This is a genomic window from Romboutsia maritimum, from assembly GCF_002251085.2.
Taxonomy (GTDB): domain Bacteria; phylum Bacillota; class Clostridia; order Peptostreptococcales; family Peptostreptococcaceae; genus Romboutsia_B; species Romboutsia_B maritimum.
Genome location: NZ_NOJZ02000008.1, coordinates 1 through 57,671, shown reverse-complemented (window position 1 = coordinate 57,671; position 57,671 = coordinate 1). Strand labels below are relative to the sequence as shown.

The 57,671-nt window shown below is 26.3% G+C and carries 65 protein-coding genes, 1 pseudogene and 5 riboswitches (1 of these 71 running past the window's edge); of the genes and pseudogenes, 49 read left to right on the top strand and 17 right to left on the bottom strand.

Annotated features, from left to right (window positions below):
- The 17 genes from CHF27_RS06495 to CHF27_RS06425 all read left to right on the top strand — a co-directional run.
- Nucleotides 1–635 carry the 3' portion of a radical SAM protein gene (locus CHF27_RS06495; RefSeq protein ID WP_095404468.1) on the top strand. The gene continues 55 nt to the left of window position 1, outside the view, so the window shows 635 of its 690 coding nt (coding positions 56–690); the start codon falls outside the window, past its left edge; the stop codon is at nt 633–635.
- Nucleotides 636–753: 118 nt separating this feature from the next.
- Complete coding sequence (locus CHF27_RS06490) at nt 754–903, top strand: Spo0E family sporulation regulatory protein-aspartic acid phosphatase (protein WP_095404467.1); 150 nt, start codon at nt 754–756, stop codon at nt 901–903.
- Between the two features lie 102 nt (nt 904–1,005).
- Nucleotides 1,006–1,617, top strand: a complete 612-nt coding sequence (locus CHF27_RS06485; protein ID WP_095404466.1) for a DNA-binding protein — start codon at nt 1,006–1,008, stop codon at nt 1,615–1,617.
- Nucleotides 1,618–1,711: 94 nt separating this feature from the next.
- Nucleotides 1,712–2,533 (top strand): hypothetical protein, encoded by an 822-nt coding sequence (locus tag CHF27_RS06480; RefSeq protein ID WP_095404465.1) that lies wholly within the window; start codon nt 1,712–1,714, stop codon nt 2,531–2,533.
- Between the two features lie 83 nt (nt 2,534–2,616).
- Nucleotides 2,617–2,805: a hypothetical protein gene (locus CHF27_RS06475; protein ID WP_095404464.1), complete on the top strand. Its 189-nt coding sequence runs from the start codon at nt 2,617–2,619 to the stop codon at nt 2,803–2,805.
- 204 nt (nt 2,806–3,009) lie between these two features.
- On the top strand, nt 3,010–3,681 hold the full coding sequence (locus tag CHF27_RS06470; protein WP_095404463.1) for a response regulator transcription factor: 672 nt from the start codon (nt 3,010–3,012) through the stop codon (nt 3,679–3,681).
- On the top strand, nt 3,671–4,909 hold the full coding sequence (locus CHF27_RS06465) for a sensor histidine kinase (RefSeq protein ID WP_095404462.1): 1,239 nt from the start codon (nt 3,671–3,673) through the stop codon (nt 4,907–4,909). Before CHF27_RS06470 ends, CHF27_RS06465 begins: the two co-directional genes overlap by 11 nt.
- A 129-nt stretch (nt 4,910–5,038) precedes the next feature.
- On the top strand, nt 5,039–5,356 hold the full coding sequence (gene trxA, locus CHF27_RS06460) for a thioredoxin (RefSeq protein ID WP_095404461.1): 318 nt from the start codon (nt 5,039–5,041) through the stop codon (nt 5,354–5,356).
- 18 nt (nt 5,357–5,374) lie between these two features.
- Nucleotides 5,375–6,262: an NAD(P)/FAD-dependent oxidoreductase gene (locus CHF27_RS06455; RefSeq protein ID WP_095404460.1), complete on the top strand. Its 888-nt coding sequence runs from the start codon at nt 5,375–5,377 to the stop codon at nt 6,260–6,262.
- Nucleotides 6,263–6,431: 169 nt separating this feature from the next.
- Nucleotides 6,432–6,800 carry an ArsR/SmtB family transcription factor gene (locus tag CHF27_RS06450; RefSeq protein ID WP_095404459.1) on the top strand — a complete coding sequence of 123 codons (369 nt, stop codon included), beginning with the start codon at nt 6,432–6,434 and terminating at the stop codon, nt 6,798–6,800.
- A gap of 2 nt (nt 6,801–6,802) precedes the next feature.
- A complete protein-coding gene (locus tag CHF27_RS06445) occupies nt 6,803–7,174 on the top strand; it encodes a NifB/NifX family molybdenum-iron cluster-binding protein (protein WP_095404458.1) in 372 nt (123 codons plus the stop codon).
- 260 nt (nt 7,175–7,434) lie between these two features.
- Entirely contained in the window at nt 7,435–7,812 is a 378-nt protein-coding gene (locus CHF27_RS06440; protein WP_095404457.1) for a hypothetical protein, read from the top strand.
- A gap of 18 nt (nt 7,813–7,830) precedes the next feature.
- Nucleotides 7,831–8,097: a hypothetical protein gene (locus CHF27_RS06435; protein WP_095404456.1), complete on the top strand. Its 267-nt coding sequence runs from the start codon at nt 7,831–7,833 to the stop codon at nt 8,095–8,097.
- Nucleotides 8,098–8,165: 68 nt separating this feature from the next.
- Nucleotides 8,166–8,339, top strand: a complete 174-nt coding sequence (locus CHF27_RS14190) for a hypothetical protein (RefSeq protein WP_158534730.1) — start codon at nt 8,166–8,168, stop codon at nt 8,337–8,339.
- A gap of 177 nt (nt 8,340–8,516) precedes the next feature.
- A complete protein-coding gene (locus CHF27_RS06430; RefSeq protein WP_243444964.1) occupies nt 8,517–8,984 on the top strand; it encodes an Ltp family lipoprotein in 468 nt (155 codons plus the stop codon).
- A gap of 32 nt (nt 8,985–9,016) precedes the next feature.
- Nucleotides 9,017–9,112, top strand: a complete 96-nt coding sequence (locus CHF27_RS14430) for an Ltp family lipoprotein (protein WP_243444963.1) — start codon at nt 9,017–9,019, stop codon at nt 9,110–9,112.
- A 954-nt stretch (nt 9,113–10,066) separates the two neighbouring features.
- Entirely contained in the window at nt 10,067–10,606 is a 540-nt protein-coding gene (locus tag CHF27_RS06425; RefSeq protein ID WP_115976012.1) for a hypothetical protein, read from the top strand.
- A 184-nt stretch (nt 10,607–10,790) separates the two neighbouring features.
- Here the strand turns inward: CHF27_RS06425 and CHF27_RS06420 are convergent, their stop codons facing one another.
- Both CHF27_RS06420 and CHF27_RS06415 read right to left on the bottom strand, forming a co-directional pair.
- Complete coding sequence (locus tag CHF27_RS06420; protein ID WP_115976009.1) at nt 10,791–11,249, bottom strand: hypothetical protein; 459 nt, start codon at nt 11,247–11,249, stop codon at nt 10,791–10,793.
- A 22-nt stretch (nt 11,250–11,271) separates the two neighbouring features.
- Nucleotides 11,272–12,537, bottom strand: a complete 1,266-nt coding sequence (locus CHF27_RS06415; RefSeq protein ID WP_115976007.1) for an ArsB/NhaD family transporter — start codon at nt 12,535–12,537, stop codon at nt 11,272–11,274.
- A gap of 288 nt (nt 12,538–12,825) precedes the next feature.
- On the opposite strand from CHF27_RS06415, the gene CHF27_RS06410 reads away from it, so the two are divergent.
- A complete protein-coding gene (locus tag CHF27_RS06410; protein ID WP_095406217.1) occupies nt 12,826–14,253 on the top strand; it encodes an alanine/glycine:cation symporter family protein in 1,428 nt (475 codons plus the stop codon).
- Nucleotides 14,254–14,287: 34 nt separating this feature from the next.
- Here the strand turns inward: CHF27_RS06410 and CHF27_RS06405 are convergent, their stop codons facing one another.
- The 5 genes from CHF27_RS06405 to ribD form a co-directional block, all read right to left on the bottom strand.
- On the bottom strand, nt 14,288–14,707 hold the full coding sequence (locus CHF27_RS06405) for a hypothetical protein (protein WP_095406218.1): 420 nt from the start codon (nt 14,705–14,707) through the stop codon (nt 14,288–14,290).
- 123 nt (nt 14,708–14,830) lie between these two features.
- Nucleotides 14,831–15,292 carry a 6,7-dimethyl-8-ribityllumazine synthase gene (gene ribH / locus CHF27_RS06400; protein ID WP_095406219.1) on the bottom strand — a complete coding sequence of 154 codons (462 nt, stop codon included), beginning with the start codon at nt 15,290–15,292 and terminating at the stop codon, nt 14,831–14,833.
- An 11-nt stretch (nt 15,293–15,303) separates the two neighbouring features.
- Nucleotides 15,304–16,497 (bottom strand): bifunctional 3,4-dihydroxy-2-butanone-4-phosphate synthase/GTP cyclohydrolase II, encoded by a 1,194-nt coding sequence (locus CHF27_RS06395; RefSeq protein ID WP_095406220.1) that lies wholly within the window; start codon nt 16,495–16,497, stop codon nt 15,304–15,306.
- 20 nt (nt 16,498–16,517) lie between these two features.
- On the bottom strand, nt 16,518–17,171 hold the full coding sequence (locus CHF27_RS06390; RefSeq protein WP_095406221.1) for a riboflavin synthase: 654 nt from the start codon (nt 17,169–17,171) through the stop codon (nt 16,518–16,520).
- Nucleotides 17,172–18,272: a bifunctional diaminohydroxyphosphoribosylaminopyrimidine deaminase/5-amino-6-(5-phosphoribosylamino)uracil reductase RibD gene (ribD, locus tag CHF27_RS06385; protein WP_243444962.1), complete on the bottom strand. Its 1,101-nt coding sequence runs from the start codon at nt 18,270–18,272 to the stop codon at nt 17,172–17,174.
- Nucleotides 18,273–18,437: 165 nt separating this feature from the next.
- Nucleotides 18,438–18,558: riboswitch (FMN riboswitch) on the bottom strand.
- 192 nt (nt 18,559–18,750) lie between these two features.
- On the opposite strand from ribD, the gene recQ reads away from it, so the two are divergent.
- From recQ to CHF27_RS06365, 4 genes are all read left to right on the top strand, one after another.
- On the top strand, nt 18,751–21,225 hold the full coding sequence (recQ, locus tag CHF27_RS06380; RefSeq protein WP_095406222.1) for a DNA helicase RecQ: 2,475 nt from the start codon (nt 18,751–18,753) through the stop codon (nt 21,223–21,225).
- 118 nt (nt 21,226–21,343) lie between these two features.
- Nucleotides 21,344–22,183: a DegV family protein gene (locus CHF27_RS06375; RefSeq protein ID WP_095406223.1), complete on the top strand. Its 840-nt coding sequence runs from the start codon at nt 21,344–21,346 to the stop codon at nt 22,181–22,183.
- A 177-nt stretch (nt 22,184–22,360) separates the two neighbouring features.
- On the top strand, nt 22,361–23,122 hold the full coding sequence (locus CHF27_RS06370; RefSeq protein WP_095406224.1) for a threonine/serine exporter family protein: 762 nt from the start codon (nt 22,361–22,363) through the stop codon (nt 23,120–23,122).
- 1 nt (nt 23,123) lies between these two features.
- Nucleotides 23,124–23,612: a threonine/serine exporter family protein gene (locus CHF27_RS06365; protein WP_095406225.1), complete on the top strand. Its 489-nt coding sequence runs from the start codon at nt 23,124–23,126 to the stop codon at nt 23,610–23,612.
- 59 nt (nt 23,613–23,671) lie between these two features.
- On the opposite strand, the gene CHF27_RS06360 is transcribed toward CHF27_RS06365, so the two are convergent.
- Complete coding sequence (locus CHF27_RS06360) at nt 23,672–25,060, bottom strand: MATE family efflux transporter (protein WP_095406226.1); 1,389 nt, start codon at nt 25,058–25,060, stop codon at nt 23,672–23,674.
- A 291-nt stretch (nt 25,061–25,351) separates the two neighbouring features.
- Nucleotides 25,352–25,463: riboswitch (TPP riboswitch) on the top strand.
- Between the two features lie 197 nt (nt 25,464–25,660).
- Here CHF27_RS06360 and thiC point away from each other — a divergent pair.
- The 7 genes from thiC (at nt 25,661) to CHF27_RS06325 (ending at nt 31,490) form a co-directional block, all read left to right on the top strand.
- Nucleotides 25,661–26,962, top strand: coding sequence for a phosphomethylpyrimidine synthase ThiC (gene thiC / locus CHF27_RS06355; RefSeq protein WP_095406227.1), 1,302 nt, complete (start codon nt 25,661–25,663; stop codon nt 26,960–26,962).
- An 87-nt stretch (nt 26,963–27,049) separates the two neighbouring features.
- The gene (locus tag CHF27_RS06350; RefSeq protein WP_330409763.1) at nt 27,050–27,361 is read left to right on the top strand and encodes a PadR family transcriptional regulator; all 312 of its coding nucleotides are present in this window, start codon (nt 27,050–27,052) and stop codon (nt 27,359–27,361) included.
- A gap of 179 nt (nt 27,362–27,540) precedes the next feature.
- A complete protein-coding gene (locus CHF27_RS06345) occupies nt 27,541–28,191 on the top strand; it encodes an ABC transporter ATP-binding protein (RefSeq protein WP_095406229.1) in 651 nt (216 codons plus the stop codon).
- Between the two features lies 1 nt (nt 28,192).
- The gene (locus CHF27_RS06340; protein ID WP_095406230.1) at nt 28,193–28,936 is read left to right on the top strand and encodes an ABC transporter permease; all 744 of its coding nucleotides are present in this window, start codon (nt 28,193–28,195) and stop codon (nt 28,934–28,936) included.
- Nucleotides 28,937–29,116: 180 nt separating this feature from the next.
- A complete protein-coding gene (locus CHF27_RS06335; protein WP_095406231.1) occupies nt 29,117–30,484 on the top strand; it encodes a GTP pyrophosphokinase in 1,368 nt (455 codons plus the stop codon).
- A gap of 58 nt (nt 30,485–30,542) precedes the next feature.
- Nucleotides 30,543–31,100, top strand: a complete 558-nt coding sequence (locus CHF27_RS06330) for a molybdenum cofactor guanylyltransferase (RefSeq protein WP_274541555.1) — start codon at nt 30,543–30,545, stop codon at nt 31,098–31,100.
- 30 nt (nt 31,101–31,130) lie between these two features.
- Nucleotides 31,131–31,490: a CoA-binding protein gene (locus CHF27_RS06325; protein WP_095406233.1), complete on the top strand. Its 360-nt coding sequence runs from the start codon at nt 31,131–31,133 to the stop codon at nt 31,488–31,490.
- Between the two features lie 90 nt (nt 31,491–31,580).
- Here CHF27_RS06325 and CHF27_RS06320 read toward each other — a convergent pair whose 3' ends face one another.
- A complete protein-coding gene (locus CHF27_RS06320) occupies nt 31,581–32,123 on the bottom strand; it encodes a manganese efflux pump MntP (protein WP_095406234.1) in 543 nt (180 codons plus the stop codon).
- Nucleotides 32,124–32,283: 160 nt separating this feature from the next.
- On the opposite strand from CHF27_RS06320, the gene CHF27_RS06315 reads away from it, so the two are divergent.
- From CHF27_RS06315 to CHF27_RS06290, 7 genes are all read left to right on the top strand, one after another.
- Nucleotides 32,284–32,607: a heavy metal-binding domain-containing protein gene (locus CHF27_RS06315; protein WP_095406255.1), complete on the top strand. Its 324-nt coding sequence runs from the start codon at nt 32,284–32,286 to the stop codon at nt 32,605–32,607.
- Nucleotides 32,608–32,614: 7 nt separating this feature from the next.
- Entirely contained in the window at nt 32,615–32,752 is a 138-nt protein-coding gene (locus CHF27_RS14185) for a hypothetical protein (RefSeq protein WP_158534729.1), read from the top strand.
- 248 nt (nt 32,753–33,000) lie between these two features.
- On the top strand, nt 33,001–33,504 hold the full coding sequence (locus CHF27_RS06310; RefSeq protein ID WP_095406235.1) for a MogA/MoaB family molybdenum cofactor biosynthesis protein: 504 nt from the start codon (nt 33,001–33,003) through the stop codon (nt 33,502–33,504).
- 54 nt (nt 33,505–33,558) lie between these two features.
- Nucleotides 33,559–34,518, top strand: coding sequence for a GTP 3',8-cyclase MoaA (gene moaA / locus CHF27_RS06305; protein WP_095406236.1), 960 nt, complete (start codon nt 33,559–33,561; stop codon nt 34,516–34,518).
- Between the two features lies 1 nt (nt 34,519).
- Nucleotides 34,520–34,987 (top strand): cyclic pyranopterin monophosphate synthase MoaC, encoded by a 468-nt coding sequence (moaC, locus tag CHF27_RS06300; RefSeq protein WP_095406237.1) that lies wholly within the window; start codon nt 34,520–34,522, stop codon nt 34,985–34,987.
- A 19-nt stretch (nt 34,988–35,006) separates the two neighbouring features.
- A complete protein-coding gene (locus tag CHF27_RS06295) occupies nt 35,007–35,438 on the top strand; it encodes an MOSC domain-containing protein (RefSeq protein ID WP_095406256.1) in 432 nt (143 codons plus the stop codon).
- 159 nt (nt 35,439–35,597) lie between these two features.
- Entirely contained in the window at nt 35,598–35,873 is a 276-nt protein-coding gene (locus CHF27_RS06290; RefSeq protein WP_243444961.1) for a hypothetical protein, read from the top strand.
- A 98-nt stretch (nt 35,874–35,971) separates the two neighbouring features.
- Here CHF27_RS06290 and CHF27_RS06285 read toward each other — a convergent pair whose 3' ends face one another.
- From CHF27_RS06285 to CHF27_RS06275, 3 genes are all read right to left on the bottom strand, one after another.
- Nucleotides 35,972–36,340, bottom strand: a complete 369-nt coding sequence (locus CHF27_RS06285; RefSeq protein WP_274541556.1) for a DUF1284 domain-containing protein — start codon at nt 36,338–36,340, stop codon at nt 35,972–35,974.
- Between the two features lie 44 nt (nt 36,341–36,384).
- On the bottom strand, nt 36,385–36,927 hold the full coding sequence (locus tag CHF27_RS06280; protein ID WP_095406239.1) for a biotin transporter BioY: 543 nt from the start codon (nt 36,925–36,927) through the stop codon (nt 36,385–36,387).
- Nucleotides 36,928–37,124: 197 nt separating this feature from the next.
- Nucleotides 37,125–38,036, bottom strand: coding sequence for a DMT family transporter (locus CHF27_RS06275; protein WP_243444960.1), 912 nt, complete (start codon nt 38,034–38,036; stop codon nt 37,125–37,127).
- 263 nt (nt 38,037–38,299) lie between these two features.
- Between CHF27_RS06275 and CHF27_RS06270 the strand changes: the two genes are divergently transcribed.
- Together CHF27_RS06270 and CHF27_RS06265 are read left to right on the top strand one after the other, a co-directional pair.
- Complete coding sequence (locus CHF27_RS06270; protein ID WP_095406240.1) at nt 38,300–39,910, top strand: Na/Pi cotransporter family protein; 1,611 nt, start codon at nt 38,300–38,302, stop codon at nt 39,908–39,910.
- Nucleotides 39,911–40,290: 380 nt separating this feature from the next.
- Nucleotides 40,291–41,556, top strand: a complete 1,266-nt coding sequence (locus tag CHF27_RS06265) for a cation:proton antiporter (RefSeq protein WP_095406241.1) — start codon at nt 40,291–40,293, stop codon at nt 41,554–41,556.
- 49 nt (nt 41,557–41,605) lie between these two features.
- Here the strand turns inward: CHF27_RS06265 and CHF27_RS06260 are convergent, their stop codons facing one another.
- Both CHF27_RS06260 and CHF27_RS06255 read right to left on the bottom strand, forming a co-directional pair.
- Nucleotides 41,606–41,911 carry a DUF1540 domain-containing protein gene (locus tag CHF27_RS06260; RefSeq protein WP_095406242.1) on the bottom strand — a complete coding sequence of 102 codons (306 nt, stop codon included), beginning with the start codon at nt 41,909–41,911 and terminating at the stop codon, nt 41,606–41,608.
- 107 nt (nt 41,912–42,018) lie between these two features.
- Nucleotides 42,019–43,230 carry a sodium/glutamate symporter gene (locus CHF27_RS06255; RefSeq protein WP_095406243.1) on the bottom strand — a complete coding sequence of 404 codons (1,212 nt, stop codon included), beginning with the start codon at nt 43,228–43,230 and terminating at the stop codon, nt 42,019–42,021.
- Between the two features lie 105 nt (nt 43,231–43,335).
- Nucleotides 43,336–43,435: riboswitch (purine riboswitch) on the top strand.
- 113 nt (nt 43,436–43,548) lie between these two features.
- Between CHF27_RS06255 and add the strand changes: the two genes are divergently transcribed.
- The 5 genes from add to CHF27_RS06230 all read left to right on the top strand — a co-directional run bounded on the left by add (nt 43,549) and on the right by CHF27_RS06230 (nt 47,734).
- Nucleotides 43,549–44,538, top strand: a complete 990-nt coding sequence (add, locus tag CHF27_RS06250) for an adenosine deaminase (protein WP_095406244.1) — start codon at nt 43,549–43,551, stop codon at nt 44,536–44,538.
- Between the two features lie 16 nt (nt 44,539–44,554).
- Entirely contained in the window at nt 44,555–44,776 is a 222-nt protein-coding gene (locus CHF27_RS06245) for a hypothetical protein (RefSeq protein WP_095406245.1), read from the top strand.
- 48 nt (nt 44,777–44,824) lie between these two features.
- A riboswitch (Fluoride riboswitch) is annotated at nt 44,825–44,883 on the top strand.
- Nucleotides 44,884–44,923: 40 nt separating this feature from the next.
- Complete coding sequence (locus CHF27_RS06240) at nt 44,924–46,141, top strand: cation:proton antiporter domain-containing protein (protein ID WP_095406246.1); 1,218 nt, start codon at nt 44,924–44,926, stop codon at nt 46,139–46,141.
- A gap of 50 nt (nt 46,142–46,191) precedes the next feature.
- Nucleotides 46,192–46,950 (top strand): nitroreductase family protein, encoded by a 759-nt coding sequence (locus CHF27_RS06235; protein WP_095406247.1) that lies wholly within the window; start codon nt 46,192–46,194, stop codon nt 46,948–46,950.
- Between the two features lie 61 nt (nt 46,951–47,011).
- Entirely contained in the window at nt 47,012–47,734 is a 723-nt protein-coding gene (locus tag CHF27_RS06230; protein ID WP_095406248.1) for an EcsC family protein, read from the top strand.
- A 66-nt stretch (nt 47,735–47,800) separates the two neighbouring features.
- Here CHF27_RS06230 and CHF27_RS06225 read toward each other — a convergent pair whose 3' ends face one another.
- From CHF27_RS06225 to CHF27_RS06215, 3 genes are all read right to left on the bottom strand, one after another.
- On the bottom strand, nt 47,801–48,133 hold the full coding sequence (locus tag CHF27_RS06225; protein ID WP_095406249.1) for a hypothetical protein: 333 nt from the start codon (nt 48,131–48,133) through the stop codon (nt 47,801–47,803).
- Nucleotides 48,126–48,323, bottom strand: a complete 198-nt coding sequence (locus tag CHF27_RS14725) for a PqqD family protein (protein WP_408638582.1) — start codon at nt 48,321–48,323, stop codon at nt 48,126–48,128. The genes CHF27_RS06225 and CHF27_RS14725 overlap by 8 nt, the downstream gene beginning before the upstream one ends.
- A gap of 298 nt (nt 48,324–48,621) precedes the next feature.
- Nucleotides 48,622–50,556, bottom strand: a complete 1,935-nt coding sequence (locus CHF27_RS06215) for an OPT family oligopeptide transporter (protein ID WP_095406250.1) — start codon at nt 50,554–50,556, stop codon at nt 48,622–48,624.
- 453 nt (nt 50,557–51,009) lie between these two features.
- Between CHF27_RS06215 and CHF27_RS06210 the strand changes: the two genes are divergently transcribed.
- The 6 genes and pseudogenes from CHF27_RS06210 to CHF27_RS06185 all read left to right on the top strand — a co-directional run.
- A complete protein-coding gene (locus CHF27_RS06210; protein WP_095406251.1) occupies nt 51,010–52,182 on the top strand; it encodes a double-cubane-cluster-containing anaerobic reductase in 1,173 nt (390 codons plus the stop codon).
- A gap of 8 nt (nt 52,183–52,190) precedes the next feature.
- Nucleotides 52,191–52,946, top strand: coding sequence for an acyl-CoA dehydratase activase (locus tag CHF27_RS06205; RefSeq protein WP_095406260.1), 756 nt, complete (start codon nt 52,191–52,193; stop codon nt 52,944–52,946).
- Between the two features lie 70 nt (nt 52,947–53,016).
- A riboswitch (cobalamin riboswitch) is annotated at nt 53,017–53,213 on the top strand.
- Nucleotides 53,214–53,357: 144 nt separating this feature from the next.
- On the top strand, nt 53,358–53,507 hold the full coding sequence (locus CHF27_RS06200; protein WP_095406252.1) for a DUF2292 domain-containing protein: 150 nt from the start codon (nt 53,358–53,360) through the stop codon (nt 53,505–53,507).
- Between the two features lie 49 nt (nt 53,508–53,556).
- Nucleotides 53,557–54,012 (top strand): hypothetical protein, encoded by a 456-nt coding sequence (locus tag CHF27_RS06195; RefSeq protein ID WP_095406253.1) that lies wholly within the window; start codon nt 53,557–53,559, stop codon nt 54,010–54,012.
- A 129-nt stretch (nt 54,013–54,141) separates the two neighbouring features.
- Complete coding sequence (locus tag CHF27_RS06190; RefSeq protein ID WP_115976004.1) at nt 54,142–54,930, top strand: hypothetical protein; 789 nt, start codon at nt 54,142–54,144, stop codon at nt 54,928–54,930.
- A gap of 102 nt (nt 54,931–55,032) precedes the next feature.
- Nucleotides 55,033–57,671: pseudogene (locus tag CHF27_RS06185) on the top strand (hypothetical protein); the annotation flags it as partial.

The following is a 57,671-nucleotide window of genomic DNA, read 5'->3' as shown; positions in this document are numbered from 1 at the left end:
AAGGATTTCCTTGTATATGGGGAAAGTGTTCATTTTGTGATTATATAGAAGATAACTCTACATTAGAATATGAAATGAATAAATTAAATTTTGATGTTTTAAAAAATATAACAGGAAAATATAAAGTTTTAGAGGTTATAAATTCAGGTAGTTGCTTTGAACTACCTAAGGCAACCTTAGAAAAGATAAAAGAAATAATAAAAGAAAAAAAAATAGAAAAGTTATTTTTAGAAAGTCATTGGTGCTACAAAAATAGATTAAAGGAAATGAGAGATTATTTTGAAATTCCTATAGTATTTAAAATAGGAGTAGAAAGCTTTGATTATGATTTTAGAAATAAATTTTTAAATAAAAATGCTAAATTTAAAACACCCGAAGATGTTAAGAAGTATTTTGATTCCCCTTGTATGATGGTAGGTATAAAAGGTCAAACCAAAGAAATGATAGATAAAGACATGGAAATTGTTTTAAAGTACTTTAATCATGCAACAATTAATATATTTATTAATAATACGACTAAATTAGAGCGTGATGATAGCCTCGTAGCATGGTTTAAGGAGAAATATGAGTTTTTAAATAACAATGAAAATATCGAAGTTTTATACAATAATACAGATTTTGGAGTAGGAGATTAAAAATTATCACAAAATAGTTGGATATTACTAAAATTTCTGATAAAATATAATAGTTGTTGTTACAAAACAGAAAAAAGGGGAGTAAAACTTTTTAGTTTACTAAAAAGGGGGAATTAGGGTGATTAATAGGATTAATAAAGTAAAACGAGTTCTTGAAATGATGTATCTAAAAGAAGGATTAAGTGATGATGTTGTAAGACTTAGTCAACTTTTAGATAATTTAATAGTAGAAGAACAAATTCGAAGATTAAATTATATCAAAATTTAAATTTAAATATATTTAAAACTTCCTATATGATAGGAAGCTTTTTTTTTGCTTAAAATATATGATACAATAGATAAGTAACTTAATTATCACGGAGGAATATAAATGAATGCTAATGATAGAATACAGAAGTTTATAGAGCTTCAAAATAAAGAAGTACCTTTTGAAGACATTTCAAAAGAACTAGGAATCAAAAAGAGTACTCTAAGAGGCTTTTTAAACAAAAGAGGATATAAGTGTGAAAATGGAAAATATGTATTAGTAAATAAAGTAGATCAAATTAAATTTGAAGAATTTGAAAATGAAACAACTACAAATAATATTAAAAAAAATACTATAAAGAAAATTGTAAAAGAAAATAAAATCGTTAATACTACGAAAGTCACAAAAAAAACTAAAAATAACAAAAATAACAATGTAAAAAAAGATAAAAAAATTAATGTGACTCAAGAAGACATGGATAAATTATGTGAAGTATATGATTGGTATTTACAAGTAAAAGATTTTAAATCTATAAAGTCTAAAAAAATATCTAATAAAAAAGATATTAATTTAGAAGATACAAATATAGAAGATACAAAATCTACTACTATAAAAATAGATAAAAAAACATGGGAAGAGTTTGAAAGACTTTGTAGTAATTCTCAATTTAATAAAAAAGAAATATTAACACAAGCATTAAAAAATTTTATGAAGGAATATAAGCATCTTTTGTAAAAATAATATATAATTTATATTAACATCATATAAATTAGCAATTTTTTTGTGAAATATTATATAGTAGTATCGTAAATTTTATGAGGTGCTTAGGATGAAAAAAATATATAAAAAATCAAAAATACATATCATAGTAATTATTTTTTTAGTGTTTAGTATTAGTTTAATTGGTTGTTCAAAAGAACATAATAATAAAGATATAAATTTTGAAAATAAAAAAGAAAATAAAAAAGAAAATAAGTTGGAAAATTACAAAGAAGCATTACAAGTAGAAAAGGTAAAAGATGAATCTATAAGCCAGATTAAGGTAACTAATAAATCTAGTTTTGATGTATCAGGAATATGTTTAATTTATGATGAAGTAGATAAAAACAACAATGTGATAACTAACTCTAAAAATTTAATAGACATTACTTTAAATCCAAGTAAAGTTGTATATTCTCAAATTTCAACTCAAGAATATACAAAAGATATAAATATAACAGGATATGAATATAGCTACAAAGAAGATAGGGTTTTTGTGGATTTAAATAAAGATACTGTTAAAGTGGGAATAAATAATGTTAAAACAGAAAATAGTAATCCATATGAAATTTTATATACATCAGATATAAATAAAATAAATGAATCTAAAGAGGGATTTACTTATGAAATTAAAGTTAAAAATTTATCTCAAAATGACTTAGGAAATACGACTTTAAAATTAGCAGAGTTGAATGATAAAGGAGAATACATAAAAATAACACATACAATATCATCTAACGTTTTAAAATCTAATGAAAAAGCTAAAATCGAAATAACTAGTTCAAAAGATGCAAAAGATTTAAAGTTAATAGGATATATATATGATGATATCAATAATAAAGCTAATGTAGATATAGATCTTCAAGCTCATAAAGCTAAAATTAATAAATAACACTTTTAAGTGCATATAATATAAAATGTATAAATTGTATAGTTATGATAAATAATAAATATACAATTAAGGAGTGGTGTAATATGAATGAACATGATAATTTAAATAATGAAAATATGAATTTAGATTTTGAAAAAATGAATGAAATTTTAGCTGATCCAACATTTGCTAATTGGTACTATAATCAAATGAATAATAGTAGTCCAAATGAAATTAATATAAATAATTTCGTACAAATTATTAAAGATTATTCTAATAATTTAAAAAATTAAAATTGATATAATAATGAAAAAATAGTGAAATATATTAATCTACGATATAAAAATATAATATAAATTACAAGTAAAGAAACTCACCATATTTTAAATATGGTGAGTTTTTTAACATTAAAATGTTATAAATACTTAAATTTAACTTGTTAAAGTTGTATAATTTATGTATAGATAAAAAGTAATGCATTTAATATGGAGGAAAAAATGAAAGTACTAGTGGTTGAAGATAATAGAAAGCTCTTAAGAAGTATTGTAAATGAACTAAAAAATCATTTTGAAATTGAGAGCTGTGAAGATGGAGAAGAAGCTTTATATTTGATAAATCAGAACATATATGATTTAGTTGTTTTAGACTTAATGCTACCGAGCTTAGGAGGATTAGAAATTTTAGCAAATATTAGAAATAATAATATAGATACTCCTGTGTTGATATTGACGGCTAAAGAATCTTTAGATGATAAAGTAGAAGCTTTTACAATAGGAGCTAATGATTATTTAACAAAGCCTTTTTATATGGAAGAATTAGTAGCTAGAGTTTATGCTATATTAAGAACAAATGGAAAATTACAGGCAAAAAATAGTTTGGACTTTAAAGATTTACATCTAGATCTTAGTAAAAGAAGAGTATTTATTAAGGAAGAAGAAATTGATCTTCAAAATAAACAATTTAACTTATTAGAGTATTTCTTGTTAAATAAAGGTTCTATTTTATTGAAAGAACAAATTTATGATAGGGTATGGGGAATGGAATCAGATGCAACAATTGAAATTGTTGAAGTATATGTTAGTAATTTAAGAAAAAAATTAAGTAAGTATGAATATGATAAGTATATAAAGACTAAGCGTAAGGTAGGATATATGTTTGATGATAAATAAAAATGTATTTTCTAATACGAAAAATAGGTTAATAAAAATAAATATAGCAGTAGTAGGAAGTTTTTTAATTATATTTTCTATATTTATTTTTATTTATTTTAAAGGGCTTACATATAAAAGTATAGATAGTAAGATTGAGGATGAGTTAGAGTCTATAACTATTCAGCTTGTAAAAACATCTTTTTTTAATCCAGTTACACTTAAAGATCCTAGCAATATGGTATATGTATATGAAAATGATAGAATAAGGTATTATACTCAAAATGGATACTTTGACGAGGTTCTTCCTAATAAAAAAGAAAATAAGGAAAATAGCTTTTTTACATATTCTAAAAAAGGATATACTTTTAGAGAATTAAACATAAGTGTATCAAAGTATGATATACAAATAATTAGGAATATTAACTCTGAAATGAACTCTTTAAAACAATTGATGTTTGTATTAATTATAGGAGTATTATTTTCAGTTTTAATTACATATTATATAGCATTATATTTAACAAAAAAGGCTTTAATACCTATAGAAACAGCATGGAATAATCAAGCAAAATTTATACAAGATGCTTCTCATGAATTAAGAACTCCTATTTCAATAGTATCATCTAAGCTTGAGAGTATGTTAAAATCACCAAACAATACAGTTAATGATGAAGTTGAAACAATAGCAGATGCAATGAAAGAAACTAGAAGAGTAAAAAAAATGATAAGTGATTTACTTTCACTTACAAAAGAAGATTATATTACAAAATTAAATATTGAAAAAGTAGATATAGAAGAACTTTTACAAGAAATTACTAATAATTATATTGATATTGCAGAAATTCAAAATAAAGAATTTAAACTAATTTGTGAAATAGAAGATAAATTTATATATACTGATATATCTAAGCTAAGACAGCTTATACTTATTTTTATAGACAATGCATTTAAATATACAAAGGAAAATGATAGAATAGAAATTAATTTAAATGAAGAAGATAATAATATTAATATAGATATAAGAGATACAGGTATAGGTATAAAAGAAGAAGAAATACCATTTATATTCGATAGATTTTTTAGAAGTGAAAATATGAGAAATCAAGATATAGATGGTTCAGGAATAGGTCTTTCTATAGCTAAGATGATAAGTTTAAATTTAGACTGTAAGTTAAAGGTTAAATCTATATTAGGAGATGGGACAAAATTTAAAATCATTATACCTAGAAAATTAATAAATAGAAAATAATAAAAATTTGATTTGTAAGTGATATATTGGGTATAATTAACTATAGAAAAATAACAAATTTTTATAATTAATAACTATATTTGATAAAATTCATAATATATAGTAGAAGATATGTAGGAGGGTAAAAAAATGGCTAATATTATAAATACTTCTCAATTTAGAAGTGATGTGGAAAATAGTAGTGGAGTAGTAGTTGTAGATTTCTTTGCAACTTGGTGTGGACCTTGCAAAATGCTTGCACCAGTTTTTGAAGAACTAGGAGAAGAAATGGAAGAAGAAGCAAAATTTGTGAAAATTGATATAGATCAAAGTTTAGAAATAGCTCAAAAGTTCCGTGTATCAACAGTACCAACTATGATGATATTTAAAGATGGAAAGCCTGTAGATACAATGATAGGTTTTATGCCGAAAGAAAAAATAAAAGATAAAGTTCAATCACATTTATAAAATGATAGGTGATAATATATGAGATATGATATAGCTATAGTTGGAAGTGGTCCAGCAGGACTTTCGGCAGCTATAAATTCAAAAATAAGAAATAAAAATATAATTGTATTTGGAAATGACAATTTAAGTAATAAACTTGTAAAAGCTCCATCGATAGATAACTATCTAGGGTTTCATGATATAAGTGGAGAAGACTTAAAAGATAAATTTAAAGAACATATAGATAGCATGGGTATTCAAATTTTAAGTAAAAAAATAAACAGTATTTATGCTATGGGAGAATACTTTGCTTTAATGTCAGGTGATGAAATGTTTGAAGCTACAACTGTAATTTTAGCAACTGGAGTAGAGTATGGAAAACCTATAAAAGGTGAAGAAGAATTTTTAGGTAAAGGCGTAGGATATTGTGCAACTTGTGATGCACCTTTATATAGAGATAAAAAGGTTGCAGTAATAGGATACAATAAGGAGTCTAAAGAAGAAGCTAATTTTTTAAGTGAAATTGCATCAAAAACTTATTTTATACCTATGTATAAAAAGGAATCTTTAGTGAGAGCATCAGATGAATTAGAGACTTCTATTGAAGTTATAAATGATAGACCTATTCAAATACATGGAGATAATCTTGTAAATAAAGTTGAATTCAAAGAAAAAGAAATAGATGTAGATGGAGTATTTGTAATAAAAGATAGTGCATCCCCAAAATCATTAGTTCCAGGTATTGAAACTGATGGGCCACATATTAAAGTAGATATTAATATGAAAACAAGCATAGAAGGATGTTTTGCTGCAGGAGATTGTGCAGGTAAGCCATATTCTTATATAAAATCTGCAGGTCAAGGTCAAATAGCAGCTTTAAATGCAGTATCATATTTAGATAAACTAAAATTAAAAAATAAGAAATAAATTAGTATAGAAATATGACACTTATAATATTAGGTGTCATATTTTTTGTAATAAAATTAATTGAAAATTTAATAAAAAATTAAAAAAAATTTTTATATAAAGGTTGATTTAAAAAAATAAGAGTATTATAATTTAGTTAAGTAATTGCTTAAGTAAAAAAGAGGTAAGCATGGAAAGTTTAATAAAGATTTTTAAGGCCTTAAGTGATGAAACTAGACTTAATATATTAATCCTAGTTTCTAAAAGAAATATATGTCAAAAAGGTATATCAAAGTATTTAGGAATATCAGATTCAGCTGTATCTCAGCATATCAAAATATTAAAAGAAGCTGGGATAATAACAGGATATAAGGAAGGATATTATGTTTTATACCATATAAATAGTGGGGTATTTGATAAATGTATGTCTTTCTTAAATTTTATTAGCGATGAATCAAATAATGAATTTCTAAATATAACTAATTTTACAGAAAATAAAGTCACTTGTAGTGTAGGATGTAAATCTATGAAAAAATGTTGTAAAAGAAGGGAGCAATAATAATGAAAGTTTGTATACCAGTAGAAGTGAACAAAGGATTAGATAGTAAACCATATGGACATTTTGGTTCAGCACCATTATTTGTAGTTTGTGATTTAGAAAGTGGAGCTGTATCTTCAATAAACAATGGGGATTTAGGTCATGAACATGGAAAATGCCAACCTATAAAAGCATTAGAAGGAAATATAGTAGATGCAGTAGTAGTTGGAGGGATAGGTCAAGGAGCTATAATGAAATTAAATAGTATGGGAATAAAAGTATATAGAGCACAAGGTGAAACTATAGGCGAAAATTTAGAATTACTTAAAACAAACAAACTTCAAGAGTTTCCTCAAAATCATACATGCTCACATGATGGATGCGGTCATCATTAAGGAATCTATAAATATTAATTTATACAAATGTGTAAATGACTAGTATTTAAACAGATTTGTTAGTTTATGCCAGTATATATTTTACTGACGTAAACTGACATTTTTAATTTTTACTGACATTTTATTGATAAGTAGCTGATATTATTCGAACATAATATTTGATATATTTTTAGAAACTTTTGTATCCATTTCTTTAAGTACATGAGAATATCTAAACTTTAGGAAATCAAGTTCCTAAAACCTTTGATAAGTTCCAAGAGTTGAAGTATAATAAACTTGAGGAATGGGAATTATTAAAAGATTATGAAAAGTCCAGATTAAGCAATATGATTTCAGCTTTTACACCTTTTGAAGATTATAAGAAATATAAAAATATAATAGAAAATGAAATAGTAGGATTAAACGCATCAAATGGAATTAAGATTACAGGACAAAGTAAACATTTTATAGAAAGAGTATTTGGCACATCTAAAGATACTAAAACAGGTAGACCTAGAGAAGGTGTTGTTAAGAATGCGTTACTTTATGGAACTGTTAGGTTAAGAAAGTCTGATCCAAATAGTATAAAATTTATTACTGATGATTGCATGGTTACAATCAATCCTATTACAGGTGTTTTAATTCAAACAAATCCATAATAGAAAATGGTGATTTACATGAAGTTTAAATTAAAAAATAAATTATATAAGTTATTAATTGATGTTCCAGAGATTGAAGATTATGTTATTGACATAATTCAAACAAATGTTAATACCGAATTTAAAATAAAAAAAGAAGATATTAGAGAAGTACAATTACTTATTAATGATGAAATTGTACTCAAAGGATTAGACAATCAAGATACCGTTAATAAATTGGGTATTAAGTTATATGAATTGTATGATGAAATATTATATCAAAAAGATAATCAAAATGAAAAATAAAAGCACTTACTTATTTAGATGTAAATGGTAGGTGCTTTTATTATGTTCAAATTTAAGGAGTTGAAATCATGAAGATAACTATAGATATTGAACTTAAAGAATTATTAGGGCTAGGCAATATTTCGAATTACAGAAATACAATGTCTTGTAAAACTTCAATAAATCCAAAGTCGGATATTAAATCAGTAGATATAATGAAGAATGAAGTTAAAGAGATAGAGAAAGTAATTTATAAAAGCTAGTACAGAGCGGATGTACTAGCTTATTTTATTATGCATATCTAAAAATATTACTTTATCAGATAAAAACTAGTAAGATTCAGAATAGTTTTATTACTTATAAATTACAATTTTTGACAAAAAGTAACATTAAAATTATGTATAATTATTATTAGGTAAAGAAAAAAGGGGGATATGAGAATGGATAAGAAGGAAAGAAATTTAATACATAACTGTAAAGCTTGTGGTAAGGAAGTAGCTAAGAATGCTAAAAGTTGCCCTAATTGTGGTAAAGACCAAAGAAATTTCTTTATGAGGCATAAAGTAATTACATTTATATTAGTTATATTTGTATTAAGTGGTATAGGTTCTGGTATGGGAGGCAATTCTACTACACCTACTACTGATAATAGTGGAACTACAGAAACAGCAAAGATAGAAGCTACTGAAACTAAAAAAGATGTTCCAACGGAAGAAAAAGTAGAGAAAGATGTTCCAACAGAATATAAGTCTGCATTAAAAAAAGCAAAAACATATAGTGATACTATGAGCATGTCTAAGAATGGAGTATATGACCAGTTAACATCAGAGTATGGAGAGAAGTTTCCGCAAGAGGCTGCTCAATATGCTATAGATAATGTAGAAGCCAACTGGAAAAAAATGCATTAAAAAAAGCACAGACATATCAAAAAGACATGTCAATGTCTTCAAGTGCAATTTATGACCAATTAATATCAGAATATGGTGAGAAGTTTACAGAAGAAGAAGCACATTATGCTGTAGATAATCTGAAATAATATATTGTTTTATAAATATAAAAACCAACTTAAGCATCTAGTATAAGAACTAGGTGCTTTTATTATGTAAATAATATCTTATATCAAATGTTCATAAAAATTTATTGACGACAGGCAAATTTTTCATGAAGCTCCCATATATATTAACTATAGATAATGAAAAGGTGGTGAAGCTTAATAAGTCAAGCGAAAAAAGGCAATAGGTTTCAGATTTCATTCAAAGAAAATATACAAGAAATAGAGTTAATGAATTATATGCTAAAACAAGCTGAAATAATGGGTATATCAACCTATATTAAAATATTAATAAAAAAAGATATGGAGGAAAATGTTTAAATAAAATTAAAAGAGCCAAGGAAATAGGACTCCACAAGGCTCAAATAACAGTGGATTATAAAAATATAATTATTATATAACTTTCTACAAATATTAATGTAATCCTTTATTTTAACATCATTTCTAAAATAATTCCGAGTGTTCCAAATGCAGTAAAACAAAGAAAATCCATATTAAATTACCTCCGATAAAAATTATTATAAAGATATTATTTACAAATCAAGATAGTTGATTTAGGACTTATAACATTAAAATTTTTAATCGACTTTGTAAATGGACTTTTAAGTGCTTTTTTAAGCGTTTCTGCAACTAGCACCTGAATACAAATACAAAGAAACTGATGATGAATACACAAAAGTTGATGTATGTAGATGATTTAAAAGAATTATCTAATAAGAGATAAAAAAGGTAATGTAGAAAATATGGAAAGTAAGATAGATGGAATTTTAGATAAAATAAGTAAATGTATGCAAAACAACATTGAAATTATGCATGTCATTATATAAAAAATAATTTATATAATGATTTATTTTATTTACTTAATATTAAAATTGCCATGACCACTTATATGTTTTACTCTATAAATAGAAAGATATTTTCAAAGGGGGTATTCATTGAATGGATAAAATTAAGGAGTTAGCTAAAAAGCATAAAATAATTACAGGAATTATAGTACTATCGATAATAGGAATGTTTGTTCCTAATGACAACAGTAATATAGATAAGAATAAACATTCAGAGATTAAAGAGGTAGCTGTAGAACAAAAGAAAGAACCTTCTCGAAGCAAAGAGGAATTAATAGATACATTAGATACTTATGATAAAATGTATTCTAATCATTTAGAAGGTATTGATAAAATAGCTAGTGAAAATGATCCTATTGCTATGCAAAAAAGTTTTGCGCAAACAAGAGACATATCAGAAATGGCTTTTACTAAAATTGTTGAAATAAAAGGAGAATATGAAGTAGATAGCCAAGAGTACAAAGCATTAAATGAATTACAAGTTGCATTTAATACTTTAAGTAGTGCATGTAAAGATGGAATAAAATATATTGATAAGCAAGAATACAAGTACTTAGAAAAATATGAAAAGCATATAAAAGAAGCTAATTTATTCATAGCAAACTTTCAAGAAGCTAAATCTAATATAAACTAAAGTGAATTTTATGCTCTCTTATTAAAAAAAGAGTAAATTTAGCCTAAGCTACTATAGTCAAACATGAGCACTTATGAATATAAAAATAGCTCCTAGATAATTAGGAGCTTAATTTTTATTTAAACCAAGATAATCCTTTAGAGCATCATGTTTAAGTGCTTCTTTTTTTCATTAACTCATCTTTTTAAAGGTCTTGTTTAGAGTTAGTTTCTATGTTTTCTATAAGATATAATATATCGTTTAGTGATTTGTCTAATTTACTAAAATCATCATCGTTAACCACATAATTTAAAAATAAATTTTCCAGATTATCAGCAGTATTAATAATTTTATTATTTAAATCTAAAAAAGAGTCAAAAGTATTTCTATTTTGAACATTATTAAACTTACTTAAATCTTCCTTTATAAAGGATACAATTTCGTACTCATCTGTAAAAATACCTTGAGTAATAGGATAGGGTTTAATACGCTGTAAAAAATATTTGTTTTTTGCATTTATATTATAAACATATGATAGTTCTACCTTTTCATTAAGTTTAAATTTTATAAAATAAAGTATACCCCTTACTTTAGTTATTTGAGTAGCTCCTATTTGTCTTAATAATACTTCTATGGAGTCGCCTTTTGCTGTGTTTACATTCATTTAAAAGCACATCCTTTTTATATTAAAATTTTATAATTATGTAAATAGTAGAGATTATTATTGATAAAATCATAAGAGGAAATCCTATTTTAAAGTAATCTTTAAATGTTATTGGATAGCCATGCTTTTGACCGACACTAGATAAAACAACGTTAGCAGAAGCTCCTATTAAAGTACCATTTCCCCCAAGACAGGCACCTAATGAAGTCGCCCACCATAAAGGCATTACATTTACTCCTTCAGCAGACATGGTCATTATAAGAGGAATAAGTGTAGCTACAAATGGTATATTGTCTAAGAATGAAGATATAATTGCTGAGAGCCATAAAATTATCAAAGTTGTAAGCATAATATGCCCATCTGTTAAATCTATTAAAACTGTAGCTAGTTTATGAATTATACCAGCTTCTTCTAATCCGCCAACAACTACAAATAATGCTATGAAGAATGCTATTGTAGGCCATTCTATACTATATATAATTTCTTCGACATCTTGTTTTCCAATAATCAAAAGAATAGTTGCCCCAAGTAATGCTACAACGCAAGAATCTAAATGAATTACACTATGGAACATAAAACCTAAAAGTATAAAAAACATTACTAAAAGGCTTTTTATAAGTAATGGTTTATCTTTAATAGCTTTTTTTTCATCAAGATTTAAAATTTTTATTTTTGCTTTATCATCTACTATAAGTTTATCTTTATAAATAAACTTAAAACATATTATTGTGATAAATAGTATTACTATAACAATAGGACCTAGATTAATTAAAAAATCAGTAAAACTAAGATTAGCTGCACTCCCAATCATAATATTAGGAGGGTCACCTATTAAGGTAGATGTACCACCAATATTTGATGCAATTATTTGTGTTATTAAATAAGGAATTGGATTTAGTTCTAATATTTGAGTAATAACAATAGTCATTGGACCAATAAGTAAAACTGTTGTAACATTATCTAAAATAGCTGATAATGATGCTGTTATTAAAATAAAGCAAACCATGATTTTCCATGGATCTCCTTTAGATTTTTTTGCTGTAATTATGGCTACATATTCAAATAAACCTGAATTTTTTACTACAGCTACAACTAACATCATACCAACTAACACCCCGATAGTATTGAAGTCTATATGGCTAATGCTATTTTCTAGAGGGAGTATATTAAATAGTATCATTAATAAAGCTCCACCCATCGCAGCTACACATCTATTAATTTTTTCAGTCACAATAGCAATCATGACTAATAAGAAAATGATTATAGCTATTATTTGTTGTATTCCCAAAGTTATCACCCCCTATATTTAAATATAGTATATAGCAGTGATTTTTACTACATTTTTTAATGAAATAATAAGTAAAACAGCAAAATAAAGAATTATTAATAATTTAATGGTAATAAAAAATATAATGCTAAATTTGAAAATTTGCAACGATAAAAAATGATTTTGCATTTTCGCTATTGAATTTTATTTAAAAATAGCGTATAATCAATGTAAATTGAAATTTAAAAAAAATATTATTCATTTTTGAAAATCGATAAATTATTAAAAATATAGAAGGAGGTATTTAAAATGGAAACATTAAATCAATTAATTCTTCAAGTTAATGATTTTATATGGACATATATATTAATAGGTATGTTAATTATACTTGGAGTTTATTTTACATTTAGAACAAATTTTGTTCAATTTAGATATTTTAAAGAAATGTTCATACTATTAGGAGATGGTTCTTCTAAAGATGCTAAGAAAGAAGGGAAGATATCTTCATTCCAAGCATTTTGTATAAGTACAGCTTCAAGAGTTGGTACTGGTAATATAGCAGGTATTGCAATTGCGGTTGTAACAGGTGGTCCTGGTTCTGTATTTTGGATGTGGCTTATAGCAATAATAGGATCTGCATCAAGTTTTGTTGAAAGTACACTTGCACAGATATTTAAAGTAAGAGATGGTAATGCTTTTAGAGGTGGACCAGCATATTACATGGAACAAGGTTTAGGTAAGAGATGGATGGGAATACTATTCTCAATTCTTATAACAATTTGTTATGGATTTGTATTTAATGCAGTTCAAGCAAATACAGTTTCATTAGCATTTAGTAGTGCTTTTGGAGTAAGTAGATTAACAATAGGGATAGTAATCGCTGTGTTAACAGGTTTAGTAATACTAGGAGGAGTTCATAGAGTTGCAAAGGTATCAGAATTTATAGTACCAGTATTTGCAGTTTTATATATATTTGTTGCATTATTAGTAGTGGCATTAAATATAACTGAATTACCAAATGTGTTAAAGATGATATTTGAAAGTGCATTTGGGTTTAGAGAAATGGCAGTAGGTACGTTTGGAGGAATGGTTCTTACAGGAATCAAGAGAGGATTATTCTCAAATGAAGCAGGTATGGGAAGTGCACCGAATGCAGCTGCAACAGCTCATGTAACACATCCTGTTAAACAAGGTTTAATACAAGCACTTGGTGTATTTACAGATACTATAGTTATATGTACTTGTACTGCTTTTATGGTACTTTTATACTCAGACTATGCAACTGTAGGATTGAAAGGTATAGAATTAGCTCAAGTAGCATTAAATCATCATATAGGACCTATAGGTAGTATATTTATAGCTGTATGTATATTCTTATTTGCATTTAGTTCAATTGTAGGAAATTATTATTATGGACAATCAAATATGGAATTTATAAATAATAACAAAATCATATTAAATATATTTAGAGTTTTAGTAATAGCAATGGTTTTATTTGGGTCAGTAACTCAAGTTGATATAGTTTGGAACTTAGCAGATTTATCTATGGGAATAATGGCGATAATAAACTTAATAGCAATCGCATTTTTAGGAAAGTACGCATTCATTGCTTTAAAAGATTATACTAAACAAAAAAAAGCTGGTATAAAAGATCCTATATTTGATGCATCGAATATAGAAGGGCTTGAAAATATATCAGAATGGAAAACAAATTTGGAAATAGAAAAAATAGGATAATATATAATAAAAAGCTGCCTTAATATGAAAGTTTTCATATTAAGGCAGCTTTTTCAAAACTTTCTAGATAATCACAAAAATTTTTAAACTTATCTACACTTTTTATATTTTGTAAATTTCTTAAATCAATCATTATATTACTGGGTTTATGTAATATAAACTCCATATCGTACAAATCACAATTAATAAATCCATCTAAATAACTGAATTTATACGGTTCAAATTTATTGAAATTATTTTCAAAGTATTTTATCTTAGCGTAACAAAGTTTATATATATAAAACAAAAGCGCAAGAGTAGAATGCTTAACTGCAAATTTATGAGAAAAATATTTGACTGTTGAATATTTTTTGTGTTTGCATTCCCAAATTAAATCTTCATTTAAAGTTAAAGAATATTTTTTTATAAGTTTTAATTTTTCATCATTTAAATCTAAATATAATTCTTGTTGCATAAGATATACCTCCGCAAATTTTATATTACTTAATTATATTGTAGAATGATGATTGAAATTTATATAATAGATATTTAAAATATATGTATATATAAGTATAAAAATAAACAATACATAAAGATATTATTTAATATTTTGAATTAAATTTGCCATTTCTAAAGCACTCATAGCACAATCATAGCCTTTATTTCCAGCTTTTGTACCAGCTCTTTCAATAGCTTGCTCTATATTCTCAGTAGTTAGTATTCCAAATAAAATAGGTAAATTAGTGTCTAATGATACTTTAGCAATACCTTTAGAGACTTCATTACAAACATAGTCATAATGGGATGTAGCGCCTCTTATTACACAACCTAGACAAATTATAGCATCGTATTTTTTAGTTTGAGCTAAATTTTGAGCTATTAAAGGAATTTCAAAAGCTCCAGGAGACCAAGCTATTTCTATATTTTCATCAGAAACTTCATGTCTAATAAGACAATCTTTTGCTCCAGACAATAGTTTAGATGTTATAAATTCATTAAAACGCGAAACTACTATTCCTATTTTTAGATTTTTACCATTTAATTTACCTTCAAATACCATGATGGTACCTCCTATATAATATTTAATATATGACCCATTTTCTCTTTTTTAGTTTGTAAATATTTTTTATTGAAATTATTTATATCTTCTTTAATAGAAATTCTTTCTTTTACATTTATTCCATAATCTTGTAGTTGTTTAAACTTTTCAGGATTGTTGCTTATTAGCTTGATATTTTTAACTTCTAATTTTTTTAAAATTTGAGCAGCGAAGTAGAAGTCTCTTAAATCTTCATCAAAGCCCAAAAGAAGATTTGCTTCTACAGTGTCATAGCCTTTATCTTGAAGTTGATAAGCTTTTATTTTGTTTAAAAGACCTATACCTCGTCCTTCTTGTCTTAGGTATATAATTATGCCACTTCCATTTTGTTGGATTTTTTCCATAGATTTATTTAGTTGATTTCCACAATCACATTTTAATGAATTAAATACATCTCCAGTTAAACATTCTGAATGTATCCTAACAAGAGCATCATCTATATTAATATCTCCGTAAACTAAAGCAACGTGTTCATCACTAGAGTATATATCTTTATAACCTATAATTTTAAATTCACCATATTTAGTTGGAAGAGATGCACTAGCAATTTCATCTATAGTTAATTCATTCTTTTTTCTATACTTAATTAAATCTTTTATAGTTATAATTTTTAAATTATGAATATCTTTAAATTTTATAAGATCATCAATTCTTGCCATAGTCCCATCATCTTTCATTATTTCACAAATAAGACCAATAGGAGAAAAACCAGCAAGTCTAGCTAAATCCACAGATGCTTCAGTATGGCCATTTCTAACTAATACTCCTCCGTTTTTAGCCATTAAAGGAAATATATGACCTGGAGTTTTTAAATTATCTATAGTACAATTCTCATTGCAAAATAATTTGACAGTTTCACATCTCTCATACGCAGAAATACCAGTAGAAGTATTTATTCCATCTATAGTAACCGTAAATGCAGTTTGGAAAGTATCTGTATTTTTTGTAACCATTAAAGGAAGATTAACTTTTCGAAATTTATCTTCTGTAGCAGGAAGGCAAATTAAACCACGACCGTAAGTAGCCATAAAGTTTATAGATTGTGGAGTAGCCATTTGTGCAGCCATTAATAAATCACCTTCATTTTCTCGATTTTCATCATCTACTACAATTACCATTTTTCCATTTTTTATATCTTCTATAGCTTCATCGATAGTATTAAACATAAAATCACTCCTTAAAATTTTTAATTAAAACCATTTTCAAATAGAAAATCTTTATTTATATTTGAAGATATAATAGATTTACTGTTTTCAAAATTAAGAAAATTCTTAATATATTTACCTACAATATCACCTTCAAGATTTACAACAGAACCTATTTTTTTGCTTGCTAAAGTAGTATTTTCTCGTGTATGAGGGATAATAGATACTTTAAAACAGGTTTTATCCATAAAGCAAATTGTTAAACTAATTCCATCGATAGTAATTGAGCCTTTTAAAATTAAATTCTCAAAAAAAGTATTATTTGTTTTTATAGTGAGTAATATTGAATTTTCTACTTTTTCAATATTTGTAATAATACCAGTTGTATCAACATGACCAGTAACAATGTGACCACCAAACCTAGATGACAAGCGCATAGCCCTTTCTAAATTCACATTATCATTTGGATTTAAATTACCTAAATTCGTACATTTTATGGTACTCATCATAATATCAGCTGTGAATTCAGATGATTTTATATCATTAACTGTAAGACAAACTCCATTTATAGAAACACTATCTCCTAAATTTAAATCGTCTAGAATTTTTTTTGCACATATAGTTATTTCTCCACTTTTTTTAGTAGCAGTTATTTTTTTTACAATTCCTATTTCTTCAATTATTCCTGTAAACATTTAGACCTCCTTTAAGACATCAGCTTCAACTAAAATATCATTTTCTATTGATTTAATGTTATAGATGAATAAATTAGTAGCATCACATAATTTATCTATACCATCACCTGATACGAAAGAAGGAGACTTAATTCCACCTATAATTTTAGGACATATAAATAATTTTAATTTATCTACTAAATTAGATTTAAATAAACTGAAGTTTAAGTTACCCCCACCTTCAACTAAAACTGATGATATATTTAAATCACCTAATTTTTTTATTACAAAGTCTAAATCAACTTTATTGTCTTTTATAGGACAAATTATAATATCCACACATTCTCTAGTTAGGATATTTATTTTTGAAGTATCATTGTTACAAGTAAATATTATAGTTTTAGAAGATTTATCTTTAACTACATTGCTAGTTATAGGTATTTTTAAATTAGTATCAATAATTAACCTTATTGGATGAGATACATTTTTACTTAACCTACAAGTCAATAAAGGATTATCATTTATAACTGTATTAATTCCAACCATTATAGATTGATATTTATGTCTATATTGATGAGTTAAATTTCTAGATTTTTCATTTGAAATCCATTTAGACTCATTATATTTTGTAGCAATTTTTCCATCTAAGCTAATAGCACTTTTAACTATGCATAGAGGCTTATTAGTTTTTATATAGTGAAAAAATACTTCATTTAGTTTTAATGCTTCCTCAGCTAAAATACCTATTTCTACATCAATATTATTATCTCTTAATTTTTTTACACCACATCCAGAAACTAAAGGATTTGGATCTAGTGTAGAAATTACAACCTTTTTTATTTTATTTTTAATAATGATATCTACACAAGGTGGAGTTTTTCCATAATGGCAACAAGGTTCTAGATTTACATAAAGGGTAGAGCCTTCTAAGTTTTCAGTACAATTTTTTATTGCATTTACCTCAGCATGATTTTCGCCAAATTTTTGATGATATCCTGTAGCTATTATTTTATTATTTTTTACTATAATGCAACCAACAAGAGGATTGGGACTTACAAAACCATTGCCGAGTTTTGCCAGCTTAAGTGCTTTTTTCATAAAAAATACATCATTTTCTTTCAAATTATTTCACCTTCTTTTATTATTAAAGTTAAAAAATCGCAATATAAAAAGCCCTAAGACAAACTCAGGGCTTAAAAGTATCTAAAATAAGAAATTATTATATTTGCATACAAAAAATAAACTAATGTAAAATTTAATGCAACATGAAATATACTTAATTCCTAATAATATCTTCTTTCATCCAGACTTTACTGTCGGCTTTGGAATTTAACCAAATCTGCTAAATTTACTTTAGCTCGCGGGCTTTACCGCCGGTCGGGAATTTCACCCTGCCCTGAAGATTTTCTATGTAATTATATTTAAAATGTAACACACAAAAACTAATTTGGCAAATGAAATTTATGACAATATATAATAAGCCAATTTAAATAAGCTATTTATGGTAATATAGAATAAGTGATTTATAACAATATTGGAATATATAAGTCATACATTGACTATAATTACAAACGCTAGTTCGAAAAAAGGAGTGTAACTTATGAATATAAAACCTTTAGATATATTATCAAAATATTATGGATATACAAGTTTTAGAAGTGGACAAGAAGAAATAATAAATTCAATAATAAACAAAAAAGATGTTATTGCAATCATGCCAACAGGAGGTGGAAAGTCAATATGTTATCAAATACCAGCTCTGATTTTAGAAGGAATAACTATAGTAATATCACCTCTAATATCGTTAATGAAAGACCAAGTAGATGCTCTAAAAACGGTAGGGATTGATGCAACTTTTATAAATAGTTCATTAGGAGCAAAGGAATTTAATGATGTAATTGAAAATATAAAAAATGATAAATATAAAATAATTTATGTAGCACCAGAAAGATTAGATACTTTTGAATTTGTAGAGATAATAAAAAGTAAAAATATAAGTCAGGTAGCTGTTGATGAGGCACATTGTGTTTCTCAATGGGGACATGATTTTAGAGTAAGCTATACAAGAATAAATTCATTTATAAACTCATTAGATAATAGACCTATAGTTACTGCTTTTACGGCAACAGCATCCAATGAAGTAAGATTAGATATTATAAAAATATTAAGTTTGAAAGATCCAGACTCATATATAACTGGATTTGATAGAGAAAATTTATCTATAAATATAGTCAAATCATCTAATAAAAATAGATACCTTCTTGAATATGTACAAAATCATAAAGATGAATCTGGAATAATATATGCAGCTACTAGAAAAGAAGTTGAAAATATATACGAAGGTCTGTTAAAGCGAAATGTCTCAGTGCAAAGATATCATGCTGGTTTATCGCAGGAAATAAGAAAGTCAAATCAAGAAGAATTTATAAATGATAGTATAAATATAATGGTAGCTACAAATGCTTTTGGAATGGGTATAGACAAACCTAATGTTAGATGGGTAATACATTATAATATGCCTCAAAGTATAGAAAATTACTATCAAGAAATAGGTAGAGCAGGTAGAGATGGTGAAAAAAGTGAATGTGTATTATTGTTTGCTCCAGGAGATATACATATACAAAAATATTTAATTGATATAGGTATAGAAAATCCACAAAGAAAGTTATTTCAACATAAAAAACTTCAAAGTATGGTTGATTTAGTGTATAGTAATGACTGTTATAGAAAAAGTATATTATCTTATTTCGGAGAAACTATAAATGATAATTGTGATAATTGTAGCAACTGTTTAAATGAAGGTGAAATAGTTGATAAAACTTTAGATGCACAAAAGGTGATATCTTGTATAGCTAGAATGAAAAGAAGTTATGGTATAAATATGATAGTAGATGTGTTAAGAGGCTCTAAGAATAAAAAAGTTTTAGAATTTAAATTTGATAGTCTTTCAACATATGGAATTATGAAAGATTATTCAAGTGAAGATTTAAAAACATTTATAAATACATTAGTATCTCATGGATTTTTAGATTTAGTTGAAACTTTGGGATTCAAAGGAAGTTATCCAACTATAAGGTTAAATGAATTATCAGCGGATGTTATAAAAGGCAACTTAAAAGTGGAATTTAAAGAAGTTGTTGTTACTAAGGCTCTAAACATAAGTGATAATTTATATGAATTATTAAAAGATTTAAGACGTAAAATTGCAAGTGAGCAGTCAATTGCCCCGTATATGATATTTGGAGATGGGGTGTTAAAAGCTATGTCAAGTAAATATCCTACTAATAAAGAAGAGATGATTGCTATATCTGGAGTAGGTGAAATTAAGTACGAAAAATACGGTGAATTATTTGAAAATATAATACTTGAATATATTACAGAAAATAACATTAGTAAGAATGATAATAATGATAAAATTAAAAATCAAAATAATAATAAAGATGAAGAATATTTATTTGTAAAAACAGATGAAAAATTGTATGAAAAACTTAAGGAGTTTAGATATTCTTGTGCAAAAAAAGAACGGGTAGCTTCATATAATATACTTTCAAAGAATTCATTAAAAGAAATAAGTGGTAGATATCCTCAAAATGAAGATAATTTAAATGATATATCAGGAATAGGTCCTGTTAAAATCAGTAAATATGGAAAGGCAATTTTAGAAATAATAAATCAATACGTTCAAGAAAATAATATAGAAATTAAGTGGGAAGATAAAAAAAGATTAAAATTGATTATAGATGGAGAAAGCAGAAAGAATAATGAAATAGCATTAGATCTATTGAATGAAGGTAAAACTGTAAAAGAAGTATCTGAAGATATAGAAAGTCCAATATCTACAGTATTAGGATATGTATGTGATTATATAAGTGATAAAAATAAAATTAAATTCAAAATAGACTTAAAAGAATTTTATAATGAAGAAGAAAAAGTATTGATTTTAGATGTATGTAAAGACTTAGGGTATGAAAAAATCAGTGCTATAAAAAAGCATCTACCGGAATATGTTAAATATGAAAGTATTAGAGCTGTTATACTTGAAAAATATTTAGAAGACATAAATTATGAAAATTAAAAATAAATAATTTTGTAAAATATTGAAATTTAAGGAAAATGATGATAATTTATTAAGATTAGGTAATAATAACTAATATAAATAAAAATGTTAAAATGAAAGTAACAATGGAGGATATATGAATAATTTTAAAATAGTTTGTGATGGATTAGCTGATATACCACAAAAATTAATAAATGAGTATGATATAGATGTTGTACCTTTAAGTATAGTTTTTGGAGATAAAGAATATATGGACGGAATAGATATAACGAAAGAGGAATTTTATAAGATGCTTAGGGAGAACGAAGTTCTTCCAAAAACATCACAAGTAACATATGCTCACTTTAGAGAAGTGTTCGAAAAATACATAAAAGAAGGTAAAAAAATTTTATATATAGGTGGTTCTTCTAATATGTCAGGAACATATCAAAGCGCAGTAATGGCAAAGAATGACATAGATGGAGAAATTTATACTTTTGATAGTTTATCAGCATCTATTGGTATGAGTGCAATTGTATTGTCAGCAGCTAGATTATTAAAAGAAGAAAGAACTATCGAAGAAATAATAGAACATATAACATACATAAAAGAAAATATATCGGTTCTTTTCACGGTAGATAATTTAGAATATTTGCAAAAAGGTGGGAGATTATCTTTAGCTAAGGCTACCATAGGTAATTTACTTAATATAAAACCAATTTTAGGAATAGAAGAAGGATATATAAAGTTAAATAGTCAAGCTAGAGGTAAGAAACAAGTTATATCAAAGTTAGTGGAGAGTATAAAAAATAATCACGGAGTGGATCTTGATGGTAAACAAGTAGTAATCGGATGCGGAGATAATGATAAAGATATTGAATTATTAAAAAATGAATTAAATAAACAATGTAGTATATCAGATATAATATCTGTGAAAATGGGAAGTTGTATATGTGCTCATACAGGTCCAGCAATATTAGGAATTGCATGTTGCTAGAAATAGATATCAAAAAAATTAGTTCTAATTAAAATAGAACTAATTTTTTTGTTTTACAGACTATTTCAAATAATATGAAAACGTATTCTTTGTGTTTTTTTTGGCTAAAATAGCTTATTTTGTATTAATGAATATGTTATAATGAAAAATATTGTAATAAGAGAGAGGGGAGTTTTTATGGACATAAACAGGTTATTAAACTTCTCATCCAATGCTGGTAAAATAATGCTACAGAGCGGGGGAGAGACCTATAGAGTAGAAGAGACAATATCTAGAATATGCCAAGCGTTTAAAGTAGATGAAGTAGATGTGTTTGCCACACCTACAGCAGTTATGGTATCAGTATCAATACAAGGAAAAATTCATTCAGTAGTTAAAAGAATAAATTCAAGAGGAACTGATTTAAACAAAGTTCATAATATTAATTCTTTATCAAGAAGAATAAATAAAGAAAAATTAAGCTTAGAAGATTGTGAATCAGAATTACAAAAACTATGTGTTGATGATTATTATTCAGTAAATATGACGCTATTAGCATCAGGGATAGCAACATCTGCATTTGCACTTTTGTTTGGGGGTAATTTTAACGATATAGTATCATCTTTTATAGTTGGAGTTATAGTAAAGTTAATAATTATGGCACTTGCAAAATCTTCTTTAAATGAGTTTTTTATAAATAGTATTTGTGGTGCAATTATAGCGATATGTTCATTAGTGCTTTTAGATTTTGGAATTATTAAAGAAATAGATAAAGTAATCGCTGGAAGTATAATGCTTTTAGTACCAGGTCTTTCCTTAACTAATTCTATTAGAGAAATAATAGAAGGTCAGTTGATTTCAGGACTTACAAAAGCAGCAGAAGTATTTTTCGTAGGAGTTGCTATAGCGGTTGGAACGGGTATAGTACTTCATTTATATTTTAATTTAGGGGGGATTTAGCTTGATTTTAGAAGTAATAGCAGCCTTCCTTACATCTGTAGGATTTGGAGTACTTTTTAATGTAAAAGGTAAATATTTAGTTGTAGCAGGTGTTGGGGGCGGATTAAGTTGGTTTGTATATAAACTTTTCTTAGGATTTGATTTTAAGGTAAGTACAGCATTTTTCATAGCTTCAATTTGTTTTAGTATTTATTGTGAAGTATGTGCAAGAATATATAAAACACCAGCAACAATATTAAGTGTGTGCTGTTTAATACCTCTAGTACCTGGATATGGAGTATATAATACGATGTATCAATTTTTAAGAGGAAATTATATGGAAGCTATAGATTGTGGAATAAATACATTATCTAGTGCTGGAGGTCTTGCTTTAGGAGTAATACTTGTATCAACTTTATTTAGGAACATTAAATTTAATAAGATATATGCAAGTATAGTGAAAAAATTCGTTAGGGTGGATAATCACAGTCCAGATGTACAAAACAATTAATAAAAAATTAGGCTGTTTTAAAATTAAAAATTTTAAAACAGCCTTTATTTTTAAGTAAATTAAATAACTACATTAGATTCATCATTAACCATGTTTTTAATCCATTTAAATGACTTAAATCTTTTTATCATTATAAAGAACTTAGTTAATTCTTCAACTGCAGTAAATGCAACTACTACATAAACAGGTAGTTTTAAGGTGAATGCAGCAAAGAATGCTAAAGGAATACCTATTAACCACAAAGTAAGTGCTTGAAGTACAGATCCGTAAGTAGCGTCTCCACCACCTCTTAATATTCCAACTATCATGACAGCATTATAAACTTTAACTATCATTACAAGGGCATATATATATAAAATATATTGAGAAGAAATTTTAACTTCATTAGAAACATTAAAGAAAGATACTACAGGTTTAGCAGTTACAGCTATTAATATAGATAATATAACTGATACCTTTAATGATAAGCTTGATATCTTCTTTGAAGCTTCAATAGCATTATTTTCTCTACTTGCACCAATTTCATTTCCAATTATAACTACAGCAGCATTTGAAAGTCCAAATGCCACTATCATAAATAAATTCATTATAGTACTACAAATTTGAATAGATGCAGTGGCACTAGTACCTATTCTAGCATAGATAGCTGTATAAGTAATATTTCCTAGAGCCCAGCAAGCTTCATTTGAAAGAATTGGTAAACTAACTTTTAAAAGAGTAGAAGATAGTGATTTTGGTAGCGAAAATACATATTTTGGTTTTATTTTCAGTACGTCTATTTTAGTATAAACAGATATAATAACTATTAGACATTCAACTAACCTAGCAATTAATGTAGCTATTGCAGCTCCTCTTATACCTAATTTAGGGAAACCACATAATCCAAATATTAAAAGAGTATTTAAAACTCCATTAATCAAAAGACCAATAAAACTAGCCCACATAGGAAGTTTGGTATTTCCAATACTTCTAAGACCTGCTGCAAATGTAAATGATATAGTTGTAAATATATAACTTATAACTACTATATATAAGTATTGAACTCCTATTTTAACTACGGTAGGGTCGTTATTAAATAAACCTATTATTTTTTCGGGAATAGATAATCCTAATACCATAAATATTAAAGTTAAGCTTATGTTATAAAATAGTGATTTAGATAATACTCTCTTTATATTTTGAGTATCTTTTTTACCCCATAATTGTGCTATAAGTACTCCTGAACTGATAGCTACACCATTTGCTAATAATGAAAATAGAAAATAATATTGATTAGCTATACCAACAGAAGCAAGCTCAATTTCACCAACTTTTCCTATCATCATAGTATCTAACATATTAAGTGATGATGTTATTAAATTTTGTAAAGCTATGGGTAATGTAATTAAAAATAAGTGCTTGTAAAATTCTTTGTCTTTTTTGAAATTTGATATAGTGCTTGATATCATTAAATCCCTCCTACTTATTGTTATTTTCATAAAAAAACATCCACTTGTAGGTTTTTTTCAAGTGGATGTTCAACACTCATATACAAAAAATGTATATAAAATATATTCAGTTTAAAATATTATGTATTTAAGAAAACCTATATAATTATATACTTAGCATATTCATAAGTCAACAAAAAAATATTATAAAATAAAAAAATAAGAAAACTAATTTAATTATAATACAAAAAATGGAATATAATGTTGAAGCATAAATTTTACTGTGTTATACTCAAATTGTAAATAATAGAAATTTAGAGCTAGGGGAGCTAGAATTGGCTAGCTGAGAGATTAAGCCTCAACTTACGAACCCTAACAACCTGATCAAGGTAATGCTTGCGAAGGGAAGCTTTAGTTATAATTTTACGATATTATAAGATGCTTTTTTTTTATACGTAAAAATATAAGGTGCTTTCCTTGAATATAAGGATGAGCATTTTTTTTGTTTATATCTTAATATTCAAGGAGAAATCATCAAAAGTAAATATACATCATACTAAGCAAAGTTAAACCCTTTATAAGTATTACCCTAATATTAAAATAATTTTGGGGGTAGATAAAATGAATTATACAACACAAATGGATGCAGCTCGCAAAGGAATAACAACTAAGGCAATGGAAATAGTTGCAAAGAAAGAAAATATAGATGTAAATAAATTAAGAGAATTAATATCAAAAGGTCAAGTAGTTATACCTGCAAATAAAAATCATAAATCAATTAGTCCTGAAGGTGTAGGTAAAAATCTAAGAACAAAAATAAATGTAAATCTAGGAATTTCAAGAGATTGTAAAAATGTAGATTTGGAGCTTGAAAAAGTTAGAACTGCAATAGATATGAAAGTCGAATCAATAATGGATTTAAGTAACTATGGAAAAACTAAAGAATTTAGAGACAAGTTAATAGAAATGTCACCTGCCATGATTGGTTCAGTACCTATGTATGATGCAGTAGGATTTTTAGATAAAGATTTAAAAGATATAACAGAAGAAGAACTTTTAAATGTAATAAAGCAACATGCAATGGATGGTGTAGATTTTATAACAATACATGCAGGTATGACTAGAAGTGTTTGTAATAAGATAAAAAATCATGATAGATTAACTCATATAGTATCTCGAGGAGGGTCTTTACTATTTGCATGGATGGAGCTAAATGACAAAGAAAATCCTATATATAAAAATTTCGATAAGATTTTAGATATTTGTGAAGAATATGATGTTACAGTGAGTTTAGGTGATGCATGCAGACCAGGATGTATACAAGATTCCACAGACTCAGTTCAAATTGATGAACTTATAGTTTTAGGAGAACTTACAAAGAGAGCATGGGCTAGAAATGTACAAGTTATGATAGAAGGACCAGGTCATATGTCTATAGATGAAATAGAAGCAAATGTGATATTAGAAAAGAAATTATGCCACCAAGCACCGTTTTATGTGTTAGGGCCTTTAGTAACAGATATAGCACCAGGATATGATCATATAACTAGTGCAATAGGAGGAGCATTGGCTAGTTCTAAAGGGGTAGATTTTTTATGTTATGTAACACCAGCAGAACATTTAAGATTACCAAATTTAGATGATATGAAAGAGGGAATAATAGCTACTAAAATAGCGGCCCATGCGGGAGATATAGCTAAAAATGTATATGGAGCACGTGAATGGGATAACAAAATGAGCAAGGCTAGAGTAGAGTTAGATTGGGATGAAATGTTCAAACTTTGCATAGATCCAAAAAAAGCGAAAAAGTACAGACAAGAGTCAAGACCTTTTAATGAAGATAGCTGTACTATGTGTGGAAAAATGTGCTCTATGAGAACAGTAAAAAAAATATTAAATAACGAAGAAGTTAATTTAATTTAGATAAAGTAAGTTTTGTTCTCTTTATTTTTTGTTAAAGTAAATATATAATTGTATATATTGATAACAACAGGATATAGGGAGCAAGAGGTGAAAGTATTGGAAGAAAAGATATTAAGAAGGATTTTTAATGGTTTTATATATATACATATACTTGAACATACAAGAAGAAAGCCATTTTATGGAATATGGATGATAGAACATTTAAAAGAACATGGGTATACATTAAGTCCAGGAACACTATATCCCATTTTAAGGGAAATGGAATCAGCAGGACTTATTGAAAAAGAAGAAGTAAATACAAATGGAAAAATAAGAAAATACTATAGTATAACTCAAAAAGGAGAAATAGTATTAAAGGATATAAAAGAGAAATTAAATGAACTAAAAATGTATATATAATATTAGAGGGATTGTTTAAATTAGACAATCCCTTTAATTTATTGTATTAAAATGAGGTTAAAATTTAATTGATTTTATTGTTATTAGAGAGTATATATGATACTATTTAATTATGATATCGAATTTCGATATTGAAAAACGATATTACTGATTTAAAATATAAAATGGAGGAATGTTAAATGGATTTATTAAGTTTAACTAATGTGAGTTTTAAAACAAATGAAAAAAATATACTAGAAAATATAAATATAAAAATTAATAAAGGAGATTTGATTTTTATATTAGGTCATTCTGGAAGTGGCAAAAGTACATTACTTAAAATTTGTGCAAATTTAATAAATCAAACAGCAGGAGATATTTTTTTAGAAAACAAAAATTATTATGAATATTTTCCTTATGATTTAAGAAGAGAAGTTTCATACATTAGTCAGGAGTCTTGTTTATTTGGAAAAACAGTAATGGATAATTTTGAATTTGTATACAACATTAGAAATAAAATGATAGATTACAAAAGAATTAATAACCTCTTGGAAAAATTTAATTTAAATAATGATTATTTAAACAAAGAAATACATTCATTATCAGGGGGAGAAAAGCAAAGAATCTCAATAATAAGAGGTATTTTAATTCCACCTAAAATTTTATTGTTAGATGAAGCTACATCAGCATTAGATGAAAAAAATAAATTGAAAGTAGAAGATGTGATACTAGGGATGAAAGAAGAAGGAATAGGTATAATGTGGGTAACTCATGATATACAACAATTTAGCAGAATAGGAAGTAAGTGTATAAAAATAGAGTCAGGTAAATTAGTAGAGGAGGTAAGTTAAAATGAAGACACTATCGCTAGTACTCGCATCGGTGTTATTATTAGCTCCTATAATAATATCTTATAAAGAAAATTTGAATTTAGAGAAAGATATAATTGTTAGTGTATTAAGAGCAATTATACAACTTTTTATAATAGGTTATATTTTAGAGTACATTTTTAAAGTTCAAAATAAGTTACTTATTATTATAATGGTAACAATTATAGTCACAAATGCATCTTGTAATACTGTAAAAAAGAGTGAAAATATAAATAAATCTTTTTTTATATCATTTATAGCTATAGGAATATCTACATTTATAATAATGTCAGTATTAATATTATCGAAGGCTATAAATTTTGTTCCTAATGAGGTTATTACTGTATCAGGAATGGTCGTAAGTAATTCGATGATAGGTATAAATTTATGTTATAGAAGTATAAACTCAGAATTTAAAAATAAAAAGAAGATAGTCGAAGCTAAATTGTCTTTAGGAAGTTCGATAAAACATGCATCTAAAGATATAATAAATGAATGTATAAAAACAGCAATGATACCAACATTAGATTCTGCAAAAACATTGGGGATAGTTTCATTACCAGGAACTATGACAGGATTAATATTAGCAGGGCAATCACCATTATTAGCGATTAAATTTCAAATTATGGTAACTTTTATGATAGTGTCAGCTACGGCAATATCAGCAATTATAGTATCAAATTTAGCATATAAGTCATTTTTTAATGATAGATATCAGCTAAAATAAATAAAAAAATTTGAAAATTCTATTTGAGTAAGTAAAAAGGTCTTGTTTAAAAGGCCTTTTTTTAGCTATTAAATTTAATGTGAAATGTATGTGAAGTATTTAAGTAGTAAGTTTACTTATAATATAATAAAATGTTAAAATAGATTTGGTTATATTTGTAAAAATAATAGGAGAGAAAATATGGGATTAAAAGAATTTGACTTTATAGATGAATCAATAGAAATTTTGAGGTCTATGAGTTCAACGTTAGAAATATTAGCAGATGAAATAGAAGAATATTTTAAACAGGTTTTAGAAGGAAAAAATCAAGAATACATTAATGTTACATCAAGAGTAAAATCAGAATTAAGTTTAAGAGAAAAAATAATTAGAAATAGATATTTAAATAAATATAATGAAGCGAGTAATTTAATTCATAATTTATCAGATTTAATAGGTATAAGAATTGAATGTAGATTCATTGAAGATGAAAATAAAATTTATCGACTTTTAAAGAGGTATTTCAATAGAACTGACGATAAAATTTATTATTATAACAAAGATAATAAAAATCTGAAACTAAAATTATCCGAAAAACAACCAAGCAAGCAAAAAAATGGGTTTGAAATATATAGAATAGATGGAGAATTTATTTATTTAGATAAACAAATTAAATTTGAACTACAAATAAAATCTCTAGTAAATATATTTTGGAGTGAGATTGAACATAAGATAATCTATAAAAATAGTACATATTTATTAGCAGATGGGTTTTTAAAGGATATGATGACATCTATAAAAAATAACCTTGCAATGATAGATAATCAGCTTTTAAGTATATATAAAAACTTCCAAACAGGAATGATGACTAATATAGATGAAAGGAAAAAGGAACTTGAAAAAGTTTTATCTAAAATAGCTCATGATACTTTTTCTGCAAAAATGAAAGAAAGTATTGGATTTGTAGTTGATTTTAAAAAGCCATGTGAGACAATATTAAGTTACTCTTTTAATAAAAAAGAAAATCATGAAGAAGTTTTTGGTGATCTTATGCTTGATGGACTAGCTAGACTTAATGAAATTACTAAAAAAGATATAGACTTTACTCAATCAATTACATTTGAAGATGAACCTGTATTTGAAGATGAATTTTGTGAAAAATTAGGAGAATATATAAAAAGTAAATTAAACAATGAGTTCCCTTGGAATTTATTTTTTAGAATTTTATTTGAAATAGAGCCACGTAATAATAAAGAAGATTTTGAAAATTTTATTAAATTTATAAAAGATAGAGTAATGTTAAACGATAGCAAAGAACAAATTATGTCCAGTTTTGAAAATGATGGAGAAAATATAATAAATGATATTTATAATTGTATATCAGAGGGTATAGTTAAGGCTGATAGTGTTGAAACTATGTATGATTATAATTTGGAAAAAATAAATTCCTTAGCACATGAAATTGTAAATTATATATGTAGAGAATTTTATGGATATAATGACTACCTGCAATATAGAAAAGAAACACTTAAAAAGTTTAGAGAAAATATAATACAGATGTTTGAATAGAAATATATTAAAATATAAAATAGTATTGATATAATTAAAGTAGATTTAAAAATAAGGAGTGATTTTAATAAAAAAAACAGGAGTAATATTAGCAGGTGGAAAAAGCAGCAGAATGGGAAAAAATAAAGCTTTATTAAAGTTTAAAGAATCTTTATTCATAGAAATTGCAATGAATGCTTTTGAAAATTTTGAAGAAATAATAATAATAGCTAATGATAAAGATCCATACTTAAAATATAATATAAAAGTATATTCTGATATAATAAAAGATATAGGTCCAATAGGTGGAATTTATACGGCTTTAAATTATTCAAAATATGATATAGTAGTAGTAGCATGTGATATGCCATATATAAATAGTGAAGTATTAAATGCCATAGGAAGTAAGATGAGTAAAGAAAGTATTATATCTATTACTGATAAACAAATCCAACCTTTATGCTCAGGATATAAAAAAAATATACTGAATATAGTAAAGAATTGTATAGACGTAGGCGAATACAAATTATTAAACTTTATAGATAAGATAGATAAAGAATTCTTATATTTCGATAATAAAAAAAAATGCTTTGATAATATAAATACTGTAGAGGATTATAATCAGTTAAATTTATAAAAATAAAAGTATTCATTTGGAGGAGATTATATGAATTTAGAAAAATTTAATTCATGGGCAGTTGTAATAAAAGATACTGACAATGAAGGTAAAGTTTACGATATAATAAAAATACTTGCAAAAAAAAATCGTAAGGTAGTTGGAATAAGTGATGAAAAGGCTTGTATAGATGGAATTGACATATACGAAAGTTTAAAGGATGTACCATATAATGTAGATATTGTAGTTATAGTAGAAGAATCATTAAAGATATATTCGATATTAGAGGAAATGGAACTTTTAGATATAAATAATATATTATTTGAAAAGGATAGCTATAATGAAATTATATTAAAAAAAGCTAAAGATATGAAATTGAATATTGGATATGACTTTAGTTTATTTAAGTAAGAAACAATTAAAAAATTGAAAATATAAGTTCTAGTTATTAGCATATTTTTTTATAAATAGAGCTTATATTTTCAGTTTATATATAGAAAGTTATCTTATTTTTAAGAGCATTCTATATGAAATAATACACATAGCAATACCTTGGAATACATTTGTATTTTTAGTATTAGTCTTAGATGATAAAAAAGTTCCACAAAGCAATCCAGAAAGTGTCATTGCAAATGAAATAAATGCAAATATAAAAATATTTAAATAAGTAATATTATATTGAGAACAAAGTGCTATTGATACAGAAAAGCTATCTATACTCAAGCTTAAAGCGAACAAGGTCATATTAAACAAAGTTAAATTTTTAAATATTTGTTCTTGTTTTTTTTGAAATATAGTATTAAATCCTATCCCAAATAAGATAGTACCTATAAGCGTATATATATAATTATTTTTCAGTAATAAATCACCTATAAATGAACCAAACAATATACTACTAATACAAAATAGGCTAACCAAAGAAGATAAAGTTAAAATCTTCTTAAAAGACATTTTAGACATACCATAAGCGATAGATACAAAAAAAGAATCTAAAGTAAAAATAAAACTTATTATAAGAGTTTGAAGCAAACCTAAATCTGACATAACTACACCCCCATGATATATAATATATTTATTTAAATTATAAGTTACAAAAAATAGCAATATAATATAGTAAAATTGATATAATAAAATATGTTAAAATTACCAAATATGATATAATAAGTAAAAAGTAATTTAAAAGGAGTTGGAGTATATGAGAGATATGTTAATAGTAACAATAAATGAAATCCCAGGTAAAAAAATAACTAAGATTACAGGTTTAGTAAAGGGAAGCACTATAAGAGCTAAGCATGTAGGTAAAGATATAGGAGCGAGTTTTAAACAATTAGTAGGTGGAGAACTTACAGGATATGGAGAAATGCTTACAGAGGCAAGACAAATAGCTATAGGTAGAATGGTAGAAGATGCAGAGAGTCAAGGAGCTAATGCAATTATAGGATTTAGATTAACATCAGCAGCTGTCATGCAAGGAGCAGCAGAAATGCTTGCATACGGAACTGGAGTTGTAATAGAAGATGTGGAGTAATATTTTTTTGATTTTAGCTGTTATTTTAACTATAGGGGTTCCAATTATTATTGTTGTTGGTAGTATTATACTAATAATAGTAAAAATAGTTGAAAGAAGAAAAGAAATCAAAGAAGAGAATTTAGATAAATATAAGAAATATTAGTTGAATTTATTAGTTGTCTCAAAATGATTTGAAATCATTTATAGAGGCAACTTTTTTAATTTTTAGGAAATTATAAATAAATTATTTAAAGTAAAAAGGAGTATTTGTATATAATATATAAATATTATATAGTAAAGAATTTTATAAATATAAGGGTATTTAAAGATTCTATTGTAGAATAAAATCTAAATAAAAACAATTATGAAAAAATATATAAGTAAATAACAAGTATTAATGGAGGTAGTAAAATGTTTAAAACTGCTATTATAACACTTAGTGATAAAGGATATGAAGGTAAAAGAGAAGATATTACAGGTGAGAAAATAAAAGAATATATTGAATATGGTGGGAGATATAAAGTAACTGATTATGTTTTAATACCTGATGATGAAAAAATGTTAAAGGATAAACTTATTGAGCTTTGCGATTTAAATAAAGTTGATTTGATTTTAACAAATGGAGGAACTGGATTTGCTAAAAGAGATATAACTCCGGAAGCTACAAAACAAGTTATATCAAAGGAAATTCCTGGTATTAGTGAATATATGAGAATGAAATCTTCAGAAATAACCCCAAAAGCTATTTTGAGTAGAGGAGTAAGTGGGATAAGAAATAATACTATAATAATAAATTTACCAGGTAGTCCAAAGGGAGCAATTGAAAATTTAGGTTTTATAATAGACACTTTAGACCATGGTATAGAAATTTTAAGAGGAGAAGCTACAGAATGTGCCACTAATCTAAAAAAATAGTATATAATAGTATATAATTATTATGTAAAAAAATAGGCAAAGAGGGTAGCTAGAATGATAGATAAGTTTGGAAGAAATATAAACTATCTTCGGATTTCACTTACAGATAAGTGTAATTTAAGGTGTATTTATTGTATGCCACCGAATGTTAGGTTTGAAAAAAATTATATTAACAATAATCTAAGTTCCAAGGACTATAAGTTTATTATAAAGTCTATGTCAGAACTAGGTATAACGAAGGTAAGATTCACAGGAGGAGAACCACTTCTTCATCCTAATTTAAGTGAGCTTATAGCATTTACTAAATATGAATGTAATATAGATGATATAGGTATAACTACTAATGGAATAGGTCTTAGTGATATAGCTACTCAATTAAAGCAAAGTGGTCTAAGAACAGTTAATATTAGTGTAGATTCATTAAAAGAGTATAAATATAAGACTATAACAAGAGGTGGATGTTTAAAAGAAGTATTAAAGTCTATAAATACTTGTTTGAGGTTAGGAATAAAAGTTAAGATTAATTGCGTAGTTATAAATGATTTTAATGATGATGAGATATATGATTTTATATTAATGACTAAATTTAATCCTATAGATGTTAGGTTTATAGAATTAATGCCAATAGGGGAAGCTCAACCAATTTATAAGAGAGGATACCTTAATATTGGCGAAATTATAGACAGTATGCAAGAATTGTATAAAGTTCAGACAAATGAAAACACAACAGCTAAGCATTATATGTTAAGCGGGGCAAAAGGACGAGTAGGTGTAATAGCACCACTTAGTTGTTCGTTTTGCCAAAATTGTAATCGTATAAGGGTTACATCTAGTGGAACAATAAAATTATGCTTACATTCTAAAGAAGAAATAGATATAAAACAATATATTAATAGACCGATGTTGTTTAGAGAAGTTATGAAGGAAATTATATTAAATAAACCACAGAAGCATCATTTGATAGAAAATCAATGTAGTGATACCAATAGAAGGATGTATGAAATTGGAGGGTAAAATGTTAACTCATATAAATGAAAAAGGTTATGCAAAAATGGTAGATATAAGTGAAAAAAATGATACTAAAAGAAAAGCAATAGCTAAATCAAAGATTACTATGAGTAAAGAGGCCCTAGATAAAATTAAAAATGGACAAATAAAAAAAGGAGATGTATTATCAGTAGCTCAAGTTGCGGGAATTATGGGAGCAAAAAATACATCTATGAACATACCTATGTGTCACCAAATTAATTTAGTAGGATGTGATTTAGAATTTGAAATAGACGATGAAAATTGTTCTATAAATATATATGCAATTTGTAAGTGTTTAGGAAAAACGGGAGTAGAAATGGAAGCATTAAATGCTTGTACTACGGCAGCACTTACAATATATGATATGTGCAAAGCTGTAGATAAGAAAATGGTAATAAGTGATATTCATTTAGTAGAAAAAACAGGTGGGAAATCAGGCGATTTTGAATTTTAATCATATGGGGGAAAGATTAATGGCTAAAGTATTGTCTATAAATATAAGTGAAAAAAAAGGAGTAGTAAAAACTCCTGTAAATTATGCACAAATTAAAGTTGATTACGGTATAGTAGGAGATGCTCATGCTGGAAATTGGCATAGACAAATAAGTTTACTTGCAAATGAAAGCATAGATAAAATGAGAGATAAAGGATTTAGTAGTTTGAAATTTGGGGATTTTGCTGAAAATATAACAACAGAAGGAATAGAAGTTCATAAACTTCAAATTGGTACTAGATTAAAAATTGGAGAGTGTGAACTTGAAGTTACTCAGATAGGTAAAAAATGTCATGGTGGGTGCGAAATAAAAAAAATTACAGGTGATTGTGTAATGCCTAGAGAAGGAATTTTTGTAAAAGTTATAAAAGAAGGAATTATAAATATTGATGATAATATAAAAGTATTATAACGTAAAAGAGGTTGTTTTAAAATTATTAAATTTTAAAACAACCTCTTTTTATATAATATGTTTTAAATTTTTATAATATTAAATAACATAATAGAATATTAATAACTATTGAATAAAAATATATATGAAAATTTAATTATTAAAATGGGGGATGATACTGTGCCTAAAGAAGATTATAGAAGTTATGATGAAAGATATTTAAGGATTAGAATTAAATCTCATATGGGAGACAAAATACATATAAAGTTACCAATGGATTTTGTGAAAAAAATGATTAAAAATAACACTATAGATTTTTTTAATGGCGAAGATGATATTATTGATAGTGATAAACTTTTAAACTTGTTAATACAGGCATTTGAATATAATTTAGTTGGAGAAATTGCATATATGGAAAGAAATAATGGTGATATTATAAGATTAATAATTGACTAAAATTAAAAAAAGTCGAAAATATAAACTATGTAAGTAAGTACATAATAAATTTATATTTTCGACTGTTATATTAAAAAAATTTTTAACTACATGCAATTTTACTTTTCAACTATAAAAGATTTACAATCTGCTGATTGATACCAACTACAATTTTTACATATATTACCAAAAATTCCTTCGGTAATTGTGTTAAAAACCATATCCTCTAATTCATTATAACAATATATTTCTTCTTTTATATTAAAATAGTTACTAACTTTTAAATCTAATTCTTTTACCTTTTCTTCTGTTACACATTTATTTTTATTTTCATTATTTGGACATTTTTCGCATATACTGTCCAATGAAAAAATAACTTTAACTTTAGTGTTATCGTTTATTTTTTTATCATTAAAAATTTTATTGTATGCTCCTATTTCAATTATTACTTTTTTCATACCAGCATTAAATTCTTCGCTATATCCTATTCCTTGATAAGCTCTTATACATAATATATGATGTGGTCTTATTTTTAATATGATTTTAAACTCACCTTTATTCGTTTAGATACTCCTATGCCTACTGTTGTTGCTAATAATATTTTCATAAAATCTAATGCGATAAATGGTACTATACAAGCCATAATAGATTGATTAAAAGTCATCTTAGTAATAACTGAAAACATTATTGTACCTATAGTATAATCTATTAATAATCCAACTATCATTCCTAGCAATATATATATTGGATTTTTAAATTTTTCTGAGAAATAACCTACAACTAAAGCCATTAATGGAAAGCCTAATATAAAACCTCCTGTTGGGCCTAGTACTACACCTATTCCTCCACTCATTTGAGCAAAAACTGGTATTCCTATAGAACCGATAAATACATATACTATTTGTGATATAAATCCTCTTTTTGCACCTAATACTACTCCGGCTAAGGCTACCGCAAAAACTTGCATAGTAAGTGGTACAGTTGTAAATGGTATTGGGATTGATACTTGTGATAGTATAGCTGTTATGCTTGCAAATATTGAACAGATAATCAAATCTTTAGTTAAAAATTTCATTTTAATTTACCCTCCTATTATATATTTTACTGATATTATATGTATTTAAGTTAACCTTTAGTATTGATTTGGTTTACATTTAAATTATATAACATATAGCTTTTTTGTCAATTTAATTTTTAAAAATACACTTAAAATATAAAAGAGCTATCTCAAAATTTTTTATTTTAAGATAGCTCTTTAGTCACAACTATACATTATTTTAATATATTTTTCTCTGTTTCTTCAACTTGATCTTTCTTTTTTATTTGTATATTTGATATAAGTATAGCACTTATAATACAAATTGCTGCTAAAATTTTTATAAAGTTCACACTTTCACCTAAAATAATAGTAGCTAATATCATAGAGAAAACTGGAACTAGATTTATGTACATATTTGTTTTTGATGGACCTATATTTTTTATAGATATTTGTTGTATCAAATACCCACATACTGATGCAAATATAGACATATAAAGTACTGATAACCAACCATTAACACTTATATTACCTAGATATTCTGTTGGATTTTCTATAAATATGAATGGGAAAAGTATTAAAACACATGTTAAAAATGAATAACTTGTTACTTTTAATGGGCTGTATTTTTCTAGTGCTTTTTTAGATATAATTGAATATAAAGCCCAACAAAGTACAGCTACTAGCATTATGATATCGCCTTTATTTACATTTATATTATTTAATGTAGTTAAATTTCCATTTGTTACAATTAATATTACACCTAAAAAAGATAATAAAATTGATAAAATATGTTTTTTTTCTATAGTTTCTTTTAATAAAAGCCATACCAAAATAGTTGTTATAATTGGATTTGTTGCTCCTATTAATGATGAATTTGTCGCTGTAGTAAATTTTAATGATATAAAGAAAAATATATGATATCCTATCATACCTATGATTCCTAGTTTTAAAAAAATAGGGAAGTCATCTTTTGTTATTCTCCAATTTTTTTCTCTTTTTATCATTATTGGAAATATTAATATAGTTGCAAAAAGAAATCTAAAAAATACTAGAGATATTATTGGAAATTCTTTTATAGAAAATTTTCCTGCGATAAATGCTCCGGCCCAAAAAATTGATGCTATAACCATTATAAATTTTTTCAACAATCATTTCCTCCTTAAAATAAATTAACTTTATTACTGTTAAATTATAACATATTTTCTAAATTTATTACATTTTCAAAAACACACCAAATTTAACATATTTTTATCACAATCTTAAAATTTAACATTGTATTAACCTTTACTTAACATTAATTTAATTATTTTTTTTTGAAAGTTTGATATTCTTTAATTATAGACATAATAATTTTATAAAGTCGCACAAAAGACTATTAAAATAAAACATTCTTAAGGAGGAAATGAAGTTGGATATAGCAATAAGTCTTATGGGAGGTCTTGGACTTTTCCTTTATGGTATGAACTTAATGGGAGAAGGTCTTCAAAAATCTGCCGGAAATAAATTGAAAAAAATCATTGAACTACTTACAAGTAATGTTCTTATGGGCGTTTTGGTCGGGGTAGTGGTAACAGGAATCATACAAAGTTCTAGTGCAACTACAGTTATGGTAGTTGGATTTGTAAATGCAGGTATCATGAGTTTAAGCCAAGCTATCGGAGTAATAATGGGTGCAAATATAGGGACAACTGTTACAGCACAACTTGTATCTTTTAATTTAGAAGGTATTGCTCCTGTAGCTTTAGGTTTAGGTATAATTTTATATTTATTCTCAAAGAGTCAAAAAAATAAACATATTGCTGAAATTTTATTAGGGTTTGGTATGTTATTCACTGGTATGGAATTTATGAAAGATGCAGTTAAACCACTTGCTGAATTACCTGCATTTAGAGATGCATTACTATACTTTGGTTCTCACCCTATTTTAGGAATACTTGCAGGTTTCTTAATAACTGGTATCGTTCAAAGTTCAAGTGCATCTATGGGAATGCTAATTGCCCTAGCTTCTGAAGGACTATTACCTTTATCATCTGCATTACCTATTCTTTATGGTGATAATATAGGAACTTGTGTAACTTCACTTTTATCAAGTATTGGAGCTACTGCAAATGCTAAGCGTGCTGCTGTAATGCATTTATGTTTTAATGTTTTAGGTACTTTAATATTTATGATAGTTTTAAATAGACCTATTATGGCAATAGTAACTCATTTAGATCCAACAAATACAGCTAGACAAATTGCTAATGCTCATACAATGTTTAATCTTTTAAACGTAATAATATTATTGCCTTTTGCTAAGTATATAGTGAAGCTTGCTATTAAGCTTGTTCCTCAATCTGATAAAGAAGCTGAGAATTCTGCTTCTACAAAATACTTAGATGATAGAATGTTTGAGACTCCATCTATAGCTTTAGGTAATACTATTAAAGAAGTTTTAAGAATGGGACATAAAGCTACAAATTCATTAGATAATGCCATGAGTGGATTTTTAGATAAATCAAGCGAAAATATAAATAAGTCATTTGAATCTGAAAAAATAGTAAACAAACTTCAAAAAGATATTTTAAATTATTTACTAAAATTATCTAAATCACCTTTAAATAATAATGAAAGATATAAAACAGATATACTTTTTAATACAGTAAATGATATCGAAAGAGTTTCAGATCATGCTGAAAATATAGCTGAACTTGCTAAGGATTCAATTGAATTAGGCGTAGATTTCTCAGAGCATGCTATAAATGAAATTAATAACATTTATAATAAAGTAATGAATAATTTCAAGGAATCTTTAATATGTTTAAATCTTAATGATTTAGAATTAGCAAATAAAATATTAGAATCTGAGAAAGATGTTAATGCTATGGAAAAAGCTTTTAGAAAACACCATATAGATAGATTAAATGAAGGAAGATGTACAATAGATGCAGGAGTAATTTATTTAGATTTACTTTCTAATTTAGAAAGAGTTTCAGATCATGCATCAAATATTGCAAATCAAGTTTTAAAAACTAATTAAAAATTTTCGAGGATATAGATAGATTTGTGTGAAAATAAATTTACCTATATCCTTTTTAGTATTATAAATTAATCACCGTATGAAGTTTTAATAGAATTAATTAATAACACTAATTTCTATAGCTATTCAATTAATTATATAAAAAATTAATAAAAGTTGAAACATACAAGCATCAAAATGAAAAGATAAAGGTATTCCAATATTTTAAAGGAATATCTTTTTTTTTATTGGGATAAATTTATCTATTAAAATTTAAAATGTAAAACGTTATCATAAAATGAAGGTGGTTGACTGTATAAATTAAAAGGAATATAATAAGTCCTGTTGAATTTATGTTAAAAAAATTTAACATAAGAAACATTAATTAAGAGGTGATAGAAATGGAAAATACAGTAGAGGCAATTGCAACTAATAACTTATTATTAATATTTGCAGCAATTGCTATAACAGGAATAGTTTTAGGTAAATTGAGTGAAATTATGAAAATACCAGACGTAATACTATATTTAATAGCAGGAATTATAATTGGACCATCGCTATTAAATTTAATAAGTATAGAAGCATTTCCGGTAGAAAATAATCTAATACTTACATTTGGTTCAGCATTCATATTATATGAAGGTGGACGAGAAATAAATTTAAGAATATTAAACAAAGTTAAAATAAGTGTAGGATTATTAGCATCTATAGGTGTAATAATATCTGCTGTAGTAGTAGGATTTTTTGCAAGTAAAATATTTGCATTACCTATGATTACTGCAATACTTTTAGGATCAGTAATAGCATCAACTGACCCAGCAGCATTAATACCAGTGTTTAAGCAAGTAACAATAAAAGATAAAATTAAGCAAACAGTAGTTAGTGAGTCTGCTTTTAATGATGCGGTAGGAGCTATATTAGTTAGTACAATACTTGGAATTATAACATCTGGAAAACTTTCAATAGCTTCAAGTGTTGAAGAATTAATAATATCTACAGTAGTAGGTGTAGCTGTAGGAATATTTATGGGGTATATTTTCTCATTATTAATATCTGATAAGAAGTGGGGAATATTCCACTCATATGCTTCAATAATGTCAATATTAAAAGTTGCATTATCTTATGAAGTTGCATTACGTTTACATGGTAGTGGATATATGGCAGTATTTATAGCTGGACTTATAGCAGGAAATAGAAAGTTATTCGGACTTTGGATACCAGAGAATGATTTTCAATCTGAACACTACTTTAGAGAAAGTATAGGGTCATTATCTCGTATGGCTATATTCGTAGTACTTGGGACACAAGTTAATTTAGAAGCTTTAGGTAAATATTGGTTACCATCACTTTTAGTAGTACTTGTCTTAATGTTTATAGCAAGACCACTTGTAGTATTAATTTGTACAGCATTAGATAAAGAAGCTAAATGGACTTTTAAAGATAGATTATTCATGATGTGGGTAAGAGAAACTGGAGTTATACCAGCAGCATTATCAGGTATAATAGTTTCAATGAAATTAGAAGGATATGAAATAATATCTTCTGTAGTATTTATGACAATACTAGTAACTTTAATAGTACAAGCAAGTACTACTAAATTAGTTGCTAAAAAGCTAGGTGTACTAGAAGAAGAAACATATAATAAAAAATCAGAAGTAGCAGCTTAATGAAATACGTCTTCTCAAAATAAAATTTTGTATTTTGAGAAGGCTTATTTTATTTTGATTTAAACGTCTCGCAACTTGCATTATTAGAATTTATATCCACATGACTAGCGTTACATCCACCGCTTATATTATAGACACAGTTATTAGCACTACAAGAAATGTTCTGAGTATTAGTAAGTGAAATCTCTCCAGAATAATTAGAAAGATGAAAAGCACTATTATTTTTAAATGTATCACAATAAGTTTCTGGAGTTATAGCTGCATCAAAGCCTTCTACTTTTATATGGCAAGCATAGCAACTACCAGATTTATTAAAAGCACAAATATTAGCAAGACAGTTTAAATTAGTTTGCATAAAGAACCTCCTATTTTAGATTATATTAGTAGTATGCTAAGTTTTATAAAATTTAATCATTTATTTATTAAAATTTTCCAATATGTATAAATATTATAATTGAAAAATTAACTTAGTAAATTAATAAACAAAATTATACAAGGCATAGTAAATAAATCTAATAAAAATGCACCAACTAATGGTACTACTAAAAATGCTTTTTCAGAATATCCATATTTTTCACTAACAGAATGCATATTAGCAAGTGCATTAGGTGTAGCACCTAGCCCATGACCAATTAAACCGCTTACAATAATAGCAGCATCAAAATTTTTACCAAGAACCTTAAAGCAAATTAGTGTTGCGAATAATATAATAAATAAAACTTGGCTTAATACAATAATAATTATAGGTCCAAATAAGTTAGATAATTTTAATAAATCAATACTCATAAGAGCCATTGTTAGAAACATTCCTAGAGAAAGTTCCCCTAAAAAATCAAGTAACTTAAAGTCAAGATTAATCCAATTAGCTTTATCATTTATATTTTTAAATAAAACAGCTATAAACATACAGCCTACAACATTAGGGAGTATGATACTACTAATATTAAAAAATACATTTGTTATAAATTCTCCAATGCTTACACATAACAATATTATTAATGCTTGTTCAAAAAATAGAAAAGGCGTCAAATTAGAATAAGATTTTGATATAGAAATAAGTTGTTTTTTAGTTACATTTTGAGTGTATACTTTTACACTTGGTTTTAAATTATATTTATCGATTAAAAATTTAGCAACAGGACCACCTATAATGCCACCAAGTATAATACCTAAAGTAGCAGCTGTAATACCAACACTACAAGCACCTTTTACACCAAGATTTTCTATAGTTGTTCCAAATGCAGCAGCACACCCATGCCCACATTCCATAGAAATAGTTCCACACATTAACGCTAATAGAGGATGTATATCAGTAAATTTAGATAAAATAATAGTTATAAAATTTTGACAGTAAGCTAATATTCCACATAGAATCCAATATTTAAATAATAACTTTCCACCTTTTTTTACCAAGGCTATACTTACCCCAAGACCAAGTATAGTAAAGAAAAATGTCATAAAATAAGGCATTAAAGATGTATTCATGCTTATAGTACATATATTAATAAGATTTAAAAATAAGGTTAAAAAACAAAATAACAATCCACCTATAACTGGTGAAGGAATACAAAATCGATTGAAGAATTTTACTTTGCTCTTAATAATACTTCCAATTAAAAAAAGTATAATTGCGAGTATTAATGTGGATATAATATCAAGTTCTATAGAAAACAAAAATTTTTCCTCCTTAAATTTTAGATACTAGTACTAAATATATATGATGACTTTTATTAAAATATTAAAATAAAATATATTGACAATACAAAGAAAAGAATGTAAAATCTTTTAAAATATAGTTTTCGTATAACCCTAATAATAAGGTTTAGGGGTTTCTACCAGGAGCCAAAAATTCCTGATTACGAAGAATGCTTAATTTGAATTTAGGCTTTCTTTGTAATTAGGAATTTTTTTAATACAAATAATTACAAAGTGAATAATCTAAAATCAAGGAAAAATAATATATATAAACAAAATTGAAGGGGAAAAAGAATAATGATAAAAAAATTACCGAAAATAGAACTACATTGTCATTTAGATGGAAGTGTAAGACTTGATACAATTATAGACATAGCTAAAAAAGAAAATATAAAATTACCATCAGAAGATATAAATGAATTAAGCAGTCTTGTAAAAGTACCATCAAACTGCACATCACTAGTAGAGTATTTAAAAAGATTTGATTTACCAAATAAGATAATGCAAACAAAAGAAAGTTTAAGAAGAATTAGTTTTGAATTATTAGAAGATGCTCAAAGAGAAAATGTTAAATATCTTGAAATAAGATTTGCACCAATGCTTCATTTACAAAGAGAACTAACGATAAGTGAAGTTATAGAAAGTGTAATTTGCGGAATGAAGGAAGCTCAAGAAAAATATGATATTAAATCTAATCTAATACTAGGTTGTATGAGAACCATGAGCGAAGAAGATGCAATTTTAGTAATTAACGAAGGTAAAAAATTCTTAAACAAAGGTGTAGTAGCAGTAGATTTATGTGGACCTGAATTAGAAGGATTTTCAAGTAACTTTAAAAATGCTATGGATTTAGCTAGAAGTTATGGATATAAAGTAACTATACATGCAGGAGAAGCAGCAAGTGAAAATAATGTCCTAGATGCTATAAATTTATTAGGAGCAAAGAGGATAGGTCATGGTGTAAGAATAAAAGATAAAAAAGAAGTATATAAGCTAGTAAAGGAAAAAAATATAGTACTTGAAATGTGTCCAACTAGCAATGTTCAAACGAAAGCTATAGATGCTTATGAAAATCATCCATTTTACCCATTTTATAAAGATGATATAAAGGTAACAATAAGTACAGATAATAGAACAGTTTCAGATATAGATTTAAGCAGTGAAATTGATACTATGTTCAATAAATTTGACTTAAAAAGAGATGATTATAAGAAAATTTATTTAAATTCTGTAGATGCTACTTTTGCAGATGATAAAACAAAAAATTGGTTAAGAAGTTTAATATAAATTAGGAGTGATTTGTTTGGACTTTAAACTTGAGTTAGATAATTTAAATTATTACTTAAGAAAGAAAAAATTAACTTACAATGAATTTAACGAAATTATAGGGAATTATTATGTAAAAGATTATGAAGAATTTGATGAAAATTATTATATTTTAGAAATAATAGCACCATTAAATAATACAAATAATAAGGAAAAAGAGAATATGTATTATACAGATTATATAGAAATTATTAAATAGTAAAAGATTTTACAAATTATAAAAGTTATGATATTATTATAATGAAAAATATGTATAGGCGATGGAGTTCGCCATTAAACGCGAAAGCTAATGACTCCTACTCTTTTAAATAAGGGTAGGAGTCTATTTTTTTAGGGGGTAATTTTGATGACAATAATTTTAAGTTTAATATTAATAGGAGTTCTCGCAAATTATAGTGGAAAATTAGTAGAGAAAATTAAGCTACCATCATTAATAGGAATGATGATTTTAGGAATGCTTATAGGACCAGCATTTTTAAATTTAATACCACAGCAAACACTAAAAGTAGCACCAGTAATAAAAGATATAGCACTAGTTGCTGTGTTATTTATTGGAGGTCTTGGAATTAGTGTAGATCAAATAAAACAAATAGGTAGACCGGCAGTTTTATTAAGTGCAGTTCCAGCTACATTAGAAGGATTTACAATAGCAGTGGCATCTACGGTATTTTTAAAATTCACATTTATACAAGGTGCAATATTAGGATTTATAATAGCAGCAGTAAGCCCAGCAGTGCTTATACCATCTATGATATCTTTAATAGAAAGAAAATTAGGTCAAGACAAGGCAATACCTCAAATGTTATTAGTAGGAGCATCTGCTGATGATACTATTGCAATAACTTTATTCACTACATTTTTAGGGATTTATATGCAAAGTAACACTGGTAAAAATACATCTATTTTTATACAACTTATACTAATACCAATAACTATAATTTTAAGTCTATTAGTAGGATATGTAATATTTAAATTAACAAAGCCGATTATAAAAATAATAAAAAATGATTATTTAAAAGTAGGATTCGTATTTTTTATATGCTTATTAATGAGAAGTATTGAAAAGTATTTACATTTAGATATATTTAATTCTTTATTAACAATAATGTTATATGGATTTTTTATTAGAAATTATATAAAAGAAAGTAAGGATGTAATTTTAGATAATTTAAATAAAATTTGGAAGTTAGGAAAATTGTATTTATTTTCTTTTGTAGGAATGGCAATAAATCCAAGTTTGGTAGGAAAGTATTTTTTAGTAGGAGTAGCCATACTTACTTGTTCATTATTTGTACGTTCAATAGGTGTTTTAATATCTTTAATTGGGACAGGTCTTAATAAAAAAGAAAAATTATTTTGTGTAATAGCGTATTTACCTAAAGCTACAGTACAATCAGCTAAAGCTGCCATTCCTATGCAAATGGGGGTAGCAGGAGGAGAAATAATGCAGGCTATAGCAATACTAAGCGTTCTTATAACAGCACCAATAGGAGCGATAGGTATAAATTTAACTGCAGATAAATTTCTTAATAAGTATTATGAAATAGATGAAAAAGTATCATAATAATAGATAGTGTTTATATATAGAAAAATTATATAAGGAGGATTTATAATATGATAGAATTAAAAGAACAATGGGTAAAAGCAATAGATAGTAGGGATTCAAGAAGAACATATATAGATAAAGCTCTAGAAGAAAATGATATGACAGCTTTATTAGAATTAATAGGAAAAATAAATAAAGAAACAAACTTAAATATACAATTAGTAAAAGATGGTAAAGAAGCTATAAGTGGATTTAAAGCATCTTATGGTATGATAACAGGTGTAAGCTCATTTTTAGCATTAGTAGCAGATAAAAACATAAAAAACTACAAAGAAAAATTAGGATATTATGGAGAGATGTTAGTTTTAGAAGCTACTTCTCTAGGATTAGGTACTTGCTGGATAGGAGGTACTTATAAAAAAGAAGAATGCAAAAAACATATAAATATAAATGATGATGAAGAATTAGTTTGTATAATTGCAGTAGGATATGTAGATGAAGAATTGTCAATAAAAGAAAAATTAGTAGAAAGATTAAATAAAAAAGATATAAAATTAGAAGATATAATTATAGCTAATGGTAATGCAATTGCATCATGGATGAAAGAAGGTGCAGTATTTGCAATGAAATCTCCATCTGCATTAAATAAAAAACCTATAGCATTTAAAATAGAAGAAAATAAAATAAAAGCTGTTATTACTAAAAGTAATCATGGTTATGAAGAAATTGATTTAGGAATTTCTATGCTTCATTTTGCTTTAGGTGCATATACAAAAGAGTATAAAGGAGATTGGAAGTACGAAGAAGATCAATATATATTTAGTTAAATATGAAGAACTAAATATATAAATAGTAAACTAAATTTATTCTATTGGGAGAAAAAGTGTAATGGATAATTATAATGATGTTGCAAGACATGAATTAATAAATTGGAAAAAGCATATGAAAAAAAAGCCATCAATAATAGAAGCTTATTCAAAAGAGGTACAAAATAAATTTAATAATATACTCCCTGAAAAATATCATGAAGTAATGACTGTGGCAATAAAAAATATGACAAAGGCAGTTTTATATGGCTCTAAATATGTAACAAAACCACCATATGAATATTTAACATTACGAGAAAGGGAAGACTTACTTATAGATAAAACTCTAATATACAAAAAAACAGCAAAACTAGAAGGAGCAGGTACAGGAGCAGGAGGGCTACTTTTAGGTCTTGCAGACTTACCAATTTTACTAGGAATTAAGGTTAAGTTTCTTTATGATGTTGCAGCAATATATGGATTTGATGTAAATGATTATAGAGAAAGAATTTATATATTAAATATTATTCAATTAGCTTTTTCTAGTAAAAAACATATAAATGAAGTTTTTAATCAAATGGAAAATTGGAATGAATACATAAAAACTCTTCCAGAAGATATTAATGAATTTGATTGGCGAACTTTTCAACAGCAGTATAGAGATTATTTAGATTTAGCTAAATTTTTTCAGCTTATGCCTGGAATAGGTGCATTTGTAGGATTTTATATAAATGGAAAACTAATAGATAAGCTTAGTGAAACAGCTATGTTTGCATATAGAATGAGAATGAAAGAGTTAGAATAATTTTATATAATTTATAAAATAACCTAGCGAAGGGTGATATATAAATATCCCAATCGCTAGGTTAAATTATTTTAAAGTATATCCCTTGCTATTTTTTACTATAACCCCTTTTTGCAAAAGTTTACCCACTAAAACTTTAGAGAAGTGAGAAGGGTCTTGTACAACAAGTTTATTTTTACTATAAAATAAAGATGCTTTTAAGTTCATTAGTTCTTTTTCGATATCTTTTCTAGATAAACTTCCTTTAGAATCAAGCGCTTTTAAAATCTTTTTTTCTCCTTTTGAATATAGTATATCCAAGAGGTCTTTGGATTTATTTTTTTCTTTAAAAAGTCCCCAAGTATAAATTATTATAGTAGCTATGGCAAAGAGTAATATATATATTATAGTTTTAAACATTTGATTTACCATTTTTGTTGAATTTTATAAATTTATTATCATTTAATATATTAAAATATGAAATAAGTCTATCTAAAAGAGGTTCTGCATCTTTGCCAAATTCATTACTAACTTCTTTAGAAATATCGTAAACTGTTTTTTCATTATTTATACATTTCCAAACAAAGCTACCTTGTTTATCTAACTGTATGTCACTTTTTTGAGGTACTTTAAATAGTTTTTGAGCAAACTTATCAAATGTCCCACTTCTTTTTAATTCTAAAACAACTAAGTCATTTTCATTAATAGACCAATCAATTTTAGAGTTTATAATAGGTATAAAATCTAAATAATTTTTATTATTCCTTTTAAATTTACTGATAAAAATCCCCCCTTAAGACAATATGTACAACTAATAAATAATTTTAAAGTAGCTGTTTCAAAAATTTAATTTTGAAACAGCTCTTTATAATAATAATCTAATTTAAAAGTACTATTACTTATTTATTTTATGCTGTTTTCTTTTTATCTTTATGCCAAATAGAGAATTTAAATAAAGTAAGTATAAGTAGTATAAAGCATATTATAGAACCGATTGGTCCAAGACTAAATTTTGAAGATATATCCATTACTTTACCCAGGTTAGAAGTACCTATTGGAATTATAGCAAATATAGCAAGTAAAACTCCAATTAAACCTTCACCAGCAATGAGTCCTGAAGTATATAAAATACCTCTATCAATTTGATCTTTTTTATCTTCTTCAGAAACATTTTTTCTATTTTCTAAGAAGAATCTAATGATACCACCAACCATTATAGCAGCACTTAAATGTATAGGAAGATAAAGACCTACTGCAAATGGAAGAACAGGTATACCAATTACTTCTACAGCAAAAGCAATTCCTGCACCTGCAAATATTAAAGTCCAAGGAAGATTTCCTTCCATAACACCTTCTACAACTAATTTCATTAAAGTAGCTTGAGGAGCAGCAATTTCTTTTGAACCAAATCCCCATGCAGAATCTAATAAATATAAAACAGCTCCTATTGTAATAGCAGATATACAAACACCTATAATTTCTCCTATTTGTTGTTTTTTAGGAGTAGCACCTACTATAAAACCTGTTTTTAAATCTTGAGAAGTATCGCCAGCAATAGCAGCTATTATGCATATTACAGAACCTATCGCTATAGAACCTAGCATACCTTCGTGACCAACCATACCTGTTGATTTAAGTATAAATGTAGTTATAAGTAATGTAGCTATAGCCATACCAGATACTGGGTTGTTACTACTACCAACTAAACCAACAAGTCTAGATGAAACTGTGGCAAAGAAAAATCCAAATATAGCAATCAAAACAGCGCCTAATAAAGTAACTGGAATAGTTGGAACAAGCCATATTGCAATAATTACTAATAGAGAACCAAATAAAACTGTCTTCATTGATAAATCTTCATCTGTTCTTAAATAGCTAGTTGAAGAATCTCTATCAGAGTAATCTTTCATAGCTTTAGTAAATGTTGTAACTATCAATGGAAGTGATTTAATTAAACTTAATATACCACCACATGCAACAGCACCAGCACCAATATATCTAATATAACTTCCCCATATTCCAGAATAACCAAGTGTACTTATAGGATCAGCACCTGGATAAAGAATTGAATCTCCGCCAAATAAAGTAATAAGTGGAATTAAAGAAATCCATCCAACTATTGCACCAGCAAACATATACCCAGAAATATTATAGCCACATATGTAACCAACACCTAAAAGAGCCGGTAATACATCCATACCAACAGCTGCATTTTTATAACCAGGTATTGCCCATTCGATTTCACTTGGGAAAAGTTTAACTCCATCTGCTATAAATTTATACAGAGAAGCAATACCAAGACCTGCAAATACTACAGAAGCTTTAGAACCGCCTTCTTCTCCAGCTAGAAGAACTTCTGCACAAGCAGTACCTTCAGGATATGGTAAAACACCATGTTCCTTAACGATTAAAGCTTTTCTAAGTGGAATCATAAATAATACTCCAAGTAAACCACCACATAAAGCTATAATTGCGATTTTTAATAAACTAGGACTACCAAGACCCCATTCTTTCATCCAAATGAACATTGCAGGTAAAGTGAATATAGCACCTGCTGCTACTGACTCTCCAGCTGATCCTATTGTTTGAACTATGTTATTTTCAAGTATAGAGTCTCTTTTTAAAATAACTCTTATAACACCCATTGAAATAACAGCAGCTGGAATAGAAGCACTTACAGTCATACCAACTCTAAGACCTAAATATGCATTAGCTGCACCAAATATAACTGCTAACAAACATCCTAAGAAAATAGATGTTAATGTAAACTCAGGCATAATTTTATCGGCAGGTATAAATGGTTTGAACTCTTGTGTAGAAGAAATACTTTTTTCATCATTCATAGTTCTATCCCCCTAATAAAAATATTAAATTTTTTATTGTAAGTAGAATTAGTATAAATTAAAAATGAATTAATAAAATGATAGTTGCTTACGATTTGATTAAAACTTAAGTTAAATTAATAACAGAGCAATATGAAATATAAATAAAGTGACTTTTAATTAGATTAGTTATTAACAATGTATGTATTTATAATGCAAATTATTATATAGTATAAAATTTTCAAAAATTGCGACTATTGTAAATGAAAAAATATATCTATATATATAATTATATATACATAAAAATAATATATCAACACATTGTTGAAAAATTAGTGATTTTTAAATAATTAGGGGTTTTGTAGTTATATAAAAAATACCTATTTTTAATAAGAAAAGTATAGATATAAACAATGCTTAAAAAAAGCTAAATGATGATAAAATCTTACTAAGAATGATAAGAGGGAGATAATAATGATAAATTTACCAGAAAAATTTAATAATTTTAATGAAGCTAGACAAAAAGGATTTATAAAAGCAAAAGAACTTAAAGAAAGTGGAAAAAAATTAGTAGGAGTATTTTGTACATATACTCCAGTTGAGATACCAATGGCAGCTAAAGCAGTTACAGTAGGTGTTTGTGGAGTAAGTGAAGAGCCAATACCAGATGCAGAAAAAGTACTTCCAAGAAATCTATGTCCATTAATAAAATCAAGTTATGGACATGCTATAACAGATACTTGCCCATATTTTTATTTTTCAGATTTATTAATAGGAGAAACTACTTGTGATGGTAAGAAAAAAATGTATGAAGAATTAGATAAGGTTAAAAGAACTCATATAATGCATTTACCTAATGCTAGAAAAGGTGAATATACATATAAATTATGGAAAGAAGAAATAAAAATATTAAAAGAAGAAGTTGAAAAAGAACTAGGTGTAACAATAACTGATGATGATATAAGAGAAGCTATAAAAGATAAAAATGAAGAAAGAAGACTTTTAAGGGAGTATTACGAATTAGGAAAATTAAAACCATCTGCTTTAACAGGAATGGAACTTCATCAAGTTTTATATCAAGCTGGATTTAAATTTGATAGAGATGAATTAAAAAAAGACTTAAGAAAAGTAATAGATGATATGAAAGAAAGATATGAAAAAGGAGAATGCCCAGTACAAAAAGATAAGCCAAGAATATTAATAACAGGATCTCCAATAGGTGGAATAAGTGAGAAATTAATAAAAACTGTAGAAGAAAGTGGAGCATCAATAGTAGCTTACGAACTTTGTGGAGGAATAAGAGCAATTGACTTATTAGTTGATGAAGAAAATGAAGATCCAATAGATGCTTTAGCTCAAAAATACATAAATATAGGATGTTCATGTATGCTACATAATGATAATAGAATTGAATTATTAGATAGATTAGTAGATGAATATGAAGTAGACGGTGTAATAGATGTAGTTTTACAAGCTTGTCATACATTTAATGTAGAAAGCAATAGAATAAAAGAGTTTATAACAACTAAGAAAAATATACCATACATGACAATTGAAACTGATTACTCTAAATCTGATACAGAGCAATTAAGAACTAGATTTGAAGCATTTGTAGAAATGATAGAAGAAGGAGTATGTGTAAAATAGGAGGAGACATGTATAGTATAGGCATTGATTCAGGTTCAGTTGCAACAAAGGGAGTACTATTTGATGGAGAAAAAATAGTAAAAAAAATAATAATACCTACAGGTTGGAGTCCTAAGACTACATCACTTCAGGTATATGATTTTTTAAAAGAAGGAATAGAAAAAGATAAAATAAAAAAAGTAATAGGAACAGGTTATGGAAGAATAGCAATGGATTTTGTTGATAAGAAAATAACAGAAATAACTTGTCATACAAAAGGAATTTATTTTTTAAACAAAAATATAAGAACAATTCTGGATGTAGGTGGTCAAGATAGTAAAGTTATAAACTTAGATGAAGATGGAAATGTATCTAATTTTATAATGAATGATAAATGTGCAGCTGGAACGGGAAGATTTTTAGAAATAACATCAAATCTTCTAGGAAGTGATATTTCTGAAATTGATAATTTAGCAAAAAATAATGAGCCTGAAAATATATCTAGTATGTGTACAGTTTTCGCAGAGTCTGAAATTGTAAGTTTATTAGCTAAAAATATTTCAACAGGAAAAGTTTCAGCAGGGATTTTAAAATCTATTGCCAATAAGTCTGTATCTATGCTATCTAGAGGTAATATAGTAGATGAAATTGCATTTACAGGAGGTCTTGCAAAAAGTAAAGTACTAGTAAAAATGCTAGAGGAAAACTTAGATAAAAAAATTTTTATTGCACAAGACACTCAAATAATAGGTGCATTAGGTGCAGCAGTTATTGGATTTAGATAGAAATAAGAGAAAAAATAAATTAAATTGTTGACTTTTAAATAAATAAGTACTATTCTTTAATTGAGAAAAGAAAATATAGTAAATTTATGGTAACACTTAATGTGTGTTAAAAGGGAATGTGGTTAAATTCCACGACAGCCCCCGCTACTGTAAGAATGACGAAAGCTTAGTTTTAGGTTTTAAACCTTAACCACTGGGAAACTGGGAAGGTATTAAGCGATTAGGATGATTTCGAGTCAGGAGACCTGCCATAAATTTTACACAAGCTCTTTCGGGGTGGAAGAATGCTGTAATTAATAACAGTTATGTAAAAATATACTGTTACATATTATGAGCATAAGAACCGAGAGATCGGTTCTTTTTTAATGGGGGATTTTTATAAATTAATAAAAAAGTAAGGGGGATAGCTTTATGGCTGCAACAAGACAATTAGAAATAAATGAAAAAGAAGCTAAACTAATCGAACTTATAAGAGATTTGAAATTTGGGGAAATGAGAATAGTAATACAAGATGGTTTAGCAATTAGGATAGAACAAATTACAAAATCTGTAAAATTATAAACAACATTGTTTTATAATATAATTTTAAATTTCCTGGGGAGGAACATTTATGGAAGAACTACAAAAGAAAAAGCAGTTAGTACAAGAAGAAATGAAAAAAATAGGCATTGATAAAATGTTTAATATAATAGAAAAAAATGGAGTAGTTTTATTTAGAGGTTTTCAAGAAATAAAAGAAAACAAATGCTTAATAGGAGTTTTACTTGATGAATCAATATACACTAATGTAACTATATTCTTTGGAAGATTAAAAGACTCATCTAAAAAAGAAGAAGTATTAGAATTAGTAAATGAATTAAATTTATCATATAAAGCAAATCAATTTTTAATAAATGAAAATAATGAGTTATTAGTAAAAACTCCATACATAGCAATGGCAGAAGACTTTAATGCAGAGGTACTAGTATTATTAGTAAAAGAACTGTGCCAAATATTAATAGAAAAAGAATATATCAAATTTGAAGATATGATAATTAGTGCAGTAGAAAATACTGTAACTGCATAAAAACAACTAAAATTATTTAAAATAGAAGTTTTATACTGACCAAAGAATGGAGGTATATCTTAATCAAGGTATATCTCTATTTTTTTATATAAAAATTATTAATACAACAATTCAAGGGGGAAATCAATTATGTTTAAGAAAAAATTATTACAAAGAAAATTATTATCAGTATCTCTAGCAGCTTTATTTGCAGTAGGAATAGGAGCGCCATCATTAGCACATGCAAATACTAAAGAAGCCGTAGCATCTTCAGGAACAACAGTATACCTTACAGTAGAAAAATCAGTACTTGGACAAGGTTTAATCCAAGCACCAGTAAAAGTAACAATACCAGATAGTGTACAAAATCCAACTATATATGATGCATTAAAAACTCAATTTGGAGAAAGTCAAGATGGTATGAAACATGCGATGACACAATACGGACCATATGTAAGTGCATTTGCTGATAAGAATGAAACTTTATATGATACAGCACAATATCAACATAAAGATAAATTACCAAATGTATGCTGGTCAACTAATAAAAATCAAGAAGTTAAAACAAATGCTACAGATAAATTCTTAAGTGAAAAAGAATACAACGGTGTAGCTGGTTGGGTTACAACATTAAATGACAGTAAGGATGTTACCATAGCATCTACAGTTAAAGATGGAGATGTTATACGTTGCCAATTCTCATTAGCAGCAGGTTGTGATTTAGGATATTCAGGATGGATACCACAAGGAGAAGAACTTACTGAATATGGATATTATAACTGGGGACCAAGTAGTTCATTTTTAAATACAAAAGCTGATAAGAGTGAATTAATAAGAAAAATGGCAAATGAAGGTCAATCAGCTACTAATTATGATAAACTTATGAATGCACTGAATGATTTAGAAATTGAACAAGAAGTAGTGGATGGATTATTATAAAAAAATTTATCTGAGAATTGAATTTTTTTACAAAGAAAAAGAGTCTTTTATATAAAAGACTCTTTTTAAGATATAAATTAAAAAATAGGGGGAATTGTAGCAGTGAAGAAAAAAATAAAAATACAAAGTATTCTCTTATCTTTTATACTTATGGGGAATTTAATAGCTCCAATAAGTTCATTTGCAGAAGAAGGAGAAAAAGAGCCTAGTTTACCATGTAAAGATGGAGTTTATATAATAAGCTCACCAGAAGATTATAATAAATTTAGAGAAGATATGAATAATAAAGTAACATATAAAGATAAGAAAGTAATTTTAACAGAGGATATAAACTTAAAGGATACTGATTTAATACCTTATACTGCTGAAACAAATAGATACTTTAGTTATTCATTTGAAGGTATTTTTGATGGAAAAAGTCATACAATAAAAAGTTATCATGACAATAATTATTCGCTAATAGCAAATGTAGGTAAAAATGGAGTTGTAACAAATGTAAATGTACACACAGATATTAAAATTGGAGATACAGAAAATAAAAAACAAATAGAAAGATTTGGTGTAATAGCTAATACTAATATAGGAAGAATTACTAATACTTATGTATATGGAAATATAAATGTATATAATGATAAGATAGATTGGAAGAATTCAAAATATGATATTGGAGGAATAGTATGTGATTTGGGAAGTGGAGGAATAGAAAATTGTTGCAGTGCTATTAAATTTAAGCAGATAGGTAATAAAGATGAATATGAAACTGTGGGATGTTCAATGCTTAAATTTGCTGGTATAGAATGCAATAAAAAAGGTATCTACGGATATTATAAAAAAGCTAAAATTGATAAATGTATATTTTTAGGATCATATGATGTATTTACTGGTAGAATTGACCCTAAGAAGGGAATAGTATCAGATGAAATATATCCATCAAGTGGGTTTAAGAGTATAGATGGAATTACATTTTATAATAAAGACATAATACCTAAAAAAAGTTATATGTCTTATAACTATTCTTTAAAAGGAAAAACAACAGAAGAATTAAAAACAAAACAAACATATTTAGATGCAGGATTTGACTTTAAGGGTATATGGAAGATAGACGAAGCTGGAAAAGTAAATGATGGATATCCATATATAGATTCAACTAAAAAAGACATAGATGTTGATGTAAAAGTAAATGTAGAAGACAAAACATATGATGGAAAATTAGATGCAAAAGTTACAAGTTTAGAAGCAACAAGTGATAATGAAGAAGTTCAAAAACTTATAAAAGAATACAATGTGAAATTTGACTATAAAGTAAATAGCGCAATATTTGCTGATAGACAAGGACTTGTAGATGTACAAGTTAAATTTGATAAACTTAATATTGAATTTGATGATAATTCAAAATATAATTTTGTATTAGGAAAAACATTACCACCAAAAGCTAATTTATCTGATAACAAAGCACCAGTTTTAGATAAATCTAAGAAACCAGAGTACATAAAGAAAGCACAACAAGCAAGCAATATGATATTTGATAGAGCAATAGATGGTGGAAAAGAAAAGTTTAAATTTAATGATTTTACTCAATTTTGGAATATATTTTCAGCAGCAAGAGCAAATTATCCAGTAAGAGAAGGATATTATGATGAAGTATTTGAAAATATTCAAGACACTTTAAAAAAATTAAAAAAAGATGGTCAAATAGAGGGAATATGTGGACAGATTATAAAAGAAAAAGACTTTGCAGTAACAGAATGGGCAAAACTTGCATTAGCAGTTACAGCAATAGGATATGATATTAGAGATATAGAATCATATGATATTATCAATATACTTGCAAATGACAAAGCAAACTCTAGTTCAGGAAAATACTTAGCATATCAAACATCTATATTAGCATTAGACAGCTATAATTATCCAATGCCAAAAGGAGAACAATATTTTGACAAAGAAGAGTTTATACATAAAGGAGCTAGGGATGCTCAGAAATTTAATTTAAATAATGATGTAGACATGAGTACTATGGGTATTCAACCTATTTTAAAATATTATGACCCTAATGCAAAAGAAGGAGATAAGTACTATGATGTAAAACTTGGAGTTGAACATGTAATAGACACACTTTCTAAAATGCAAAGTAACCAAGGATATTATACAAGTATGTTCCCAGAAAGCTCTCCAAATAATCCTTGGACAAATAGTCAAGCAATGATAACTTTAGCAATGGGTGGAGTAGATGTATTAAGCGATAGTAGATTTACTAAAAATGGAAAAAATATTTTTGATGCTCAATTTAAATTCTTTGACTTTGAAAATAATACTGTAGACCAATGGCTAATGAATTATGAACCACCTCAAATAACAAGAGCATTTAATTCATGTACTCGTACTATATTAGGACAAAAACCATTCTTTGATTGCACAGATACAAACTCTGTAATAGGAGTAAAAAATGCAATAGAAGAATTACCAAAGGATGTAACAACTAAAGATAAAGAAAAAGTTGAAAAAGCAACAGCTTTATATAATAAGTTAAGTGAAAATCAAAAGAAATATATTAAAAACTATGAAAAATTACAAGCAGCACAAAAATCAGTTGAAAAACCAAGTAAACCATCTAGTTCAGGAGGAAGTTCACACAGTGGTGGAAATTCTTCAAGTTTAGTAGCAGTTGATACTAAGAAAATAGTAGGAGATACAAGATATGAAACAGCTATAAAAGTATCAAAAGAAGGATGGAATAAAGCTGA

What these genes read in the sequence shown, in the direction of transcription:
- CHF27_RS06485 (WP_095404466.1), top strand. Translation starts at nt 1,006, where the DNA reads ATGAATGCTAATGATAGAATACAGAAGTTTATAGAGCTTCAAAATAAA.
- CHF27_RS06480 (WP_095404465.1), top strand. Translation starts at nt 1,712, where the DNA reads ATGAAAAAAATATATAAAAAATCAAAAATACATATCATAGTAATTATT.
- CHF27_RS06475 (WP_095404464.1), top strand. Translation starts at nt 2,617, where the DNA reads ATGAATGAACATGATAATTTAAATAATGAAAATATGAATTTAGATTTT.
- CHF27_RS06470 (WP_095404463.1), top strand. Translation starts at nt 3,010, where the DNA reads ATGAAAGTACTAGTGGTTGAAGATAATAGAAAGCTCTTAAGAAGTATT.
- CHF27_RS06465 (WP_095404462.1), top strand. Translation starts at nt 3,671, where the DNA reads ATGATAAATAAAAATGTATTTTCTAATACGAAAAATAGGTTAATAAAA.
- trxA (WP_095404461.1), top strand. Translation starts at nt 5,039, where the DNA reads ATGGCTAATATTATAAATACTTCTCAATTTAGAAGTGATGTGGAAAAT.
- CHF27_RS06455 (WP_095404460.1), top strand. Translation starts at nt 5,375, where the DNA reads ATGAGATATGATATAGCTATAGTTGGAAGTGGTCCAGCAGGACTTTCG.
- CHF27_RS06450 (WP_095404459.1), top strand. Translation starts at nt 6,432, where the DNA reads ATGGAAAGTTTAATAAAGATTTTTAAGGCCTTAAGTGATGAAACTAGA.
- CHF27_RS06445 (WP_095404458.1), top strand. Translation starts at nt 6,803, where the DNA reads ATGAAAGTTTGTATACCAGTAGAAGTGAACAAAGGATTAGATAGTAAA.
- CHF27_RS06435 (WP_095404456.1), top strand. Translation starts at nt 7,831, where the DNA reads ATGAAGTTTAAATTAAAAAATAAATTATATAAGTTATTAATTGATGTT.
- CHF27_RS14190 (WP_158534730.1), top strand. Translation starts at nt 8,166, where the DNA reads ATGAAGATAACTATAGATATTGAACTTAAAGAATTATTAGGGCTAGGC.
- CHF27_RS06430 (WP_243444964.1), top strand. Translation starts at nt 8,517, where the DNA reads ATGGATAAGAAGGAAAGAAATTTAATACATAACTGTAAAGCTTGTGGT.
- CHF27_RS14430 (WP_243444963.1), top strand. Translation starts at nt 9,017, where the DNA reads ATGTCTTCAAGTGCAATTTATGACCAATTAATATCAGAATATGGTGAG.
- CHF27_RS06425 (WP_115976012.1), top strand. Translation starts at nt 10,067, where the DNA reads ATGGATAAAATTAAGGAGTTAGCTAAAAAGCATAAAATAATTACAGGA.
- CHF27_RS06420 (WP_115976009.1), bottom strand. Translation starts at nt 11,249, where the DNA reads ATGAATGTAAACACAGCAAAAGGCGACTCCATAGAAGTATTATTAAGA.
- CHF27_RS06410 (WP_095406217.1), top strand. Translation starts at nt 12,826, where the DNA reads ATGGAAACATTAAATCAATTAATTCTTCAAGTTAATGATTTTATATGG.
- CHF27_RS06405 (WP_095406218.1), bottom strand. Translation starts at nt 14,707, where the DNA reads ATGCAACAAGAATTATATTTAGATTTAAATGATGAAAAATTAAAACTT.
- ribH (WP_095406219.1), bottom strand. Translation starts at nt 15,292, where the DNA reads ATGGTATTTGAAGGTAAATTAAATGGTAAAAATCTAAAAATAGGAATA.
- CHF27_RS06395 (WP_095406220.1), bottom strand. Translation starts at nt 16,497, where the DNA reads ATGTTTAATACTATCGATGAAGCTATAGAAGATATAAAAAATGGAAAA.
- CHF27_RS06390 (WP_095406221.1), bottom strand. Translation starts at nt 17,171, where the DNA reads ATGTTTACAGGAATAATTGAAGAAATAGGAATTGTAAAAAAAATAACT.
- recQ (WP_095406222.1), top strand. Translation starts at nt 18,751, where the DNA reads ATGAATATAAAACCTTTAGATATATTATCAAAATATTATGGATATACA.
- CHF27_RS06375 (WP_095406223.1), top strand. Translation starts at nt 21,344, where the DNA reads ATGAATAATTTTAAAATAGTTTGTGATGGATTAGCTGATATACCACAA.
- CHF27_RS06370 (WP_095406224.1), top strand. Translation starts at nt 22,361, where the DNA reads ATGGACATAAACAGGTTATTAAACTTCTCATCCAATGCTGGTAAAATA.
- CHF27_RS06360 (WP_095406226.1), bottom strand. Translation starts at nt 25,060, where the DNA reads ATGATATCAAGCACTATATCAAATTTCAAAAAAGACAAAGAATTTTAC.
- thiC (WP_095406227.1), top strand. Translation starts at nt 25,661, where the DNA reads ATGAATTATACAACACAAATGGATGCAGCTCGCAAAGGAATAACAACT.
- CHF27_RS06345 (WP_095406229.1), top strand. Translation starts at nt 27,541, where the DNA reads ATGGATTTATTAAGTTTAACTAATGTGAGTTTTAAAACAAATGAAAAA.
- CHF27_RS06340 (WP_095406230.1), top strand. Translation starts at nt 28,193, where the DNA reads ATGAAGACACTATCGCTAGTACTCGCATCGGTGTTATTATTAGCTCCT.
- CHF27_RS06335 (WP_095406231.1), top strand. Translation starts at nt 29,117, where the DNA reads ATGGGATTAAAAGAATTTGACTTTATAGATGAATCAATAGAAATTTTG.
- CHF27_RS06325 (WP_095406233.1), top strand. Translation starts at nt 31,131, where the DNA reads ATGAATTTAGAAAAATTTAATTCATGGGCAGTTGTAATAAAAGATACT.
- CHF27_RS06320 (WP_095406234.1), bottom strand. Translation starts at nt 32,123, where the DNA reads ATGTCAGATTTAGGTTTGCTTCAAACTCTTATAATAAGTTTTATTTTT.
- CHF27_RS06315 (WP_095406255.1), top strand. Translation starts at nt 32,284, where the DNA reads ATGTTAATAGTAACAATAAATGAAATCCCAGGTAAAAAAATAACTAAG.
- CHF27_RS06310 (WP_095406235.1), top strand. Translation starts at nt 33,001, where the DNA reads ATGTTTAAAACTGCTATTATAACACTTAGTGATAAAGGATATGAAGGT.
- moaA (WP_095406236.1), top strand. Translation starts at nt 33,559, where the DNA reads ATGATAGATAAGTTTGGAAGAAATATAAACTATCTTCGGATTTCACTT.
- moaC (WP_095406237.1), top strand. Translation starts at nt 34,520, where the DNA reads ATGTTAACTCATATAAATGAAAAAGGTTATGCAAAAATGGTAGATATA.
- CHF27_RS06295 (WP_095406256.1), top strand. Translation starts at nt 35,007, where the DNA reads ATGGCTAAAGTATTGTCTATAAATATAAGTGAAAAAAAAGGAGTAGTA.
- CHF27_RS06280 (WP_095406239.1), bottom strand. Translation starts at nt 36,927, where the DNA reads ATGAAATTTTTAACTAAAGATTTGATTATCTGTTCAATATTTGCAAGC.
- CHF27_RS06265 (WP_095406241.1), top strand. Translation starts at nt 40,291, where the DNA reads ATGGAAAATACAGTAGAGGCAATTGCAACTAATAACTTATTATTAATA.
- CHF27_RS06260 (WP_095406242.1), bottom strand. Translation starts at nt 41,911, where the DNA reads ATGCAAACTAATTTAAACTGTCTTGCTAATATTTGTGCTTTTAATAAA.
- add (WP_095406244.1), top strand. Translation starts at nt 43,549, where the DNA reads ATGATAAAAAAATTACCGAAAATAGAACTACATTGTCATTTAGATGGA.
- CHF27_RS06240 (WP_095406246.1), top strand. Translation starts at nt 44,924, where the DNA reads ATGACAATAATTTTAAGTTTAATATTAATAGGAGTTCTCGCAAATTAT.
- CHF27_RS06235 (WP_095406247.1), top strand. Translation starts at nt 46,192, where the DNA reads ATGATAGAATTAAAAGAACAATGGGTAAAAGCAATAGATAGTAGGGAT.
- CHF27_RS06230 (WP_095406248.1), top strand. Translation starts at nt 47,012, where the DNA reads ATGGATAATTATAATGATGTTGCAAGACATGAATTAATAAATTGGAAA.
- CHF27_RS06225 (WP_095406249.1), bottom strand. Translation starts at nt 48,133, where the DNA reads ATGTTTAAAACTATAATATATATATTACTCTTTGCCATAGCTACTATA.
- CHF27_RS06215 (WP_095406250.1), bottom strand. Translation starts at nt 50,556, where the DNA reads ATGAATGATGAAAAAAGTATTTCTTCTACACAAGAGTTCAAACCATTT.
- CHF27_RS06210 (WP_095406251.1), top strand. Translation starts at nt 51,010, where the DNA reads ATGATAAATTTACCAGAAAAATTTAATAATTTTAATGAAGCTAGACAA.
- CHF27_RS06205 (WP_095406260.1), top strand. Translation starts at nt 52,191, where the DNA reads ATGTATAGTATAGGCATTGATTCAGGTTCAGTTGCAACAAAGGGAGTA.
- CHF27_RS06200 (WP_095406252.1), top strand. Translation starts at nt 53,358, where the DNA reads ATGGCTGCAACAAGACAATTAGAAATAAATGAAAAAGAAGCTAAACTA.
- CHF27_RS06195 (WP_095406253.1), top strand. Translation starts at nt 53,557, where the DNA reads ATGGAAGAACTACAAAAGAAAAAGCAGTTAGTACAAGAAGAAATGAAA.
- CHF27_RS06190 (WP_115976004.1), top strand. Translation starts at nt 54,142, where the DNA reads ATGTTTAAGAAAAAATTATTACAAAGAAAATTATTATCAGTATCTCTA.